The sequence below is a fragment of the Klebsiella sp. LY genome (genome assembly GCF_004010915.1).
Classification (GTDB): Bacteria; Pseudomonadota; Gammaproteobacteria; order Enterobacterales; family Enterobacteriaceae; genus Klebsiella; species Klebsiella quasipneumoniae.
In genome coordinates this window covers 1-55192 of the sequence record NZ_CP022444.1, presented here as the reverse complement: position 1 = coordinate 55192, position 55192 = coordinate 1, and the positions used below count along the sequence as shown (strand labels likewise).

Annotated in this window: 58 protein-coding genes, 4 pseudogenes and 1 riboswitch (1 of these 63 cut by a window edge); of the genes and pseudogenes, 47 read left to right on the top strand and 15 right to left on the bottom strand. The window is 53.4% G+C overall.

Annotation, left to right across the window (positions count from 1 at the left end; genetic code table 11):
- The 3 genes in view from CE636_RS02985 to hpxK are tightly spaced (at most 15 nt apart) and all read left to right on the top strand, a layout consistent with a single transcriptional unit that may run on beyond the window.
- Positions 1-619, top strand: partial view of an amino acid ABC transporter ATP-binding protein gene (locus tag CE636_RS02985; RefSeq protein WP_002905293.1) — the 3' portion only. 119 nt of this gene lie to the left of the window's left edge; only the last 619 of its 738 coding nucleotides appear in the window; the start codon falls outside the window, past its left edge; the stop codon is at positions 617-619.
- Between the two features lie 15 nt (positions 620-634).
- Entirely contained in the window at positions 635-1876 is a 1242-nt protein-coding gene (locus CE636_RS02980; protein WP_004205834.1) for a pyridoxal-phosphate-dependent aminotransferase family protein, read from the top strand.
- Complete coding sequence (hpxK, locus tag CE636_RS02975; RefSeq protein WP_017900275.1) at positions 1873-3132, top strand: allantoate amidohydrolase; 1260 nt, start codon at positions 1873-1875, stop codon at positions 3130-3132. The genes CE636_RS02980 and hpxK overlap by 4 nt, the downstream gene beginning before the upstream one ends.
- 32 nt (positions 3133-3164) lie before the next feature.
- On the opposite strand, the gene CE636_RS02970 is transcribed toward hpxK, so the two are convergent.
- Positions 3165-4142, bottom strand: a complete 978-nt coding sequence (locus CE636_RS02970) for an NAD(P)H-dependent flavin oxidoreductase (protein WP_017900276.1) — start codon at positions 4140-4142, stop codon at positions 3165-3167.
- 174 nt (positions 4143-4316) lie between these two features.
- Between CE636_RS02970 and CE636_RS02965 the strand changes: the two genes are divergently transcribed.
- Both CE636_RS02965 and CE636_RS02960 read left to right on the top strand, forming a co-directional pair.
- On the top strand, positions 4317-5222 hold the full coding sequence (locus CE636_RS02965; protein WP_164852379.1) for a LysR family transcriptional regulator: 906 nt from the start codon (positions 4317-4319) through the stop codon (positions 5220-5222).
- A gap of 88 nt (positions 5223-5310) precedes the next feature.
- The gene (locus CE636_RS02960; protein WP_004205841.1) at positions 5311-5799 is read left to right on the top strand and encodes a hypothetical protein; all 489 of its coding nucleotides are present in this window, start codon (positions 5311-5313) and stop codon (positions 5797-5799) included.
- 229 nt (positions 5800-6028) lie between these two features.
- Here CE636_RS02960 and CE636_RS02955 read toward each other — a convergent pair whose 3' ends face one another.
- The gene (locus tag CE636_RS02955) at positions 6029-7129 is read right to left on the bottom strand and encodes an NADH:flavin oxidoreductase/NADH oxidase (RefSeq protein WP_017900279.1); all 1101 of its coding nucleotides are present in this window, start codon (positions 7127-7129) and stop codon (positions 6029-6031) included.
- Positions 7130-7236: 107 nt separating this feature from the next.
- A complete protein-coding gene (locus CE636_RS02950; protein ID WP_004205843.1) occupies positions 7237-8844 on the bottom strand; it encodes an FAD-NAD(P)-binding protein in 1608 nt (535 codons plus the stop codon).
- 276 nt (positions 8845-9120) lie between these two features.
- On the opposite strand from CE636_RS02950, the gene CE636_RS02945 reads away from it, so the two are divergent.
- Complete coding sequence (locus tag CE636_RS02945; protein WP_004205848.1) at positions 9121-10353, top strand: MFS transporter; 1233 nt, start codon at positions 9121-9123, stop codon at positions 10351-10353.
- A 39-nt stretch (positions 10354-10392) separates the two neighbouring features.
- On the opposite strand, the gene CE636_RS02940 is transcribed toward CE636_RS02945, so the two are convergent.
- Positions 10393-11307 (bottom strand): DMT family transporter, encoded by a 915-nt coding sequence (locus CE636_RS02940; protein WP_017900280.1) that lies wholly within the window; start codon positions 11305-11307, stop codon positions 10393-10395.
- A 202-nt stretch (positions 11308-11509) separates the two neighbouring features.
- Here CE636_RS02940 and CE636_RS02935 point away from each other — a divergent pair, with 202 nt between their 5' ends.
- Positions 11510-12610: an iron-containing redox enzyme family protein gene (locus CE636_RS02935; RefSeq protein WP_017900281.1), complete on the top strand. Its 1101-nt coding sequence runs from the start codon at positions 11510-11512 to the stop codon at positions 12608-12610.
- Here the strand turns inward: CE636_RS02935 and CE636_RS02930 are convergent.
- Positions 12586-13164, bottom strand: coding sequence for a TetR/AcrR family transcriptional regulator (locus tag CE636_RS02930; protein WP_017900282.1), 579 nt, complete (start codon positions 13162-13164; stop codon positions 12586-12588). The genes CE636_RS02935 and CE636_RS02930 overlap by 25 nt on opposite strands.
- A gap of 153 nt (positions 13165-13317) precedes the next feature.
- On the opposite strand from CE636_RS02930, the gene CE636_RS02925 reads away from it, so the two are divergent.
- Together CE636_RS02925 and CE636_RS02920 are read left to right on the top strand one after the other, a co-directional pair.
- Positions 13318-13920, top strand: a complete 603-nt coding sequence (locus tag CE636_RS02925; RefSeq protein ID WP_017900283.1) for an HAD-IB family hydrolase — start codon at positions 13318-13320, stop codon at positions 13918-13920.
- A 71-nt stretch (positions 13921-13991) separates the two neighbouring features.
- The gene (locus CE636_RS02920; RefSeq protein ID WP_017900284.1) at positions 13992-14528 is read left to right on the top strand and encodes a GNAT family N-acetyltransferase; all 537 of its coding nucleotides are present in this window, start codon (positions 13992-13994) and stop codon (positions 14526-14528) included.
- Between the two features lie 38 nt (positions 14529-14566).
- Here the strand turns inward: CE636_RS02920 and oxlT are convergent, their stop codons facing one another.
- Entirely contained in the window at positions 14567-15823 is a 1257-nt protein-coding gene (oxlT, locus tag CE636_RS02915) for an oxalate/formate MFS antiporter (protein WP_025999245.1), read from the bottom strand.
- A gap of 701 nt (positions 15824-16524) precedes the next feature.
- Between oxlT and CE636_RS02910 the strand changes: the two genes are divergently transcribed.
- Positions 16525-16956, top strand: coding sequence for a DUF4354 family protein (locus CE636_RS02910; RefSeq protein ID WP_017900286.1), 432 nt, complete (start codon positions 16525-16527; stop codon positions 16954-16956).
- Between the two features lie 513 nt (positions 16957-17469).
- Here the strand turns inward: CE636_RS02910 and CE636_RS02905 are convergent.
- The gene (locus CE636_RS02905; RefSeq protein WP_017900287.1) at positions 17470-17820 is read right to left on the bottom strand and encodes a hypothetical protein; all 351 of its coding nucleotides are present in this window, start codon (positions 17818-17820) and stop codon (positions 17470-17472) included.
- Positions 17821-18361: 541 nt separating this feature from the next.
- Positions 18362-18460: riboswitch (guanidine-I (ykkC/yxkD leader) on the top strand.
- Between the two features lie 56 nt (positions 18461-18516).
- Between CE636_RS02905 and CE636_RS02900 the strand changes: the two genes are divergently transcribed.
- The 10 genes from CE636_RS02900 to lysM all read left to right on the top strand — a co-directional run bounded on the left by CE636_RS02900 (position 18517) and on the right by lysM (position 30674).
- Positions 18517-19575 (top strand): putative urea ABC transporter substrate-binding protein, encoded by a 1059-nt coding sequence (locus CE636_RS02900; protein WP_017900288.1) that lies wholly within the window; start codon positions 18517-18519, stop codon positions 19573-19575.
- Positions 19576-19599: 24 nt separating this feature from the next.
- Entirely contained in the window at positions 19600-20415 is an 816-nt protein-coding gene (locus CE636_RS02895) for an ABC transporter permease (protein ID WP_017900289.1), read from the top strand.
- Entirely contained in the window at positions 20412-21188 is a 777-nt protein-coding gene (locus tag CE636_RS02890; protein WP_004205863.1) for an ABC transporter ATP-binding protein, read from the top strand. The genes CE636_RS02895 and CE636_RS02890 overlap by 4 nt, the downstream gene beginning before the upstream one ends.
- A 4-nt stretch (positions 21189-21192) precedes the next feature.
- Positions 21193-21921 carry an urea amidolyase associated protein UAAP1 gene (locus CE636_RS02885; protein ID WP_017900290.1) on the top strand — a complete coding sequence of 243 codons (729 nt, stop codon included), beginning with the start codon at positions 21193-21195 and terminating at the stop codon, positions 21919-21921.
- A 10-nt stretch (positions 21922-21931) separates the two neighbouring features.
- The gene (locus tag CE636_RS02880; protein WP_017900291.1) at positions 21932-22567 is read left to right on the top strand and encodes an urea amidolyase associated protein UAAP2; all 636 of its coding nucleotides are present in this window, start codon (positions 21932-21934) and stop codon (positions 22565-22567) included.
- 166 nt (positions 22568-22733) lie between these two features.
- On the top strand, positions 22734-26339 hold the full coding sequence (gene uca / locus CE636_RS02875) for an urea carboxylase (protein WP_017900293.1): 3606 nt from the start codon (positions 22734-22736) through the stop codon (positions 26337-26339).
- The gene (atzF, locus tag CE636_RS02870) at positions 26336-28132 is read left to right on the top strand and encodes an allophanate hydrolase (protein ID WP_017900294.1); all 1797 of its coding nucleotides are present in this window, start codon (positions 26336-26338) and stop codon (positions 28130-28132) included. Before uca ends, atzF begins: the two co-directional genes overlap by 4 nt.
- Positions 28133-28485: 353 nt before the next feature.
- The gene (locus CE636_RS02865; protein ID WP_017900295.1) at positions 28486-29277 is read left to right on the top strand and encodes an HAD-IIB family hydrolase; all 792 of its coding nucleotides are present in this window, start codon (positions 28486-28488) and stop codon (positions 29275-29277) included.
- Positions 29278-29473: 196 nt separating this feature from the next.
- A complete protein-coding gene (locus CE636_RS02860; RefSeq protein ID WP_017900296.1) occupies positions 29474-30094 on the top strand; it encodes a LysE family translocator in 621 nt (206 codons plus the stop codon).
- A 130-nt stretch (positions 30095-30224) separates the two neighbouring features.
- Positions 30225-30674 (top strand): peptidoglycan-binding protein LysM, encoded by a 450-nt coding sequence (gene lysM, locus CE636_RS02855; RefSeq protein WP_017900297.1) that lies wholly within the window; start codon positions 30225-30227, stop codon positions 30672-30674.
- Positions 30675-30819: 145 nt separating this feature from the next.
- Here lysM and pgtP read toward each other — a convergent pair whose 3' ends face one another.
- Positions 30820-32211: a phosphoglycerate transporter PgtP gene (gene pgtP, locus CE636_RS02850; protein ID WP_017900298.1), complete on the bottom strand. Its 1392-nt coding sequence runs from the start codon at positions 32209-32211 to the stop codon at positions 30820-30822.
- Between the two features lie 405 nt (positions 32212-32616).
- Here pgtP and pgtC point away from each other — a divergent pair, with 405 nt between their 5' ends.
- The 4 genes from pgtC (at position 32617) to CE636_RS02830 (ending at position 37637) form a co-directional block, all read left to right on the top strand.
- The gene (gene pgtC, locus CE636_RS02845; protein ID WP_025999246.1) at positions 32617-33834 is read left to right on the top strand and encodes a phosphoglycerate transport regulator PgtC; all 1218 of its coding nucleotides are present in this window, start codon (positions 32617-32619) and stop codon (positions 33832-33834) included.
- An 11-nt stretch (positions 33835-33845) separates the two neighbouring features.
- Entirely contained in the window at positions 33846-35840 is a 1995-nt protein-coding gene (pgtB, locus tag CE636_RS02840; protein WP_025999247.1) for a two-component system sensor histidine kinase PgtB, read from the top strand.
- Positions 35830-37080: a two-component system response regulator PgtA gene (gene pgtA / locus CE636_RS02835; RefSeq protein WP_017900302.1), complete on the top strand. Its 1251-nt coding sequence runs from the start codon at positions 35830-35832 to the stop codon at positions 37078-37080. Before pgtB ends, pgtA begins: the two co-directional genes overlap by 11 nt.
- Before the next feature lie 218 nt (positions 37081-37298).
- Positions 37299-37637: a hypothetical protein gene (locus CE636_RS02830; protein WP_017900301.1), complete on the top strand. Its 339-nt coding sequence runs from the start codon at positions 37299-37301 to the stop codon at positions 37635-37637.
- Between the two features lie 61 nt (positions 37638-37698).
- Here the strand turns inward: CE636_RS02830 and CE636_RS29355 are convergent.
- Positions 37699-38189: pseudogene (locus CE636_RS29355) on the bottom strand (ISNCY family transposase); the annotation flags it as partial.
- Here CE636_RS29355 and CE636_RS28480 point away from each other — a divergent pair.
- Positions 38142-38249, top strand: a pseudogene (locus CE636_RS28480) (hypothetical protein); the annotation flags it as partial. The pseudogenes CE636_RS29355 and CE636_RS28480 sit on opposite strands and share 48 nt — an antisense overlap.
- Positions 38250-38433: 184 nt before the next feature.
- Here the strand turns inward: CE636_RS28480 and CE636_RS02820 are convergent.
- Entirely contained in the window at positions 38434-38775 is a 342-nt protein-coding gene (locus CE636_RS02820) for a hypothetical protein (RefSeq protein ID WP_017898683.1), read from the bottom strand.
- A 167-nt stretch (positions 38776-38942) separates the two neighbouring features.
- Positions 38943-39149, bottom strand: a complete 207-nt coding sequence (locus CE636_RS02815) for a hypothetical protein (RefSeq protein WP_017898684.1) — start codon at positions 39147-39149, stop codon at positions 38943-38945.
- A 129-nt stretch (positions 39150-39278) separates the two neighbouring features.
- On the opposite strand from CE636_RS02815, the gene CE636_RS02810 reads away from it, so the two are divergent.
- The 8 genes from CE636_RS02810 (at position 39279) to CE636_RS02780 (ending at position 45153) form a co-directional block, all read left to right on the top strand.
- The gene (locus tag CE636_RS02810; RefSeq protein WP_071600371.1) at positions 39279-40394 is read left to right on the top strand and encodes a phage/plasmid replication domain-containing protein; all 1116 of its coding nucleotides are present in this window, start codon (positions 39279-39281) and stop codon (positions 40392-40394) included.
- A gap of 16 nt (positions 40395-40410) precedes the next feature.
- On the top strand, positions 40411-40704 hold the full coding sequence (locus tag CE636_RS02805) for a hypothetical protein (RefSeq protein ID WP_033559364.1): 294 nt from the start codon (positions 40411-40413) through the stop codon (positions 40702-40704).
- 2 nt (positions 40705-40706) lie between these two features.
- Positions 40707-40805 carry a tail virion protein G7P-2 gene (locus CE636_RS29350; protein ID WP_219933252.1) on the top strand — a complete coding sequence of 33 codons (99 nt, stop codon included), beginning with the start codon at positions 40707-40709 and terminating at the stop codon, positions 40803-40805.
- 91 nt (positions 40806-40896) lie between these two features.
- Positions 40897-41124 (top strand): major coat protein, encoded by a 228-nt coding sequence (locus CE636_RS02800; RefSeq protein WP_017898686.1) that lies wholly within the window; start codon positions 40897-40899, stop codon positions 41122-41124.
- Between the two features lie 73 nt (positions 41125-41197).
- Positions 41198-42478, top strand: coding sequence for an attachment protein (locus CE636_RS02795; protein ID WP_025999090.1), 1281 nt, complete (start codon positions 41198-41200; stop codon positions 42476-42478).
- A gap of 2 nt (positions 42479-42480) precedes the next feature.
- Positions 42481-42822 carry a minor coat protein gene (locus tag CE636_RS02790; protein ID WP_017898689.1) on the top strand — a complete coding sequence of 114 codons (342 nt, stop codon included), beginning with the start codon at positions 42481-42483 and terminating at the stop codon, positions 42820-42822.
- Positions 42822-43886, top strand: a complete 1065-nt coding sequence (locus CE636_RS02785) for a zonular occludens toxin domain-containing protein (protein ID WP_017898690.1) — start codon at positions 42822-42824, stop codon at positions 43884-43886. Before CE636_RS02790 ends, CE636_RS02785 begins: the two co-directional genes overlap by 1 nt.
- Entirely contained in the window at positions 43867-45153 is a 1287-nt protein-coding gene (locus CE636_RS02780) for a secretin N-terminal domain-containing protein (RefSeq protein WP_032446982.1), read from the top strand. The genes CE636_RS02785 and CE636_RS02780 overlap by 20 nt, the downstream gene beginning before the upstream one ends.
- A 483-nt stretch (positions 45154-45636) precedes the next feature.
- Here CE636_RS02780 and CE636_RS02775 read toward each other — a convergent pair whose 3' ends face one another.
- On the bottom strand, positions 45637-45978 hold the full coding sequence (locus CE636_RS02775; RefSeq protein WP_017898683.1) for a hypothetical protein: 342 nt from the start codon (positions 45976-45978) through the stop codon (positions 45637-45639).
- Between the two features lie 167 nt (positions 45979-46145).
- A complete protein-coding gene (locus CE636_RS02770; protein ID WP_017898684.1) occupies positions 46146-46352 on the bottom strand; it encodes a hypothetical protein in 207 nt (68 codons plus the stop codon).
- 129 nt (positions 46353-46481) lie between these two features.
- Between CE636_RS02770 and CE636_RS02765 the strand changes: the two genes are divergently transcribed.
- From CE636_RS02765 to CE636_RS02735, 9 genes and pseudogenes are all read left to right on the top strand, one after another.
- Positions 46482-47597, top strand: a complete 1116-nt coding sequence (locus CE636_RS02765; RefSeq protein WP_071600371.1) for a phage/plasmid replication domain-containing protein — start codon at positions 46482-46484, stop codon at positions 47595-47597.
- A gap of 16 nt (positions 47598-47613) precedes the next feature.
- The gene (locus tag CE636_RS02760; RefSeq protein WP_033559364.1) at positions 47614-47907 is read left to right on the top strand and encodes a hypothetical protein; all 294 of its coding nucleotides are present in this window, start codon (positions 47614-47616) and stop codon (positions 47905-47907) included.
- A gap of 2 nt (positions 47908-47909) precedes the next feature.
- On the top strand, positions 47910-48008 hold the full coding sequence (locus tag CE636_RS29345; RefSeq protein ID WP_219933252.1) for a tail virion protein G7P-2: 99 nt from the start codon (positions 47910-47912) through the stop codon (positions 48006-48008).
- A 91-nt stretch (positions 48009-48099) separates the two neighbouring features.
- Positions 48100-48327, top strand: coding sequence for a major coat protein (locus tag CE636_RS02755; RefSeq protein WP_017898686.1), 228 nt, complete (start codon positions 48100-48102; stop codon positions 48325-48327).
- Between the two features lie 73 nt (positions 48328-48400).
- Positions 48401-49567 (top strand): attachment protein, encoded by a 1167-nt coding sequence (locus CE636_RS02750; RefSeq protein ID WP_127837807.1) that lies wholly within the window; start codon positions 48401-48403, stop codon positions 49565-49567.
- Between the two features lie 115 nt (positions 49568-49682).
- The gene (locus tag CE636_RS02745) at positions 49683-50024 is read left to right on the top strand and encodes a minor coat protein (RefSeq protein ID WP_017898689.1); all 342 of its coding nucleotides are present in this window, start codon (positions 49683-49685) and stop codon (positions 50022-50024) included.
- Positions 50024-50179: pseudogene (locus CE636_RS29525) on the top strand (zonular occludens toxin domain-containing protein); the annotation flags it as partial. The gene CE636_RS02745 and the pseudogene CE636_RS29525, both read left to right, overlap by 1 nt.
- A gap of 92 nt (positions 50180-50271) precedes the next feature.
- Positions 50272-51087, top strand: coding sequence for a zonular occludens toxin domain-containing protein (locus CE636_RS02740; RefSeq protein ID WP_265937435.1), 816 nt, complete (start codon positions 50272-50274; stop codon positions 51085-51087).
- Positions 51041-52353: pseudogene (locus CE636_RS02735) on the top strand (secretin N-terminal domain-containing protein). The gene CE636_RS02740 and the pseudogene CE636_RS02735 overlap by 47 nt, the downstream one beginning before the upstream one ends.
- A gap of 483 nt (positions 52354-52836) precedes the next feature.
- Here CE636_RS02735 and CE636_RS02730 read toward each other — a convergent pair.
- Positions 52837-53178, bottom strand: a complete 342-nt coding sequence (locus CE636_RS02730; protein ID WP_017898683.1) for a hypothetical protein — start codon at positions 53176-53178, stop codon at positions 52837-52839.
- 166 nt (positions 53179-53344) lie between these two features.
- Positions 53345-53551 carry a hypothetical protein gene (locus tag CE636_RS02725; protein WP_017898684.1) on the bottom strand — a complete coding sequence of 69 codons (207 nt, stop codon included), beginning with the start codon at positions 53549-53551 and terminating at the stop codon, positions 53345-53347.
- A gap of 129 nt (positions 53552-53680) precedes the next feature.
- Here CE636_RS02725 and CE636_RS29340 point away from each other — a divergent pair, with 129 nt between their 5' ends.
- The 5 genes from CE636_RS29340 to CE636_RS02715 are packed head-to-tail and all read left to right on the top strand — an operon-like array spanning position 53681 to position 55105.
- On the top strand, positions 53681-54028 hold the full coding sequence (locus CE636_RS29340) for a hypothetical protein (protein WP_164852343.1): 348 nt from the start codon (positions 53681-53683) through the stop codon (positions 54026-54028).
- Positions 54003-54368 carry a hypothetical protein gene (locus CE636_RS29335; protein ID WP_228258412.1) on the top strand — a complete coding sequence of 122 codons (366 nt, stop codon included), beginning with the start codon at positions 54003-54005 and terminating at the stop codon, positions 54366-54368. The genes CE636_RS29340 and CE636_RS29335 overlap by 26 nt, the downstream gene beginning before the upstream one ends.
- On the top strand, positions 54358-54615 hold the full coding sequence (locus CE636_RS29330) for a hypothetical protein (protein ID WP_228258414.1): 258 nt from the start codon (positions 54358-54360) through the stop codon (positions 54613-54615). Before CE636_RS29335 ends, CE636_RS29330 begins: the two co-directional genes overlap by 11 nt.
- Positions 54588-54770 carry a phage/plasmid replication domain-containing protein gene (locus tag CE636_RS29325; protein WP_228258411.1) on the top strand — a complete coding sequence of 61 codons (183 nt, stop codon included), beginning with the start codon at positions 54588-54590 and terminating at the stop codon, positions 54768-54770. The genes CE636_RS29330 and CE636_RS29325 overlap by 28 nt, the downstream gene beginning before the upstream one ends.
- Positions 54771-54811: 41 nt before the next feature.
- The gene (locus tag CE636_RS02715; RefSeq protein WP_033559364.1) at positions 54812-55105 is read left to right on the top strand and encodes a hypothetical protein; all 294 of its coding nucleotides are present in this window, start codon (positions 54812-54814) and stop codon (positions 55103-55105) included.
- Positions 55106-55192 lie beyond the last annotated feature (87 nt).

Here is a 55192-nt window from a genome sequence, read left to right as displayed (position 1 = left end):
GGGCAAAAGCACCCTGCTGCGCTGCATCAATGGTCTGGAGGGGTACCAGGAGGGGAGCATCAAGCTCGGGGGCATGACCATCACCGACCGCGATTCCCAGGCCCGGGAGATCAGCCGCTCCATCGGCATGGTGTTTCAGAACTTCAATCTCTTTCCGCACATGACGGCGCTGGAGAACGTCATGCTGGCCCCGCGGCGGGTGCTGAAGAAGTCTCAGGCCGAATGTCGCGAGCTGGCGCAGCGGATGCTGGAGAAGGTCGGTCTTGGCGATCGTCTGGATTACTATCCAGCCAACCTCTCCGGCGGCCAGCAGCAGCGCGTGGCCATCGCCCGGGCGTTGGCGATGTCGCCAAAAGTTTTACTCTGTGACGAAATCACTTCGGCGCTTGACCCGGAACTGGTGGGCGAAGTGCTGAAGGTGCTGGAGCAGCTGGCGGCGGAAGGCATGACGCTGATCCTCGTCACCCATGAAATGAATTTTGCCCGCGAAGTGGGCGACCGCGTGGTGTTTATGCATCAGGGGCGCGTCTGGGAGCAGGGCGACAGCAAAACGCTGTTCGCCAGTCCGCAGACAACCGAACTGAAACAGTTTATCTCCTCGGTGCGCGGTCTTAACTAACGTAAGGAATGGCAGATGGATATCACTCAGTTTTCGCAAATTAACCCGCCGCAGCGCCTGCTGATGGGACCGGGGCCGATCAACGCCGACCCGCGCGTGCTGCGGGCCATGGCGAGCCAGCTGGTGGGTCAGTACGATCCGGCGATGACCCACTACATGAATGAAGTGATGGCGCTGTACCGCGGCGTATTTCGCACCGAAAACCGCTGGACGATGCTGGTGGACGGCACCTCCCGCGCCGGTATCGAAGCGATTCTGGTGTCGGCGATCCGGCCGGGTGACAAGGTGCTGGTGCCGGTGTTCGGCCGGTTTGGTCATCTGCTGTGCGAGATTGCGCGCCGCTGCCGGGCAGAAGTACACACCATCGAGGTGCCGTGGGGGGAAGTCTTTACCCCGGACCAGGTTGAAGACGCGATCAAGCGCGTGCGCCCGCGCCTGCTGCTCACCGTGCAGGGCGATACTTCGACCACCATGCTGCAGCCGCTGGCGGAGCTGGGAGAGATTTGTCGTCGCCACGACGTGCTGTTCTATACCGACGCCACCGCGTCGCTCGGCGGCAACCCGCTGGAAACCGACGCCTGGCAGCTGGACGCGGTGTCCGCCGGGATGCAGAAGTGCCTAGGCGGCCCCTCCGGCACCTCGCCCATCACCCTCAGCCCACGGATGGAAGAGGTCATCCGCCGCCGCCGCTGCATTGAGCAGGGGATCCGCACCGATGCCCACCACGATGGCGTCGACGAGATGATCTACTCCAACTATTTCGATCTCGGCATGGTGATGGATTACTGGGGGCCGGAGCGCCTGAACCACCATACCGAAGCGACCTCAGCGCTGTTCGCCGCCCGGGAGTGCGCGCGCCTGATCCTTCAGGAGGGACTCGACAACGGCATCGCCCGCCACAAGCTGCACGGCGATGCGCTGCTGAAAGGGATCCAGGCGATGGGGCTCGAGACCTTTGGCGACCTGCGGCACAAAATGAATAACGTGCTGGGGGTGGTGATCCCCAACGGGATCAACGGCGATCAGGTGCGTAAGCTGATGCTGGAAGATTTCGGCATTGAGATTGGCACCTCGTTCGGCCCGCTGCACGGTAAAGTCTGGCGCATTGGCACCATGGGCTATAACGCGCGTAAAGACTGTGTGATGCAGACCCTCAGCGCGCTGGAGGCGGTCCTGAACTACCTCAAGTTCACCACCACCCAGGGCGCGGCGATGCAGGCGGCCTGGGATCACTACCGCACCGAGGCCACCCTATGAGTGATACCGTCCGCCAGCAGGCGGAGAGAGAGGCGGCCGCCAGCCGGGTGATGGCGCGCGCCGACCAGCTGGCCGCCCTCAGCGAAACCGCCGACGCCCTGACCCGGGTCTATCTGTCGCCGGAGCATCTGCAGGCCAACCAGCTGGTGGGCCAGTGGATGCAGGCCGCCGGCATGATGGTGTGGCAGGACAGCGTCGGTAATATCTGCGGTCGCTATGAAGGCGTGCAGGAGGGCGCGCCGGCGGTGCTGCTGGGCTCTCATCTCGACACCGTGCGCAACGCCGGGCGCTACGACGGCATGCTCGGCGTACTGGCGGCGATTGAGGTGGTTCAGCGTCTGCACCAGCAGGGGCGACGGCTGGCGAAGGCTATCGAGATCGTCGGCTTTGGCGATGAAGAGGGTACCCGCTTCGGCATCACCCTGTTGGGTAGCCGCGGCGTCACCGGCACCTGGCCCGAAAGCTGGCTGTCGCAGTGCGATGCCGACGGGGTGAGCGTCGCCCAGGCGCTGGTGAATGCCGGACTCGATCCGGCGCGGATCGCCCATGCCGCCCGCAACCCGCAGGATATCGCCGCCTATCTCGAACTGCATATCGAGCAGGGGCCGTGCCTGGAGCAGGCGGGTCTGGCGCTCGGCGTGGTGGAGGCGATTAACGGCGCCCGCCGCCTGACCTGCCGCTTTACCGGCGAAGCCGGCCATGCCGGCACGGTGCCGATGCTCCATCGTAAGGACGCGCTCGCCGCGGCGGCGGAATGGATGGTGCAGGTGGAATGCCTGACCCGGCAGCGCGGCGGCAACCTGGTGGCGACGGTCGGCACCCTGCGCTGTGCGCCGGGCGCGGTGAATGTGATTCCGGGCGAGGTGCAGCTGACGCTGGATATTCGCGGCCCGCAGGATGCACCGCTTGCGGCGCTGCTGGAAGAGCTGCTGGCGCAGGCGAAGGCCATTGCCGGGCGCCGCCAGCTGAGCTTCACCGCCGAGGAGTATTACCGTATCGCCGCCACCGCCTGCGACAGTCAACTGCAGGCGGTTCTGAGCGAGGCGGTGACGGCGGTGCAGGGGCGTTCACTGACGCTGCCGAGCGGCGCAGGGCATGACGCCATCGCCATCGCCGAGCGCTGGCCATCGGCCATGCTGTTTGTGCGCTGCCTGGGGGGCGTCAGCCATCACCCGGCGGAGTCGGTCACCGCCGCCGACGTCGGGCTGGCTATCGACGCGTTCTCCCGGGCGGTAGAGAAGGTAGCTGACGCCTGATCGCGCCGGTTACCGTGCCCCGGCTGGCGGCTTCACACCGCCAGCTGGTTGACTACCTCGGCGACGGAGGCGATGGCATGGATGTTGCCGATCCCCGCCCCCAGCGAGATATACCCCTCATCGGTATTCCCCTCCAGCATGCCCAGCCGCATTCCGCGCAGACCGCCCATCGCCTGGGCCAGCTCGGCCTTTGAGGCTCCGGCCCGGTCCATGGCCACCAGCTTGTCGCTCAGTTTGCCAGGCAGGGCGCGGTAGTAGTCCGGCAGCGTACGAAACAGCCGCAGATCCAGGCCGTTGGCGGCGAGAATTTTCGCTTTCACCGAGTCGGGAACGCGACTTTCGACGGTGCTGATGAATACCGAACCGGCGAAGACGCCTTCCGCGCCGAGGGCGTGAGCAGCGCGCGCTCCCCGGGCGTCGGTGATGCCCCCCGCGGCCATCACCGGAACCCGCTGAACAGCGTCAACGATCAGCGGGACGATAGTGAAGGTCCCCATTGCGGTAGCCGGCAGCGTGCCGCCTTCGTCAAAGCCGGTGGCGACGATGATGTCCGCTCCGGCCTGCTCCGCGCGACGGCTGTTCTCCGGCGTCGGGTTAATATCGCGGTAGATAATGGTGATCCCGGCGGTTTTCAGCTCATCGAACAGCGCCGGTTTTAACGAACCGTCTCCGTAGCCGGTGTAGACCACCACCTTAACGCCTTCCTCTTTGATCACCGGCAGGATCGCCGGCGTCCAGATGTCGTTTTCCGCCGTCGGGATCAGGTTGACGCCAAAGGGTTTCTCGGTCAGCTGTTTGGTTTTGCGGATCTCTTCGCGCATTTTCTCTGCCGTCGCCTCCGGCGTGGAGACGGCGGTTGCCGCCGTCAGGCCGGCGTTCGGGCCCAGCACCCCGAGACCACCGGCGTTGCCGACGGCCGCCACCAGACGAGCATCGGTCAGCCAGGAGAGCGGGCCCTGGACTACCGGTTTTTCAATACCCAAAATGCGGGCCACACGGTTAGTTTGCATGATATTTTTCCTTGTACGTTAATGAGTTATCAATTTCTTCGCCCCAGCGATGCGGCAATGAGGGCAGTGTAGGCGCCTTTATTGTTTTAAAAAATGAGCAAAAACTTTCATCACTGTTATTAAATTGGTAATAATTGAGGCAGGCGAAGAGACGGGGAGCGAGCCGTTATGCAGATGAATCTGTTTGAAAATATTAAAATCTTTATTGAAATCGTCGACGCCGGTAGCTTTGCCCAGGCGGCGGAAAATTTGCAGATCCACCGGCCGGCGGTGACCAAAGCGCTGCAGCAGCTGGAGCGGGAGAGCGGGGTCCGGCTGCTGCAGCGCACCACCAGGCGTCTGTATCTTACGCCGGAGGGGGAAGAGTTTTATCGTCGCAGCAAACCGTTGCTCTCCCAGGCCGACGATCTGCTGGAGTCGTTCGCGCCTGACCGGCCGATCCGCGGTCAGCTGCGCGTTGATATGCCGATCGCCTTTGCCCGGCTGCTGGTGATCCCGCATCTGCCGGATTTTTATCAGGCCCATCCGGAGGTGGAGATTGTCCTCAGCAGCTCCGACGTACGCCGGGATATGCTGCGCGATGGTCTGGATTGCCTGCTGCGGGTGGGGGATCTTGAGGATGGCGACTATGTGGCGCGTTCGCTGGGGGAGGTGGCGTTAACCACCTGCGCGAGTCCTGCGTATCTGTCTCGCTATGGAGCGCCCGCCACGCTGGAGGAACTGCAGTCGCACCTGGCGGTAAACTGGGTAAACAGCAGCAGCCGACAAATTATGCCCTGGCGATTCCAGACCCCGGAGGGCATCAGGCAGATCGCTATCCCCGGTAAACTGGTGCTGGACAACTCAGAAGTTTTTACCGCCGCCGGGCTGGCAGGGCTGGGCATGCTGCAGGGAATGCGATTCTTTCTACAACCCTATATCGACAGTGGGGAGCTGGTAGAAATTCTGCCGGACTTCCCGGCGCCGCGTCGGCCACTGTCGCTGCTCTATCCGCACCGGCATCTCTCGCATAAGGTGCGGGTTTTTGCCGAGTGGCTGCAGGGGCTGGTGGCGACGCTGGATCGACCGGTGTCGCCTTGACTCTGCTGGCTGAGCGTTTATATATAAAATGTGAATGCTATTAAGGCAATAAATCACAAGGCTGGATAATGACTCAACCTGTAAGGGAATGCTGATGAAACTCTGGAATAAAACACTGCTTGCTTCCGCCCTGTGCCTGACCCTGTTTGGCTGCGACGATGCGTCGAAAGTGGATAACAAACTGGATAAGGCCAAAGATAATGCGGAGCAGATGAAGGATGCCGCGGCGGACAAAGCCCAGGCGATTAAGCAGGATGCGGATAAGCAAATTGATACGCTGAAAAGCCAGGCCGACGCCGAGGCCGATCGTCTGAAGGATCAGGCCAGCGCCATCAAGGCGGAGGCGGACAAGAAAGCGGATGCCATCGCCCAGCAGGCGAAAGCCCAGGCCGATGCGGTGAAGCAGAACGCAAAGCAGGAAAGTGACCGCATAGTCAAAGAGGCGGGTCAGATTAAAGACAACGCCATCGGTGATGCCAATCAGCTTTCGGCGGAAGCGGCGAGCAAAACCAAAGCCATTCAGGACAGTATTGCGAAGGATAAACAGAACACCACGCCACCGCCCGCCCAGCAGTAACTCGCGGTGTTTGCCGGGCCGTCGCCCGGAAATATAGGGAGCGGAGCCTGATAGATTGCCCGGCGGCGCTGCGCTTGCGCGGGCCTACGCAGGGGGCGGGTTGGCTGCGCAATGACCGGGCATCACCCTTTTGTAGGCCGGGCAAGGCGACGCCGCCCGGCATATGGACCGCAATAACATCCTGCTGAGGGGTATCTTACGATACCCCTTTTTTATGCCCGCCGCGGGTTCAACGGTTTGGCAGCAGGGTGCCTTTCAGGCCGTGTGGCTCGGAGCGCAGATATTGCGAAGGAACGCGAACCTGGGCGCCGAGGCTGGCGGCAGCGTGCCATGGCCAGTGCGGATCGTAGAGCACGGCGCGGGCGAGGGCGATCAGGTCGGCATCGCCATTCTCCAGCGCCGCTTCCGCCTGCTGCGGGTCGGTGATCAGCCCTACGCCAATCACCGGGATGGCTACCTGCTCGCGAATGTCGCGGGCGAAAGGCAACTGGTAGCCCGGCCCGACGGTGATGGCCTGCAGCGGCGACAAACCGCCGCTGGAGACATGGATATAGTCGCTGCCCAGCGCTTCCAGCTGCTGGCTGAACTGAATGGACTGCTCGCCGTCCCAACCACCTTCAACCCAGTCGGTAGCCGACAACCTGACGCCCACCGCCATGGCGTTGCCCACCGCCTCGCGGATTGCCTTAAACACTTCCAGCGGATAGCGCATTCGGTTTTCCAGCGAACCGCCATACTCGTCACGGCGCTGATTGCTGAGCGGTGAAAGAAACTGGTGCAGCAGATAGCCGTGAGCGGCGTGCAGCTCAATCAGCTCAAAGCCCAGGCGTTGGGCGCGCAACGCGCTGGCGACAAAGGCCGCTTTGATGCGTGCCAGATCGGCATGGCTCAGCTCGGCCGGGGCGCGGTCGCCGTCGTGAAACGCCACCGCGGAGGGGGCGACGGTCTGCCAGCCGCCCTGGTTGAGCGCCAGCTGATGGCCACCCTGCCAGGGGGCCGCGCAGGAGGCCTTGCGCCCGGCATGCCCCAGCTGGATCCCCAGACGGATCGGTGACCAGGCCCGGATATCCTCCACCACGGCACGCAGGGCGTTTTCGGTTTCATCATCCCACAGCCCCAGATCCCCAGGCGAGATACGTCCCGCCGGCTCTACTGCCGTGGCTTCCAGAATTAACAGGCCGGCGCCGGAGAACGCCAGCTGCCCGAGATGGATCCGGTGCCAGGAGGTTGCCTTCCCCTCGTCGGCAGAATACTGACACATGGGGGCGATAACGATACGGTTATCCAGCGTCAACTGACCAATACGCGTCGCGCTAAAAAGATGACTCATGAGTACCTCGTAAATGTTAGACGTGGTCTTGCACGGGGGCGAACAGCCACTGTTTATAGCACGCCTGCTGGCCCCCCTTTATTCGGATATTGCGTTTAAACGTCCTGCTATTCGATAAACCAGAGACGACGCCGCCGGCCAGTTGCCTGCTGGGAGACCGCGCGGGCCATTGCGCTGCCAATCTCGGCGCTGGCCGTCAGCCCCTGGACAAAGGGGCGATCGTGCATCAGCCAGGGAAGAGCGCCGAAGGCGACCCGGCCGCGCACGGCCTCCGGCGCCTGCAGCGTGTAGTCATCGCCAACGTCAGGAATAGCGTCGCCGCAGGCCAGCAGCTGCTGGCGCAGTGAAGGAAAGGGCAGATCACGGGTTTTCAATGCTTTCTGTCCGCGGGCATCGATAAAGACATCGAATTCACAGCGCTGCTGATGATGGACAATCAGCGTCCGGTCAGACTCGCGCTGCAGCTCGTAATCCTCACCCAGCGCCACAATTCGCAGAATGCCCGCCCGGTGCAGAGCCAGCAGCCGGCGAATGGACTCCGGCGGGATCGCGGCGTAGTTATCAATAAACACGCGGGCGAGCCCCTGACGGAAGCGACGGCTGTCCTCGTCGTTGAGCTGTGGCACCACGGTTTCAATCGCCTCGTGCAGGCGGAGAATGGCATAGCGCCAGGGCACCGTGTGGCGCTCACGCTTATTGCGCTCCACCTCCTGCAGATTGTGCTGCGCCCACTGGAACGGGTCATGGGTGAGACGGTCAGCAAACCAGGCGTCGGCGATGCTGTCAGGCGTCAGCTGGCGCAGCCCCGTCGCCTCGCACCAGGCCGGGGCGGCATATTCCAGCTCATGGACGATCAGCTGGAACACCCGATCCAGCAGGCCGTCGCTGCCCTCAGCGACGGCCGCCTCAAGGGCGGCGGGGGTGGCGATCTCCAGCGGCTCCCACGGGATCGGGCAGTAAAAATCGGCCTCCGGCAGCACGCCGTTGCGTGACATCAGCGTGATCTCCAGCGCGTCGCTGCCGGGATGCAGGGAAAAATGGGTGGTTTTGTCATGCTCAGTATGGAAAACGCCGTGGCGGGCCACCACCGCCACGGCGGCATCAATCGCGCTTAAGGAGGTCCCGAGGATCCCGACCCGACAGGGGGCGATGCGGGCCTCCATCAGGCCGGTCCACGGACTGGGGAAGTACTGCCGGCTGGCGCGTTCTTCTTCAGGCCACAAATGGCCGGTGGCAATCACCACCAGATCGACCATTACCGGCTGTGCCGCGCCGTCGGTGTGGATGGCGATCCCGACGGGCTGCACCGCAATATCTGTGACCTCACAGGACTCGCAGACGCTCACCACGAAGCCGGCGTCTCTGGCCCGTTGCACAAGATATAGAAAGCGGTCGCGGTAGTACTCGCCGAGGATCACCCGCGGCAGAAACTGGCGCTCATGCAGAGCCTGCCGTTCAAGACCGCGCGCCGCCAGCCAGTCGTCGCTCTGCTGCTGCAGCCATTGCAGATAGGTCAGGTCAATAGGGGGGATCTCAATGCTGGCAATATTGGCCAGCATCTGCGCCGCGGTATTATCGTCGCTATAGGGCATACCCACCCCGGCCTGCGCCTCTTTTTCGAACAGCGCGATCGATAGCGGCTCACCACGCTTCACCAGTTCATACAAGGTGTAAATCCCCGTCGGCCCGGCGCCGACGATGGCGATTCTCTTCATGATTCTCTCCCTTCCTGTGGGTGGATGCGGCATCTGGGGCAGTGCACTGAAGCCAGCCTGTCCTTAATTCTGGTCGAAAATTAGCGAACCGGTGGGCCGTCGCACGCAATTTGAAACAAATTAGCGTGCTAATAAACTTGCCGGCGGCTGGAAAAGGGGTGTAATTAACAAAAGAGCAACTTTCTATACAAACAATTTACACAAGCGGTGGCACCAGCCTGCTCTGCCGGACGCCGCGCAAGCTCCCGGCAACGCCGTCGGGATAGGGATGACAAGATGCACGGCTGGACTTCACGACAGCGCAACGCGGCGATCGCCAGTTTTTTAAGCTGGACGCTCGATGCTTTCGACTTTTTCCTGTTGGTTTTTTTACTGAGCGATATCGCCCACTCGTTTCACGTCGACCTTGAAGAGGTCACCCTGGCGATTCTGCTGACCCTGGCCGTGCGGCCTGTCGGCGCGCTGATCTTCGGCAGGGCGGCGGAAAAGTTTGGCCGCAAACCGATCCTGATGCTCAACATCGTTTTCTTCTCCGCCTTTGAGCTGCTCTCCGCCGCGGCGCCGTCGTTGATGCTGTTTTTTCTGCTGCGGGTACTGTACGGCGTGGCGATGGGCGGGATCTGGGGCGTGGCTTCGTCGCTGGCGATGGAGACGATCCCTGACCGCTCGCGCGGCCTGATGTCCGGTCTGTTCCAGGCGGGGTATCCCTTCGGCTATCTGCTGGCGGCCGTGGCCTACGGGCTGTTGTTTACTCAGCTCGGCTGGCGCGGGATGTTTGTCATTGGCGCCGCCCCGGTGCTGCTGTTGCCGTTTATCTATTTCTGCGTCGAGGAGTCCCCGGTCTGGCTGGCGGCACGGCAGAGTAAAGCGAGCACGGCTCTGCTGCCGGTGTTGCGTAGCCACTGGAAGCTGTGCCTGTACCTGGTGGTGCTGATGGCGGCCTTTAACTTCTTCTCCCACGGGACGCAGGATCTCTACCCGGTCTTTTTGAAAGTCCAGCACGGCTTCGAGCCTAAAACGGTTAGCATTATCGCGGTGTGCTACAACATCGCCTCGATCATCGGCGGGGTTTTCTTCGGCTCGCTGTCGGAGAAGATTGGCCGGCGCAAAGCGATTATGAGCGCCGCCCTGCTGGCGCTGCCGGTGATCCCGCTGTGGGCATTCGCCAGCGGCTCGCTGGCGCTGGGGGCCGGGGCGTTTCTGATGCAGTTTATGGTGCAGGGCGCCTGGGGGGTGATCCCTACCTGGCTCAACGAACTGGTTCCGGCCAACACCCGGGCAGTGCTGCCCGGCTTCGTCTATCAGCTGGGGAATCTGCTGGCCTCGGTGAATGCCACCCTGCAGGCCTCCATTGCCCAGCACCACGGGCATAACTACGGCCTGGCGATGGCCCTGGTGGCCGGGACGGTGGCGATCGTCATTACCATTCTGACCTTCTTTGGCCGTGAGGGCCGGATGACGCAACCCGCCGGGACGGCGCCTCACCAGCCGCTCTCCACCAGCCGTTAAGTGCTGACGCCGGGCGTTGTCAGACGCCCGGCAGACAAGCTAACCGCGCAGGCGAACCGTCGCCGCCTGGCGTTTCTCCAGCGAGCAGATGCCAATCCCCAGCATAATGAACAGCGCGCTGAACAGGTGCCAGGCATGGGGCTGGGTATGCAGGAAGAGGATGCTCAACACCCCGCCGGAGAGCGGGATGATATGGGTGTAAATTTCCCCCCGCGTGGCGCCAATCGTAGCGATACCTTTATTCCAGAAAAGATAGGCCAGCCACGACGGGAAAATCACCAGATAAGCCAGACCGCTAAGGAAAAACGGCTCGCGCCAGGCGGTCCAGTCCTGCGCCGGGTGGCGCATCAGCCAGAAGGCGACGATTGGTAGCAGGAGCAGGGCGCCGAGCAGCGAGCTGACGGCGACAAAGCCATTCGCCGGGATGCGGCGGTCCTTCAGACGTAACAGCGAACAATAGAGCGCCCAGCTCAGCGCCGAACCCATCGCCCACAAATCGCCGACGGAAAAAGTATGCAGCGAGGCGGCATGCAGCGGATTCCCCTGGAATAAGAGGATCATCACGCCAAGAGTGCTGAAGACCACCCCCAGCCAGTTGCGGGCCGATACCGGGTCGCGAAAAATCAGCCGGTTAATCAGCAGCACCATGCTCGGCGTGGCGGACATATAGATGGCGGCGTTGAGGGCGGAGGTAGTTTGCAGACCGATATAGAGCGTGAGCGGGAAACTGACCTGACCGCACAGGGTGAGCACCAGCACCGCCGGGGCGTTTTCCTGCAGCAGGTGACGACTGTCGGCAATCTGCCGGCGGTAGAGCAGGCCCAGCAGCAGCGCCGTCAGCGCCCAGCGCGCTTCGGTCATCAGGATCGGATCCACGCCCTGAACCAGCACGTGACCGACAACGTAATTCCCCCCCCAGAACAGGGCGGCCAGCGTCAGTAACAGATAGGGCATAGTGATTCCTTGTGTCGTTTGTCACTGTACTGGATGGTAACGTTATTATTTTTATAATATCAATAATATTTTAGTGGTTTTTGTTTGTTTTGTTTAAATTCTTTAACAAACAGAATGTTAGTAATATGAATGAAATTTACGTTGCCGCATTGTGAGCGGTACTATACCGTATAGTAGCCATGCATTTCACAGGGATAAATTCATGCGTAATACCGACAATGGGGTCATTGGTCGTGACCAAACCGCGGTGATGGCCAGGCTGGCGCTGGATGAGTTAATTGACCAGCTTCTGCACAGTAACGCGCTGTCGCTGAAGTTGACGGCCAATCCGCAGGTCGCCGACAGAGCCTGGCATCTGACTGAGAATACCTGCATCCGCGCCTTCTCCGCTGACGACCCGCAGGCCAAAAAGCGCGCGCACCATGCGCTGTTCATCCTCTATCAGTCCTGGCTTGCCGACCCGCTCTCGCCGGCGGCTGCCAATCAGTTTCATCCGCTGCTCTCCGGGATCCGAAATTACATTGAGTCTGAGTGGCTGCGGGCGGAAAGCAAACGTTTCCACCGCCAGAGACCGGTGCTCAATGCCGGCAATATCGTCGACGAACTGCGCGCTCTATGCCAGCAGCACCCGGCGTCTCATCATCCGCTGTTCGATTTCCTTGCCAGCGAGGCCTCCGCCGCGCAGATCGACTATTTCTTCAAAAGCGACAGCGCGCTGAATCTGCTTTTCTTCGATCTGGTGGCGATGGGGCTGGTGGGCTCGTTGCCGGAAACCCGCGCCGAGATTGCGCAGAATCTGTGGGATGAGATAGGTCAGGGCAGCACTGAGATCACCCACGTCAATCTGTATAAGGATTTACTGAAGCGGCGGAATATCGCCTTACCGGACAATCATTTCGCCCATCTGTACGAGTGGCAGGGGCTGGCCGGGTATAACGCCTTTATGGTCGGCGGCGTAAATCGTCAGCATTACTACAAATCACTGGGGGTGATGGCGATGACCGAACTGCTCGACCCGCCGCAGTATGAAAAACTGGTGGCGGGCTGTCGGCGGATTGGGCTTTCCGATCGCGACGTGCATTACTATGCCGAACATATCACGGTCGATATCGGCCATGCGGACGGTTGGCTGAATAATGTCATTATGCCGATTGGCAAAAAACATCCGGCGGCGATGGAGGAGGTCTACTTTGGCGCCGCGCTGCGCCTGCAAACCTGCAACGATTACTATGATGGCCTGCTGGCGGCGCTGCAGTCGCTGGACGGCAGCGCATCATCTCACAGCGTACCGCCTTCTGAGTAAATAAGCGCTTTGGCCGCGCTCCAGGCGGTGATCCCCGGCGGGATCTCCCGGCATTCGGCGGACTCGGCCTGCTGGGCGGCGATGGCGCCATCGATGAGCATCACCATCATCATAGCGACCCGTTCGGCAGGCTCTGGTTTTAATACCAGAGTCAGGATATCGCGGAAAAACTGCCACAGGCGCGACTTGAACCGGGAGCACTGCTCCCGGATCGCCGGCGATGACGCGCCATATTCGAACAGCGCGCGGGTGAACATGCAGCCGTGGAACGTTTCGCAGGTCAACCAGCACTGATAGTAGTCGAACACGGCGAACAGCTTCTCCCGCGCGGTGGCATTATCCGCGGTGATCTGCGTCAGATCCTGCATAAACTCGCTCTCTTTTTGCCGGAGGATAGCCAGAATGAGCGCCTCTTTATCGGCATAGTAGCGGTAGAAGGTCATTTTGGAGATGCCGGCATGCTCAGCAATCCGCTCGATGCTGGGGGACTGATATCCTTCGCGATTAAACAGCGCGCTGGCGTGGCGGAGAATGTCCGCTTGTTTTGGCTTCATGCGTTTTCCTGTCGACTGGTTCGCTGTCACGACGGCCGGAGACACGGCCGTCCTGCGACAGCGGTGCATTATGCCGAATATTGCCGCCAGGCGGGGAAAAAGTAAATCAGCCGCACCTTTGCGGCGCCGGTGTGTCTGTATAAGGTTACAAGAATGAAGAAGAACATTGCCTTTTTTGACTTCGATGGCACGATCACCCACGAAGATACGTTTACCCCTTTTATTTATCAGTCCCTCGATGCGAAAGCCATTCGTCAGGGCAAATTGCGGCTGTTGCCGTATATTCTCGCCTGGAAAATGGGCTGGCTTTCCGCCTCTGCCATCCGGCAAAAAGTATTTCATTATGCTTTTGCCGGGAAATCGCAACCTGAGATCCTGCAGCGCGGGAACGATCATAGCCAGGTATTTATTCCCCATACACTGCGGGAGAACGCGATGCAGCGCATAGCCTGGCATCAGGCGCGAGGGGACACCGTGGTGGTGGTTTCAGCCTCGCTGGATGTCTATCTTCGACCGTGGTGCCAGCAGCATAATCTTGAGCTGCTGTGCAGCGAAGTGGAATTTCAAAACGGGGCAGCGACCGGAAAGTATCAGGGGGGAGACTGCAGCGGCCTGGCCAAAAAGGCGCGTATCCTGGCGAACTACTCCCTGGCCGATTACGAGGAGATCTTCGCCTACGGCGATACGCCGGAAGATTTCGCCATGCTGGCGCTGGCCACCACCAAAATCTATCGCTGGGATGAGGCTCCGCCATGAGCCTGGCAGCGCCAGGCTACGCAGGTTAAGATGGCGCGCGATTGCCCGTCTCACCAGGAAGAAGAGAAGAGATGATGTTACCCCTGACCACGCCCCGGCTGCTGCTGCGCCGGTTCAGAACGGAAGATCTGCCGTCTTTCAGCCATTATCGCAACCTGCCGGAGGTGGCCCGCTTTCAGAGCTGGACCCACTACAGCATGGCAGAGGCGACAGCCTTCTATGAACAACAGCGTTCGCTGGCCTTTGCTGAGGATGAAAGCTGGTTCCAGCTTGCCGTAGCGATCCAGGCCAACGGTGCGCTGGCGGGAGATGTGGGGATCCACTTTTTCGATCAGGGCAGACAGGCCGAGCTGGGGATGACCTTTTCCCCGGCATATCAGCATCAGGGGTATGCCCGGGAAGCCATGCGGGCGGTGATAGCCTTACTCTTTGAGCAGTTAGCCCATCACCGGCTGATAGCGGTGGTAGACACTCGCAATACCGGGGCGATCAAACTCCTCGAAGGGCTGGGCTTTCGTCGCGAGGCGCATTACCGGCAGAATATCTTTTTTAAAGGCGAGTGGGGCGATGAGTATCTGTACGCGCTGCTGCGCAGCGAATATCAGTGAAGTGACGGCATGGCCGTCACTTCTGTCCGGCCGGGCGATCAGCTATGTTGGCGGATAAAGCGCGCGCGCCACGGTTTTAGCACCCACAGCGCGAGGGCGGCGGTGATAAAATCCAGACCAATGGCGCAGCTGAAAACCACATGCCAGCCGTGGGTGTACTGATAGAGCAGCGCCGCCAGCGGGCCGCCGAAGATGGACCCGATGCCCTGCGAAATATACAGCCAGCCATAGTTGCTGGCGGCATGTTCGCTGCCGAACGTATCGGTGAGCATCGACGGGAAGAGCGAGAAGATTTCCCCCCAGCCAAAGAACACCACCCCGGAGAGCAGGACAAACAGCAGCGGATCTTCCCGGCACGCCAGCCAGAGCGTCATCGCCACTCCCTCCAGCGCAAAGGCGATAAACATGGTTTGCTCGCGGCCGAAGCGGTCGGAAATAAAACCAAACAGCGGCCGGGTTAAGCCGTTGGTGAAGCGGTCTATCGTTAACGCCAGCGGCAGCGCCGCCATGCCAAATACCACCGCCTGGCTAATGCCGAAGTCCTCGGCGAACACCGCCATCTGCGAGGTGACCATCAGCCCGGAAGTCGACATCATCGCCATCATGGCAAACATCAGCCAGAACAGCGGCTGGCGCAGCATTTCCCGGGAGGTAAACGATCTGCTGCTCTGCGCCACCGTCTGGCTGACGGGCAGGGAGACAGCAGGCGGCGGCAGCTTCAGCCCCTGACTGGCGAGGAAGCCGACGAGGGCGAACAGGATCCCGAAAGTTGTCAGCGTGTGTTCAAGGCCGTTAGTGGTCAGCGACAGGGAGATGGGGAAAGTGGTTATGATGGCCCCCATCCCGTAGCCCGCCGCCACCGCGCCGGCGGCAAAACCCCGCTGCCTTGGGAACCATTTAACCATCAGGCCGACAACGCCGATATAGACGATCCCGGTCCCGAGGCCGCCCATGCAGCCATAAACCAGCCACAGCGTCGCCAGGCCCTTCATCTGCGCAGAAAGCACCCAGCTCATTCCGGCCATCACCGTGCCGATAGCGATCAGCCGCCGTGGGCCAAATTTTTCCACTAACCGCCCCTGAAAGGGCGAAAAGAAGGTCTGGAGGATGATCAGCAGCGAGAAGGTGACCTGCAGCTCGGGCAGACCGACGCCCAGCCTGGCGGCCAGGGGTTTCGTCAGCAGCGTCCAGACATATTGCGGGCTGGAGATGGCGGCCATACAGATCAAGCCCAGCACCAGCTGGCGCCATTTGCCATATTTCGGGGTAACCAACGGTTCGCTGAGTGTCGTCATGTTGTTCTCCGTTTTCAGTTAACAGACTTCCGTGAAACGCATTCACCCTGGATGCCTCACGGAAAGGGGAAGGTGGCGACCGCAGAGTGACGACGTGTTGTGGCCATACGGCATACGATCTTGTCCACATCGCGGTATACAAGCGCACAGCATTAAACGTGCCAGTTAAAATAGTGCTTTATATACATGCAGTTAACATGGCGATGCGGGATTTGATGGGCTTCAGTATGGTGAACAGCCGGCACTGAGTCGGTGCAAATGGGTCATCGCTGTGCGCTTCACTTGCTGACTGGCACCAGGTCGATGGTAGGTCTGATGGAAAAATAGACATGGCATTCAAGCGGGGGACAGGAACTCTCCTGCTTATCCTGTTCAGGATCGCTGATGATATTCACGCCATGGATACTGGGGGCGCTAACCTGGCCGGTGCGAACGGCTTTAAATAGCATCCTGGTAAAGTAAAGATAAACCGTGCATAAACATGACGCAGAAAAAAGTGAACAACAAGTTACTGGTAACAATTTTTTAAATTCAAATTAGAATTGTTTTAATGGTTATTTTCTCAATGTGTTGATTTATAGGTTTAAATATATTTGCAGGCTGAATTTTGATCATTGAGTGAACATGGATAATATCATTGATAATACCAATATCATGATCTATGGTAGCGCATGCTTAATAGTGAATTTAATGAGGTTGAAATGCATAACTATATTACGAAAGGTATTGCGCTGGCTGTAGCTATCGCTGCCTCAGGAATGGTGCAGGCTGATGAGAAAAAGAATCATGATCCTTATTTTTCGGGGATCAAGATTTTTGCGCAAAAGGAGTCCACCGGAAGTGAATGGGATAGCGTTACCGGCGAGGCGAAGTATCTGATATTCTATAAAGTTACGCTTGATAATTACTCTAATAAAAGCATTGAACCAGGCAAAGATAACAAAATGTGCTTCTTTTTGTATGATAAAAATGGCAAATCATTTATGAGCACCGGAATTCAAATGGAGATGCTGAAAAAATACAAACCCATTGAAAGCCGAACCGGAAGCGTGTTATTCAGCAGCGCCGATCCTGAAATACTGAATATACCTTTTGTTCGTCTTGCTTTCGGTAAAGAGTGCTTAACAAAATAACCACCATCCAGAGTGTGGATGATCTGCCTTATATGATGTTAGCGTAACACCGGGCGTCAGTCAGGTGTTACGAGACCTTATTATTTACCTGAACATTCCAACTGAATGATGAGGATGCGTGCGAGGCAGAGACCAGTGGTGACAAGCACCGCGCTCACCTGAAGAGGGTCACTCGTATTTCGGTTTTACGCGGAGGAGGTGCGTCTGCCGGGAGGGGGATGCACTGGCCAGTTATTGGACAACCTTACGCGTCTTTTTTGCTCCGCTATCCGTGACGCTCCTGATGATTTTTCTCAGTTGGCATATGCCAAAACTCATAGCAAATTTATTAGGGTGCTTCGGTTTGCTTACTGCACCTGAAAAAAGGGATCGCTCGACAAAACTGCTATCCTGATACAAAACAGTATCAGCGTGTAACTCGCCAGATATCATCAGCACTGTTATTAGCAAAAGGAGAGATCTTTTCATCATTCGTTCTCTGATAGCTTAATTCTGTTGCTATTTATCTGCGCATTATGTGCACCGTTCAGCAATGGCAGTAACCGACCGATGTATATCCGGCGCATGCGGCGCATAATAAAATTCTACCGAAGTCTTCCTGCTGTTGAATTTGCTGATTTCAACCCACGCGACAGCCGTGGTTTCAGTATTTATCAGATTGTACTTATAAACATTTTCAGGGAGAGTGTCATCATATTCCAGTGATAGTTTCTCTTTAGTGGCTGCATAATGAAGGCAATCAACCACCTGGCTTTTTCCCTGATTAACATAGTAAGTTTTTTCTTCCGGATGTATCCCTACATCCCCGAGATCCACACAACCATTTAACAGAATAAGGGGTGGTAACATCAGCAATATTTTCATGGATCCTCTCTGTGTTAAATAACATTGGCGTGATTTTAACTTGTATTTAACAGGCTAATCATGCTGGATTAACGAATGGTGATTTCATTCCGCCCCTCTCCTTAACGTGGCGCAATATTATCATCGTGCGTTAAAACGCACAACCAGGAAATTTAGCGTTAGTAGGTATTCAACATTTAAATGCTTTACCGTCAGGCGGGTCGTACAGGCGGAAAAATAAGGATAACGCCCCCTGGCGACGGGGCAGCGGAGAAGTCCCTGCTACTTCCCAAATATCGAAGCGGCGTAATGGCAAACATTTACCCGCGCAATGATCATTAGTTACAGGACTCATCCCCCATGACCAACGGCCGGTTGTTTGCCAGGACGCGGTTGGCTTTCCCTCTGCACCAAAGCCATGCAATGCCCCACTTTTACTCCCCATTTTTGGGAGGCGATGCCCCGGTTGGCGGTAAATCGCTGATGGAACGGCTATTTGGCTCCTGGCATGGTGCTTGCAAGAACATCGGCAGAAAGCAGCGCAACAGACAATTCAGATCACACAATAGCTGGCTAGGGTTCCGGTTCACCGCGGTGAACGTCTGGTCCGAGAGCTGGCGACCTCGGCGAGGTTACACGGCGGGATAAAAGCCCGGGAGACAGCAGCACCGTTGGGTGTCGCGCTGCTCCGTTTCTCGTGCTAACCAGAGGTCCACCATGAAAACATCGCCGCTCCTCCGCTCACTCGTCCTGTCGCTGACGCTGCTGACCAGCGTCCCGTCCTTTGCCGCCGTCAAAAAAGAGTTCAACGTCTGCTGGACCATCTACGCCGGCTGGATGCCCTGGGGCGCCATCAGCAATGAAAAGATCATTGATAAATGGGCCAGCAAATACGGCATCAAAATCAATATCGTTCAGCTCAACGATTACATCGAATCCATCAACCAGTACACCGCCGGGCAGTTTGACGGCTGCACGATGACCAACATGGACGCGTTGACGATCCCGGCGGCGGGCGGTGTCGACAGTACGGCGCTGATCACCGGCAGCTACTCCGATGGTAACGACGGGGTGGTCCTCAAAGGGGTGGATAAAAAGCTCAGCGACCTGAAAGGAATGTCGGTGTATCTCCCGGAGCTGTCGGTATCCCACTATCTGCTGGTGCGCGGCCTGGAAAAAGCCGGGCTACAGGAAAAAGACGTCAAGGTGGTGAATACCTCTGATGCCGATATCGTCTCGGCCTTCGGCACCAGCGGCGTGCGGGCGGCGGTGGCCTGGAATCCACAGCTGTCGGTTATCAAAAAGACCCCGCAAACCAGCGAAGTGTTTAGCTCCTCGCAGGTGCCCGGCGAGCTTATCGACATGATGGTGGTGAATACCCAGACCCTGAAAGATAACCCCGCGCTGGGCAAAGCCCTGACCGGCGCCTGGTTTGAAATGATGGCCAAAATGAAGGCCGGGGATAGCCAGGCGTTGAGCGCCATGGCCGCCGACGCCGGTACCGATCTTGCCGGCTATCAGGCGCAGCTGAAAACCACCCATCTGTTCTGGACGCCTGCCGACACCCTGGCGTTTATCTCCTCGCCAGATCTGGCGAAAACCATGCAGCGAGTGGCGCAGTTCTCGTTCGATAAAGGCCTGCTGGGTGAAGGGGCGCAGAGCGCGGACTTTATCGGCATGACCTTTCCGGGAAATGTCATCCTCGGCGATGCCGCCAACCGCAAACTGCGCTTTGACGACAGCTACCTGAAGCTGGCCGCCGCGGGCCAGCTCTAATGATTGCCGCCGGGAGACCACGCCATGCGCCACATTAACCGTTATCCCCAAAAGGGGATGCGCCTGACGCTGATGCTGCTGCCTTTTGTCGTGCTGATCGCCGCCTGGTTTATGGGATCGGCGGTGCGGCTGGAAGCCAATCCGCAGGACAAGTTGCTGCCAGGCCTGTCGCAGATGGTGGCAGCCATTGACCGGATGGCGTTCACCCCGGACAAACGCAGCGGCGAGTATCTGCTGTGGGCCGACACGCTGATCAGCCTGAGCCGTCTGCTGACGGGCCTGGCCGTCTCGTCGCTGATCGGCCTCGGCATTGGTATCGCCGCCGGCGTCTTCCCGATGTACCGCGCGGCGCTGTCGCCGCTGATGACGGTGGTGTCAATGATCCCGCCGCTGGCGATCCTGCCGGTGCTGTTTATCGTCTTTGGCCTGGATGAGCTGTCGAAAGTGATGCTGATCGTCATCGGCATTACGCCGATGCTGGCGCGCGACCTGGAGCAGCGGGCGCGGGAGATCCCGGCGGAGCTGTTTATAAAGGCGCAGACCCTGGGGGCCAATAGCTGGACCCTGGTGCTGCGGGTGGTGCTTCCCCAGCTGCTGTCGCGGCTGATCACTTCTCTGCGCCTGCTGCTGGGCTCGGCATGGCTGTTCCTCATCTCCGCCGAGGCCATCTCCGCCACCGCCGGGCTGGGGTACCGCATTTTCCTGGTGCGGCGCTATATGGCGATGGACGTGATTATTCCCTATGTCATCTGGATCACTTTGCTGGCATGGCTGATGGATCTGGCGCTGCGCCAGCTGCACAAGGCCTGTTTCCCGTGGGCGGAAGGAGGTCGGGGATGAGTTTTATCGACATCAAAAACATCTGGCAGGAGTACGGCGACCACGTGGTGCTGGAGCGCATCAATCTGCAGGTCAAAGAGGGCGAGTTTTGCTCGATGGTCGGCGCGTCCGGCTGTGGTAAATCGACCTTTCTGCGCCTGCTGCTCGGTCAGGAAAAACCGACCCGTGGTGCCATCCTGCTCGACGGCCAGCCGCTGGCGGCGGAGCCGGACCGCAGTCGTGGTGTGGTCTTCCAGCGCTATTCGGTGTTTCCGCATCTCAACGTGCTGGATAACGTCGCCATCGGTCTGGAGCTGCCGGCGTCCCCGCTGCTGGGGCGCCTGTTTGGCGGCAGAAAGCGCGAGGCCCGGCAACAGGCCCAGCGGATGCTGGAGAAAGTGGGCCTGGGACACGCCCTGGATAAATACCCGGCGCAGCTCTCGGGCGGGATGCAACAGCGGCTGGCCATTGCCCAGGCGTTCGTGATGCAGCCGCGGGTGCTGCTGCTGGACGAGCCCTTCGGCGCGCTGGATCCCGGCATTCGCAAGGATATGCATGCGCTGCTGCTCCAGCTGTGGAGCGAAACGCGCATGACGGTGTTTATGGTCACCCACGACCTGGCGGAAGGCTTCAACCTCGGCACGAGGCTGCTGGTGTTCGACAAAGTGCGCATCGACCCGCAGGCGCCCAACGCCTGGGGAGCGCGTATTACCTACGACATCCCGCTCAATGAAGCGCGGATGGCACAGCTGGCCGCCGGTAGCGACACCAACGTTTACGCATTAAGGAGATAAATTGATGACTGAACTGCTTCACTCCACCCCCAGCCTGCGCGAAGAGCAGCTTCCCGGCGGGGCGCACACCTCGCTGATTTTGCGCAAAGGGCAGATCCTGCGCCTGACCGATATCGACGGCGGGGCGAACGTCAGCATGATGATGCTCAACCCCCATGAGAAAAGTGAGCGCCTGAACCTGCCGGATACCCTCAAGGGGCAGCATACCGCGCGTCTGACCGCCGGGCACTGTTTCTACTCCGATATGGGCCGGGTGCTCGCCGGGATCGTCGCCGACAGCTGCGGCTGGCACGATCCGTTCGGCGGGGTCCTTAACGCCGAAGAGACGCACGACAAATATGGCGCCGGACGCTACCAGGAATTACGCAATGGCTTCTACCGCAACGGCGTCGATAACCTGCTGGTGGAGATGGGGAAATGGGATCTCGGTCTGGAAGATCTGCTGATGGTGGTCAACTTCTTCAGCAAAGTCACCGTCGATGACCAGGGGCGCTTTCACTTTGTCTCCGGCAACAGCCGCGCCGGGGATTACGTGGAACTGTATGCCCCGATGGACGTCCTGCTGGTGCTCACCGCGCTGCCGCATCCCCAGGATCCGGCCACCGAGTATGCCCCCCGTCCGGTGCAGCTGAGCTGGTATCAGGCCGACGATGAAGACGCAGCCACCCAGGCGCTCCTGACCCGCGATGAGAACCAGCGCGCGTTCCGCAATACCCAACTTTTTGCCCTGTAAGGAGGCGTTTATGACCCTTATCACCAGTAACCGACGCCCGGAAGAGGCCGTCTATCGCCATGTGATCCCCGCCGGGGAGCCGTGGCTGTTTGAGGTAAAAAAAGGGCAAACCCTGCGCCTGCTCGATCTTGAAGGCAACCAGGCGATTGATACTCTGTTTTACAACGCCGACAACCCGCGAGAGCGCTACGATGCGCAGCGCACGCTGCGCCGCCAGGGTAACGCCTACCTGACTGCCGGCAGCGTGCTCTATTCCAATCTTGGTCATCCGCTGATGACCATCGTGGCCGATACCTGCGGGCGGCACGATACCCTCGGCGGCGCCTGCGCCCAGGAGAGCAATACCGTGCGCTACGCTCTCGACAAGCGCTATATGCACAGCTGCCGGGACAATTTTCTCTGCGCCTGTCTGCACGATGGCCGTCTGCATAAACGCGATATCGGCGCCAACATTAACTTCTTTATGAACGTGCCGGTGACGCCGGAGGGGGGTCTGACCTTCGAGGATGGCATTTCGGCGGCGGGAAAATACGTGGAACTGCGCGCGGAGTGTAACGCCATGGTGCTGATCTCCAACTGCCCGCAGCTCAACAATCCCTGCAACGGCTGGAACCCGACCCCCGCCGAGGTGCTGGTATGGAACTGACCCGCTGGCAGCGCTGGCGTTTGCTGGCCTTTCGGCTGTTCGCCGTTCGCGCCGACCGCCTGAACCACACGCCGACGCGCCACCCTTAAGCGCCGGCTCTCCCGGGGACGACCTCAGGGGAAGACGAATTATTGCGGGACGACCCGCTTCGCTGTGAGTTCCGCTTATGTTTGATACCTTACTGATTGCCAACCGCGGGGCGATTGCCTGCCGCATTCTGCGCACCCTGCGCGCCATGCAGGTGAAGGGCGTCGCCGTTTACGCCGAAGCCGACCTGAGCAGTCTGCACGTCCGCGAAGCGGATGAGGCGCTCAGCCTTGGCGAGGGGCCGGCAGCGCAAACCTATCTGGTGGTAGAGAAGATCATTGCCGCCGCGCTGCAGAGCGGCGCCCGCGCTATCCATCCCGGCTACGGCTTTCTGTCGGAAAACGCCGCCTTCGCCGAAGCCTGTGAGGCGGCGGGACTGGCGTTTGTTGGCCCGACTCCGCAACAGCTGCGAACCTTCGGCCTGAAGCATACCGCCCGCGCCCTGGCGAAGGCGGAGGGCGTTCCGCTGCTGGAAGGCAGCGCACTGCTGGCCGACAGTGAGGAAGCCTGCCGGGCGGCTGAGGCGGTGGGCTACCCGGTGATGCTCAAGAGCACGGCGGGCGGCGGAGGGATTGGCATGCGCGTCTGCCGCGACGCCCGCGAACTGAGAGAGGCGTTTGCCACGGTACAGCGGTTGGGGCAAAACAACTTCAGCGACGCCGGGGTGTTTCTCGAAAAATATATCGAACGCGCCCGCCATCTGGAGGTGCAAATCTTCGGCGACGGGAAGGGGGAAGTTATCGCCCTCGGCGTGCGCGACTGCTCGCTGCAGCGACGTAACCAGAAAGTGATTGAAGAGACCCCGGCGCCAAATCTGCCGGACGGGATGGCGCAGGCGCTGTGTAGCGCGGCCATTGCCCTTGGAAAAGCAGTGAACTACCGCAGCGCCGGGACGGTGGAGTTTGTCTACGACAGCGCGGCGCAGCGTTTCTATTTCCTCGAGGTCAATACCCGACTGCAGGTGGAGCACGGCGTGACGGAGCAGGTGTGGGGCGTGGACCTGGTGCACTGGATGATCGCCCTGGCGGCAGGGGATTTACCGCCGCTGAGCGAGCTTGCCGCCGGGCTACAGCCCCGGGGCCATGCTATTCAGGCGCGAATTTACGCCGAAGATCCTGGCCGCCAGTTTCAGCCTTCTCCCGGACTGTTAACCGACGTCTGGTTTCCACCGGCGGACGGCGCCACCCTGCGCATCGATCGCTGGGTGGAGGCCGGGTGTGAGGTGCCGCCGTTTTTCGACCCGCTGTTGGCGAAAGCTATCGTCTGGCGCCCCAGCCGCGATGAGGCGATCGCCGGCCTGGCGCAGGCTCTGGCAGAGACCCGCCTGTACGGCGTCGAAACCAACCGCCAGTACCTGCAGCAGATCCTCAGCTTTGCGCCGTTTACTGCCGGAGAACCCTGGACTCGCTGTCTGGAGCAGTTGCGCTACCGGGCCGATACCGTGGAGGTTCTGAGCGCCGGCACCCAGACCAGCGTCCAGGACTACCCGGGACGTCTGGGGTACTGGGCGGTGGGCGTACCGCCCTCGGGACCGATGGATGACCGGGCGCTGCGCCTGGGCAACCGTCTGCTGGGCAATGCCGAGGGCGACGCTGCGCTGGAGATCACCCTTAGCGGACCCACCCTGAAATTTAATACCGCCGTACAGGCGGTGGTCTGCGGCGCGCCGCTGGCCGTAACGCTCGACGGCGTCGACCAGAAGATGGACTGCGTCTTCCCTGTTCCGGCGGGGGCGACCCTCAGGCTGGGGGCGATAAGCGGGCCAGGGGTCAGAAGCTATCTCTGCCTGCGCGGCGGCATTCAGGTGCCGGATTATTTGGGCAGTAAAAGCACCTTTACCCTCGGTCAGTTTGGCGGCCACGGCGGACGGGCGCTGCGCGCCGGCGACGTGCTGCATCTTGCACCTCCGGCTGAGACCACGGAAAGCGCGGCGCTTCCTGCAGGGTTGCGCACTGAGCTTGCGGCAGTGCGAACGCTGCGGGTGATCTATGGTCCCCACGGCGCGCCGGAGTTCTTTGCCCCGGCGTATATGGCGACCTTTTTTGCCACCGACTGGGAGGTGCATTTTAACTCCAGCCGCACCGGCGTGCGCCTGATCGGGCCCAAGCCGGTCTGGGCCCGCGACAGCGGCGGCGAAGCCGGGCTGCATCCGTCGAATATTCATGACAACCCCTATGCCGTGGGGGCCGTGGATTTTACCGGCGATATGCCGGTGATCCTCGGGCCGGACGGCCCAAGCCTCGGGGGCTTCGTCTGCCCGGTGACGGTGATCGAAGCCGATCTCTGGCAACTGGGCCAGCTTAAGGCGGGGGATAAAGTGCGCTTTGTGGCGGTGGACGTCCCCACCGCCCGGCGACTGGCGGCAGGCCGTCGCGCGGAGCTGGCGACCCTGCAGGCGCAGGACGTTGCCTGGCAGCCTGTGCCGCTTACCTCGCCGGTGGTGATGACCTGCGGCGACGCTGACAAACGCCTGGTGGCGCGCCTCTCCGGCGATACCCATCTGCTGCTGGAGGCCGGTGAGGCGGAGCTGGATCTGGTGCTGCGCTTTCGCATCCATGCCCTGATGCAGGCCCTTGAGGAGCAAGCCCGGGAAGGGATCATTGATATCACGCCGGGGATCCGCTCCCTGCAGCTGCATTACCAGCCGGAAACGCTGGCGCTGGAGACCCTGCTGGCGTGGGTCCGCGAGGAGTGGGCCACGGTCTGCATGAGCGACGATCTGCAGGTGCCTACACGGGTGGTGCATCTCCCGCTCTCCTGGGACGATCCCGCCTGCCGCAAGGCGATCGACAAATATATGACCACCGTCCGCCCGGACGCCCCCTGGTGCCCAAGCAACCTCGAGTTTATTCGCCGGATAAACGATCTCCCGGATGAGCAGGCGGTGTGGCAAACGGTGTTTGACGCCAGCTATCTGGTGATGGGGCTCGGCGATGTCTATCTCGGCGCACCGGTGGCTACCCCCCTTGATCCGCGCCATCGGCTGGTCACCACCAAATACAACCCGGCGCGAACCTGGACGGCGGAAAACTCGGTGGGCATCGGCGGGGCGTATCTGTGCGTCTACGGCATGGAGGGCCCGGGCGGCTATCAGTTTGTCGGTCGCACCCTGCAGATGTGGAGCCGCTATCACGAGGTGGCTGATTTTGCTGGCAAGCCCTGGCTGCTGCGCTTTTTCGACCAGCTGCGTTTCTATCCGGTCTCGGCGGAGGAACTGCTGGAGATTCGCCGCGATTTCCCGCTCGGACGCTACCCGCTGCGCATCGAGCACAGCACGCTGCGGCTGGCGGAGTACCAGCAGTTTCTCTCTCGCGAGGCGCAGAGCATTGGCGCATTTCGCGACCATCAGCAGCGGGCGTTTAACGCCGAGCGCGAGCGCTGGATCGCCAGCGGCCAGGCCCATTTCGACAGTCAGGAGAGCGTGACAGAAGAGGCGGGCGATGCGCCGCTGCAGCCGGGGGAGCAGGGGGTGGAAAGCCCGGTATCCGGCAATCTGTGGCAGGTGCAGACCGCGGTGGGCCGCCAGGTACGTGCCGGCGATGTGCTGGTGGTGCTTGAGTCGATGAAAATGGAGATCCCGCTGTTGGCGCCATGCGATGGCAGGGTTCAGCAGGTCAATGTGCAGCCAGGCAGCGCGGTGCGTGCCGGGCAGCGGGTGGCAGTGATTATTGAGGAGAAGGCATGATGCAGCAGACGTTTGATTTACGCCTGGCGACCCTGGCGGCGAACTATCGTAACGGCAACACCACCCCGCGCGCCCTGCTGGCGGCGATCCGCCAGCGGGCGGAAGCGCTGAATCCCGAGTTTAATCTGTTTATTCATCTCCTGAGCGAAGCAGAGCAGGCGCCGTTTCTGGCGGCGCTGGAAGGCCATTCGCCAGAGACGCTCCCGCTGTACGGGGTGCCGTTCGCGATCAAAGATAATATTGACCTTGCGGAGATCGTCACCACCGCTGCCTGTCCGGCGTTTGCTTACCGGCCGACGCAAAGCGCGACCATTGTCGCTCAGCTGATTGCCCTGGGGGCGGTGCCGGTGGGCAAAACCAATCTCGACCAGTTTGCCACCGGCCTGAACGGGACCCGTTCGCCGTATGGCCGCTGCCGCAACGCGTACCATCCCGCTTATCCCTCCGGCGGCTCCAGCGCCGGCTCCGCGCTGGCGGTAGCGCTGGGCGTGGCAAGCTTCGCGCTGGGGACCGACACCGCCGGCAGCGGTCGCGTCCCGGCCGGGCTGAATAACCTGGTGGGGCTGAAAGCGACGAAAGGGGTGATCTCTACCGCTGGAGTGGTACCTGCCTGCCGGACGCTGGACTGCGTGACCTTTTTCAGCGCCACCGCCGACGAGGCCAGCCAGCTGCTGGCCCTGGTTGCCCGATCCGTTCAGCAGGATAGCTACAGCCGCCGCAATCCCCAGTGGAACAGCCGTCAGGCCTTCGGCAGGCCGTCCGTCGGGTTTCGCTTTGGCGTCCCACGGGAGCTTAACTTCCTCGGCTGCCGCGTCAGCGAAGCGCTGTTCGCCCAGGCCGTGCAGCGGCTGACGGCGCTCGGCGGTGTGCCGGTAGCGATCGATTTCGCGCCTTTTCTGGCCGCCGCCCGCCTGCTATATGACGGACCATGGGTTGCTGAACGCTATGCGGTGGCAGGGCCGCTGATTGAGCAGCAGCCGGATGCCGTGCTGCCGGTCATTCGCGATGTGCTGGCGAAAGCGCCTGATATCGACGCGACGGCGACCTTTAAGGCGATGTATCAGCTGCAGGGGTATAAAGCGCAGTGCGATGCCATCCTCGAGACGCTGGACTGCGTGCTGACGCCAACCGTTCCGCGCCCGGTAACGCTCGACGAGCTGGCGGTGGAGCCCATCGCCCGCAATGCCGACCTGGGCTACTACACCAACTTTATGAACCTGCTGGACTATGCGGCGGTGAGCGTGCCGTGCGGGTTTATGCCCGACGGGCTGCCCTCCGGCGTCACGCTGTTTGGCCGGGCCTTTACCGATCAGTATTTGCTGAGCATGGCCGACGCCTTCCAGCGCGCGGAGCGGCTACCGCTGGCAGGCGGCGCGCGGCTGGAAAGCCCGCCGCCTGCGCATCCCGCGGGTCATGATCGGATGGCTCTCGCGGTATGCGGCGCACATCTGTCCGGCCAGCCGCTGAACGGTCAATTGCTGGCGCGGGGCGGCAGGCTGCTGCAGGCGACCCACAGCGCGCCGCGCTATCGGTTGTATGTCCTTCCGGATGGCAAGCGCCCGGCGATGGTGCGTGACGAGCCAGAGGGGGACGCGATAGCCGTGGAAGTCTGGGAGATCCCCAGCGCCGAGGTGGGGTCGCTGCTGGCCGCCATCCCCGCGCCGCTGGGGCTGGGACAGATTGAGCTGGCCGACGGCCGCTGGGTGACAGGCTTTATTTGCGAAGCCGGAGGGCTGGGCGCGGCCACAGAGATCACCGCCTGGGGCGGCTGGCGTCAGTGGCTGGCCAGGTAAACCGGAAACCCTCTGCGGTAGCGCCGCAGAGGGAACTTCCGCACCATCCGGACGCCAGGCGACGGCTCGGGAAGAAAAGCTGGCGTCATCCTCGCTGTGGCAGGACGAGTTGAAGCGATAAGCAGGGGTTGCTGATGGCGCAGATCGTTGATAGCGCAGGGAAGCGCAAGTCTCGATAGGTTCCTGCTGAATGTAGGGACCAATGAATTAATCTTCGGCCAGATAATGCCCCTGCGGACTTTATTCGCACAGTAAGAAGGTTCAAATCTCTCGAGTTAATAAAGAATAACAAATACCAAATTGATATTAACGTTTATCAAGAAAACCATTAACATCACCATTATGGGGGATTTATGAATTTAATTGATAACGTTACGAATGAAGAGCTACAGAATATTCGTTTTGTTTTAACAGATATGGATGAAACGCTGACTTATAAGGGCAGACTGCAGGCCAGAACCTATCAGAGTCTGGAAATGCTACAACATGCGGGCATTAAGGTGATTCCGGTAACGGCGGCCTCTGCCGGCTGGGCCGATCAGATGGCGAGAATGTGGCCAGTTGATGGGGTCATCGCTGAAAATGGAGGATTATTTCTTACCAGAAATAACATCGAACATGGCATTAACAGGTACTTCTGGCATGAAGACAAATATCTTCTCAATCGAGAAAAAATCAGCCACATCCTTCTCAAGATTCGCCAGAAATACCCCTGGGTTGAAGTGTCTGACGATCAGGATTTTCGCCTGACGAGTATTGCTTTCAAACTTCCCAAAAATCATGAGCAGACCAGACAGCTCATTGACGAATTAGCGGAAAATAAATGCTGCTATACCATTAATAATCTATGGGTACTGGGGTGGTTAGGGGAGTATGACAAACTCGTCATGAGCAGAAAGGTGTTAAAGCATTTTTACGCACTGGAAGAATCAGATGAACAGGCATCGGTTTTCTACAGTGGTGATTCGCTCAATGACGCCCCCATGTTCAGCTACTACAGCAAAACGTTGGGAATGAACACGATCAACGACATAGCGCAAGTTATACCATCATTGCCGCGCTGGATAAGTCAATTTCCAGGTGGTGAAGGGTTTGTTGATGGCGCGAACAGAATTTTAAATGCCAAAAGGGCAAGCATCAGTTAAGTTGCCTTCTCCGCTCTGGCAGATGGCAACCGGATCCATTGGTAGCAACAGGTCCGGTTGTTGTATGCGTTGGATAGAGAGCCTCATAGGGGACTTGCCGTTATCCAGGCGGAACGCCATCCACGTTGAATGGCTCATCATTCTTGTTGCAAAAATGTGAACGCTTCAGTAGCCTTGTCTCTTTCGGAGACAGGAAATGCTCGTCACGGATTCACTTCTTGCTTACACCCTCGCTGCCACACTGCTTACCCTGACGCCAGGTCTGGATACTGCTCTTATCCTGCGCACGGCGACCGCGGAAGGGGGACGCAAAGCCTTGCATGCCGCGTTAGGCATTGATCTCGGATGCTTTATCTGGGGCGCCGTGGTGGCCTTTGGCTTAGGGACGCTACTGGCGGTTTCTGAACTGGCTTACACCTTGTTGAAATGGTGCGGCGCGGGCTACCTTTGTTGGCTGGGCATCCAATTGCTTCTGCACCCGCGCCAGCAATTTAACACCACCCTGGCAGAATCCACTACCACCAGTAACTGGTTTCTGCGTGGGATGCTGGGGAATGTGCTTAATCCCAAAATGGGCGTTTTCTACGTTTCGTTTTTACCTCAGTTTATCCCCGCCGGACATTCACCTGTCAGCTGGACCTTTCTGCTGGTCACTATCCATGTATTGATTGGGACGCTGTGGTCGTTAACGCTGATTACCGCCACTCGCTATGCCGCGGGCATCCTGAAAAAACCGGCCGTAGTGAAATGGATGGACCGGACGACCGGCTGCCTGTTTCTGATATTCGCCGCGAAGCTGGCAATGAGCCGCCGGTAATCTCCGGTTTCGTCCTCCTGGGGGACAATGCCCGCTTTCATCAGGTGTCGCCTTGCCGGACTACAGACTTTCCTGCCGTACCAGGGCAAATTTCCTGCACTTTGACGCTTAGTCGTGGAGGTATGGAAAGATGGGATTATTAAATTTTATGAAAGAAGCGGGCGAAAAAATATGGGATGCCGTCTCCGGCGACAGTAAAGAAGATCGGGCCGATAAGCTGAAAAAACATATCGATGGACTTAATCTGCCTGGCGCCGAAAAGGTCAATATTGCTGTTGCTGAAGATGGCACCGCAACGGTCACTGGTGATGTCGCTTCGCAGGAGGATAAGGAAAAAATTCTGGTTGCGGTAGGTAATGTCACTGGCATAGGCCAGGTCAGTGACGGCGTTAAGGTGACGCATAGCGGGGCGGAAAGTCGTTTTTACACGGTCAAATCCGGTGACACCCTGAGCGCTATCTCAAAAGCGATGTATGGCTCGGCCAATGATTATCAACGTATTTTTGAAGCCAATAAACCGATGCTGACCCCTCCCGACAAAATCTATCCGGTTCAGGTGCTGATTATCCCGGCGAAGTAAGTAGACAGTTCATTCCTCTCAACAGCAACATCAGCGATGACAGGAATACGACATTTATACGGCCATCGGGAGCAGTCACAGACATCAGCTGCTCTCTCAACGGCAAAAGAGCCAGCAGGCGGGCTCTTTTGCCGGGGTCAGGCGCTTACTGTGCGTCAGCCAGTGCCAGTCGGGCCTCTTCCTGCTCGGTGATTTTACGCTGTTGCTCAAGTTCCAGCGCACCGCGATGAGAGAGGTAGCAGAAGAGTATGCAGCAGACGATCCCGCCCATCAGCAGATAGAACCCGCCGTGCCAGCCCATTTTATCGACCATTACGCCGAACAGGCTGGTGCCTAACGATGCGCCAAAGATATAGCTCATAAATCCGCGCAGACCCACGGCTGAACCGACGGCAAAGCTGGGGACGATTTCCATGGTCTGGACCGAGGCCAGAAACTGCGGGACGTAAATAAGACAGCCCACAATCGCCGCGAATACCGTGACCATCAGCAGAGATTCGCTTTTCCAGTAGCCGATCAGACAGATGAAGATTAGCGTCATACAGATTATGGCTAACGGCATCCGGCGCCCTTTAAACAGCTTGTCGGAGAGCCAGCCGGCCAGCAGAGTAGACGGAATCGCCGCCCACTCAAAAAACAGGAATGCGACGCTCATTTGTTCTTTGGAAAAATGTTTCACCGTCAGCAGGTAAATTGGCAGCCAGCTGATCATGCCGAAACGCACCATATAGACAAACACATCCACAAAGGAGACATACCAGGCGTTTTTGTTACGCAGTACGTAGGTACAAAAGATCTGAAATGCGCTCATGTTCTCCGGCGCTTTCTGGCCGTGTTTGGTCTTCAGCACCACTTTCTCTTCCGGCATCATTTCTGCCAGCGAAGGCAGACCTTCCTCGCGCGGCGAACCCTTACCCAGCACCAGTACGCTAATGGCGAATACCACCGCCACGCAGGCCGGTACAATGTAGCTGGCGCTCTGCCAGTGCTCGGTGCCGAGAATAGCGAATGCGGCGCCGACGATCGGGGCGACAATTCCGCCGCCGACGTTATGGGAAATGTTCCAGAACGCCCCTACGCGGCCACGCTCACGGCGCGGGAACCAGTTCGCAATAGTAATAAAAGAGGGGCCGACCCCCATACCCTGAAACAGGCCGTTCAGGACAACCAGCGCAGCGAAGACCCAGAATGCGGTACTGAATCCTAACCCGACGTTGACGATGGCGCACAGCACCAGACCAAAGGCCATAAAGACTTTCGGGCTGGCTTTATCCGCGAGGCTGCTCATCACGCCTTTACTGATCCCGTACGCGATGAGCATACAGCTACTGAGCAAACCGATCTGCGTGGCGCTAAGGTCTAACTGTTCTTTCAGATAGGGCGTGGATAAGGTGAAGTTATTGCGCACGATATAGTACGCCAGGTATCCCAGAAATACGCTTAGCAGCGCCTGCATACGGTATCGACCATAGGTTGCCTGAATTTTCTCAGCTGGAACTTTATTCGCCGACGGGCCTTTTTTTAATAATGATAACATGTCTTCACCTGTATTTATATTGATATGAACATCACGGGTAATTGCCCCGAAGGGTGAAATAAGCGCCTAAAAAATTCAAATCGTCGAAATGAGTCAAAATTGACTCAAAATAATAAAAGGGAGGGGTATTTTTGACCCATAGAGCATGAGTGAGATTCTACGCCATTAATTTTGCGCTAATTTCATGTCCGGCTTGTGCGAACACTAACAAATTCCCCAGTCATTATCTGGTAATCTTTCCCGATATTTCCGGACGCCGGCTTGACTATTTACCCACTCGCGGCGATTAATTCACTGGATGTCATAAACGGGTAAGTTTTGTCTCAACGCGATTTTTACGGTATTTCAATATTTATGAACGGGATCACAAACATATTTCTTCGTGGGGTAGGGATAGTGGGCAAAATGCTCGCGCTGCTGCTGACCGCATGGCTGGGACCCTGTGCGGCGCAAGGCAATGAGCTGGTGATGGCGACGACATTTTCTCCCAGCGCCACCGTGTGGATTATCGATCGCTGGCAGAAAGAACCGGGGTCGGTGATGATAAGGACGCTCAACCGCACCAGCGCCTCGCTGGAACAGCTGCTTGATACGGCAAATGCCGAAAATGTCGATCTCATCCTGACCTCATCGCCGATGCTGCTGCAGCATCTTCAGGAGCATCAAAAACTGGCGCCGTTCAGCGGTGCGCCGGCAGCCAGCCAACATCTGGTGCCGGAATCCATTCGCTCCACCTCCGTGGCCGTGGCGATTTCCGGGTTCGGTTTGCTGATGAATCGCTCGGCACTGATGACCCGGCATCTGCCTGCGCCAACGGACTGGGATGACCTGACCGATCCCCGTTATCAGGGGGCGCTGCTGATGAGCAGTCCGTCGCGTTCGGATACCAACCATCTGATGGTTGAGTCGCTGCTGCAACAAAAAGGCTGGATTAAGGGATGGGAAACGCTGTTGACGACAGCAGGAAACCTCGTGACCATTTCATCCCGCAGCTTTGGGGTGGCAGATAAGATTAAAAGCGGTCTGGGCGTGGCTGGTCCGGTGATTGATAATTACGCCAATCTGCTGCTGAACGATCCGCACCTGGCTTTTACCTATTTCCCGCAGTCGGCAGTTTCGCCGACCTATGTCGCAGTGCTTAAAAACAGCCAGCACGCCAGCGAAGCGCGGCGGTTTATTCGCTATCTGTTAAGTCCGGAGGGCCAGGCGATCCTCGCCGACGCTAATACCGGGAAGTACCCGGTAACACCGCTGGCGCCAGGCAATCCACGGGCGGCGCAGCAGGCGATGCTGATGAATCAACCGCCAACAAACTATCGACTGATCCTCAAACGTCAGCGTTTGGTTCAGCGGATGTTTGATACGGCCATTAGCTTTCGTCTTGCCCAGCTAAAAGATGCCTGGCGAGCGCTGCATAGCGCGGAGGTCCGTCTCAAGCGTCCGCTGCCCGAGATACGCGCACTGCTCACCCGTGTCCCGGTGGATCCGGCCAGCAGCGAGGATGAAGCCTGGCTGGCTCAGTTCGACAACAAGAGTTTTGCGGAACAGCAGATGATGGAGTGGCAGCTCTGGTTTCTCAATAATCAGCGGCAGGCGATTACTAAACTGGAAGAACTGAAATGATGGGCAGGTCCATGCTGCAACGTCTGCGGCAAATCAGTATCAGTAGCAGCCTACGCGGGGCTTTTCTGATGGGGGCGCTGCTGACGCTGATTGTCAGCAGCGTCAGCCTCTATTCCTGGCATGAACAAAGTTCGCAGATCCGCTATTCGCTGGATGAGTATTTTCCGCGCATCCACTCGGCTTTTCTGATTGAAGGTAATCTTAATCTGGTGGTCGATCAGCTCAATGAATTTCTGCTGGCGCCGAATACCACGGTACGACTGCAGCTGCGCAACCAGATTATCCAGCATCTGGACAAAATAGAACGGCTAAGTCAGGGGTTGTCGCCAACAGAACGCCAGCAGCTGGGGGTAATATTGCAGGACAGCCGCGCGCTGCTGGCGGAACTGGATCGCGTGCTCTACAACATGTTTCTGGTTCGTGAAAAGGTGGGGGAGCTTTCGGCGCGGATCGACTGGTTGCACGACGATTTCACTACCGAGCTGAATTCGCTGGTGCAGGATTTTACCTGGCAACAGGGAACGCTGCTCGATCAGATCGAAGCCCGACAGGGAGATACGGCGCAGTATCTGAAACGTGCCCGGGACGTGCAGAATGAACAGCAGCAGGTCTATACCCTGGCTCGTATTGAAAATCAGATCGTTGACGACCTGCGCGACAGGCTCAATGAACTGAAATCCGGGAATGATGACGGCATGCTGGTGGAGACGCATATCCGCTATCTTGAAAACCTGAAAAAAACGGCGGATGAAAATATACGTGCGCTGGATGACTGGCCGAGCACCATTACCCTGCGACAAACGATTGATGAGCTGCTGGAAATTGGCATGATGAAAAATAAGATGCCGGACACCATGCGCGACTATGTTAGCGCCCAAAAAGCGCTCGTGGAAGCCAGCCGGTCCAGAGAAGCGACGCTGGGGCGCTTCAGAACGCTGCTGGAAGCCCAGCTTGGCAGCAGTCACCAGCAGATGCAGATGTTTAATCAGCGTATGGCGCAGATTGTCCGGGTCAGCGGCGGGTTAATCCTGGTGGCGACATTGCTGGCGCTGTTGCTGGCATGGGGGTTGAACCATTATTTTATTCGCTCGCGGCTGGTGAAACGCTTTACTGCGCTGAATCAGGCGGTGGTGCAGATTGGTTTAGGCCAGATCGGGGCGACCATTCCGGTTTACGGGCGCGACGAGCTGGGACGTATTGCCGGTTTGCTTCGTCATACTCTGGGTCAGCTTAATGCGCAAAAACAGCAGCTGGAACAGGAGATTGGCGAGCGAAAAGCGATTGAGGCCGATCTGCGCGCCACGCAGGACGAGCTGATCCAGACCGCTAAACTGGCGGTGGTTGGGCAGACGATGACCACCCTGGCGCATGAGATCAATCAGCCGTTGAATGCGCTTTCGATGTATCTTTTTACCGCAGGAAGGGCAATCGAGCAGGGCCAGACGGAGCAGGCACGGACAACGTTAAGCAAAGCGGAAGGGCTGATCAACCGCATTGACGCGATTATCCGCTCCCTGCGCCAGTTTACCCGCCGAGCAGAACTGGAAACGCCGCTGCACCCGGTCGATTTGCGCCAGACATTTACCGTGGCATGGGAACTGCTGGCGATGCGTCATAAGCCTCAGCAGGGGACGCTGGTGATACCGGATGACACCGTCTGGATCCAAGGGGACGAAGTGCGTGTCCATCAGGTGCTCGTGAACGTGCTGTCCAATGCCCTCGACGCCTGCCCGCACGCCGCGCAAATCACCGTGAGCTGGCAAATCCAGGGCAACAGGCTATGTGTGTTGATTGCCGATAACGGCCCCGGCTGGCCTGCGGCCTTACTCCCTTCACTGTTAAAGCCGTTCACTACCAGTAAAACCGTGGGGCTGGGAATAGGGCTTTCGATATGTGTTTCGTTGATGACGCAAATGGAAGGGGCGTTGCGCCTGGCGTCGACGTGTATGCGCAGTGCCTGCGTGGTGCTGGAATTCAATGTGACGGATGTAAAAGATGTTGAGTGATAACTGTTCGATTCTGCTGATTGACGATGATGCCGATGTGCTGGATGCCTATACGCAGCTGCTTGAGCAAGCGGGGTACCACGTCAGTGCCTGTAATAATCCGTTTGATGCGCGGGAGCGGGTGCCGAAGGACTGGCCCGGCATTGTTTTAAGCGATGTCTGCATGCCCGGCTGCTCCGGTATCGATTTAATGACGTTGTTTCATCAGGATGACGATCTGCTACCGATTCTGCTTATCACCGGTCACGGCGATGTGCCGATGGCGGTGGAGGCGGTGAAAAAAGGAGCCTGGGATTTCCTGCAAAAGCCGATTGATCCGGGCAAGCTGCTCACGCTGGTAGACGCCGCGCTGCGTCAGAGGCAATCGGTGATCGCCCGTCGCCAGTATTGTCAGCATAAATTACAGGTTGAGCTTATTGGCCGCAGCCAGTGGACGGTTCGGTATCGCCAGCGCCTTCAGCAGCTGGCAGAAACGGATATTGCGGTATGGCTTTACGGCGAGCCGGGAACCGGCCGCATGACCGGCGCACGTTACCTGCACCAGTTAGGACGGCACGCTGAAGGTCCGTTTATCGCCTGCGAGCTCAATCCGGCTAACGCACACACGCTTAATGAACTGATCGCCAAGGCCCAGGGCGGGACGCTGGTCTTAAGCCACCTGGAGCATCTGACTCACGAGCAACAGCATCAGCTGGTACAGCTGCAGAGTCATGAGAAGCGGCCTTTTCGCCTGATTGGTATCGGTAGCGCTTCGCTGGTGGAGTTGGCCGCCAGCAGCCAGATAGTGGCGGAACTCTATTACTGCTTCGCGCTGACGCAAATTGGCTGCCAGTCTCTGTCAAAGCGACCTGATGATATCGAGCCGCTGTTTCATCACTATTTGCAAAAAACCTGTCAACGGCTGAATCATCCTGTCCCGGAGGTGGATGCTGGTCTGTTGAAGGGGATGATGCGCCGGGTGTGGCCAAATAACGTTCGCGAACTGGCGAACGCCGCCGAGCTGTTTGCAGTAGGTGTATTACCACTCGCAGAAACGGTTAATCCGCTGATGCACATCGGCGAGCCGACGCCGCTGGACCAGCGGGTTGAGGACGTCGAGCGGCAGATCATCACCGAAGCGCTGAATATCCACCAGGGACGTATTAATGAGGTGGCGGAGTATCTGCTGATACCGCGTAAAAAACTTTATCTCAGAATGAAGAAGTATGGTCTGAATAAAGAGCACTACAAAGGGGTTTAGGCATGGCGCCAGACGATGGTTGATAATATCCTGAATGGTTCCTGTGCCGGAAAATAACGATATTTTTACGCTAAAGGGGCAGGGAAGGGTGAACCCTTATGAATACCTGAAAAAAGAGGCCACCATTTTTTAAATGGATTTTTTATATAGATTTGCAAAGGTGAAGAGGTAAAAACTTAAGCGCCTGTTATTTTTTTATTTTATAGAAGGAATTCTGAGTGAAGCGCATTAACGAACGTGCCTGGGAAGTGTTTGGTATCTATGGAAGGGTTTGTGAAAGCTGCTCCGGGGCGATCGCATTAAGCCTGTTGCAGGCGCTGGCGATGTTTGGTTGCCTTGAGAAAAGAGAGGCTGGCGGGTTAACGCTGTATTGCATTCTGACTTTTATCGCCGTTGTGGCGACGATCGGTTTTTTTGCCTCTCTGATAAGTATAGGAAGAACTATTCATATACAAAGTGAAGGTCATAAGGTAGCTGAATTCCTGATTTCCTGCGTTTTTTATCCGGTCGTTATCGGTATCCTGCTTTCGGCGCTTGCGACGCTTCAATCAATATAAGGTGACATCAGGCGTAAGGACCCCGGAGCGATCTCCACGCCATCATTTTAAAGTGGCATGAATAGGTGAAGGTCGATTCCGATTTAACGAAACGAAGCTGCATCAGGCGGCTCGTCGCATCGTCGACATAGACCAGTGAGGTACAGGCGGGTGCACGGTTCTCGAACCAGTGGTGGTCGCAACCATCAATGTGGATCAGTTCTCCGCAGCAGGCCCGAAGATAACGTGACTGCTGAATTTTCGGCGCACGTTGTTTGCGGGGGATCCAGAGACCGGCTTTGGCCATGAGTGAACGGACAGTCTCTTTGGACAGATGAACATCATGCAGTTCTGCGAGTTTCTCACACGCCAGCGTAGACTAAAGTCGGTATAGCGCTCGCGGATAATATTGAGCGCGTACTGTGCAAGGTCATCTGGCAGCTGGTTATTGCTGAGATTTCAACAATGTTGGTTAGCGATATCTGGCGAGCCTGATTCACGGCAGTGCATCAGAAGGCGTCGGTACTGGCGATCAGATATACTCAGGCGCTGCGCGGCCATCTGAGTGGTCAGACGCCGGTCGACAACGTCCTGAATGATTTTGAGTCGGTTAACTTCATCCAAAGTGAAAACGTCCGCTGCATGAGCCGTTATCAGAATCCCTCGATGGTGAATCTACGCGTCACTTATCCAAGAGCTGGCCTTACAACTTAGCCACCACAATCTAAGTGCGCATAATGTCAACGCGTTATGTTGAAAAGGCCGCTGCGAAAATCTCTCCCGCAGCGGCCTCTTTAGCATAACGTCATTATGCGCATCAGCTTGCGTCTTGCAGCCTTTTCCTGACCATTTCGAATGCTCGCTGCAACGTTCCTTTATCGGATATGAGCATGATTTCATTTGCCAACATTTTCAAAACGTCATCGTTTAATTCTTTTGCCAGAAGTAGGGCGCTCATTCCTAATGTGAATCGTGGTGATATGGGAACAGGCATGCTGTCATCTTCGAAGATGGCTTTTAATTCCTTCTGAACAGATTTTTGCATGCTTGAAAAATCCTTTTCAATGAACAGGTTACGACATGTATTTATCAGCATGTCTTTACGCTCTACGTTCAGCATGCTGTCAACCATCATGTCGATCATTGATGAATCGCTCATTGTTAATCCTTTGTTAATTATTCAGTGACTTTTCGTCTATCCAACTAATTAATACTTCAACCATCAAGCCTGCTCGATTGTTCACATTTTCGCCGCGAAGCGGTTCGGGGTTCTGTGACACCCGAACTTTACCGTGGTTTCCCACGGTTTTTGCACTGCGTAGTGCTTCATTTTTTCCCCACGCCAGTAGACGTTTTTGTTGATGATTTCAGGTCTCTGACAGCCTCTTTTAGATACTCATCCATGAGATAGAACGCCATGTCAGTCCATTTCACCATGCGTCCGGTGGCATAACTGACTTCAATAGCGGCTTTCTCCAGCTCCATTTTACGTTCTTCCGGTACTCGCAGGGACGTGTATTTTTTCTCAGCCATAAATCTAGTCTTTGTGTGTTTTGGGTTCATGCATGTTAGTTACATTGCATAAAAATAGCGATGCGCTCTTGTATGCATGTGCGCGTTTGTTGTATAAGGTATCCAAATATTCTTGCATACATGGATGCTATGTTTTTCGATTGGTTGAGTATTGAGCAGGATTTTGGCTATCAGTTGCCCATCATCTCTGACGTAGCTTATCAGCGCATTCACCTTGAAAGCGGGGAGGCTAGCGCTTTATCTCAACCAACCTTCCAGCATCGTGGATCTTTCTGTGATGTTGTCTCGATCTCGATCCGTGGTTCAGTGTTAAAAATGACTGGAAATCCGTCCCGCTGGGGACGTCTTGATAATCTCTTTGGGCTTCCAACTGTAGATGCTTGTGTCATGGTATTTAATCAGATTCTAACTGAACTGAAATTACCTTTGTTTACCAAGTGTACAAAGTTAATGCCCGGGCAATCGAAAGAGAATGAAAAAGCTCATTTAATTACTGATGGTGCTTTAATTAAAGAACTGCATATAACATCAAACAAATCAGTAGGGAAGGGAAATGAGGATGATTATATTTCAGGACTTTCTACTCAACCTTACAGGAATAGTATTCCACGGTTGCATTCCAATGGAAAATCAGTTGACTGGCTTTCAAAAAAAGGCAATGTCAACCTTATATACCCAACAGTATATAACAAGGCTCATGAGCTTGAGTTACATAGCCTTGTGAAAATTAAAAATAAATTCTCCGAAAATTCAAGGGAATTTAATTACATAAGCGATGTTATAAAATATTGCAAAGAGAATGGTATTGTTCGGTTTGAACAAAAATTGAAGTCTCGATTTCTTCAAAAGCAATCCCTGTGCTATTGGGGACTTTCTGATTATTCTTTGTTAAATAAGTTACATTCTGATTTTCTTGAGCTTGATGAAAAGTTATCGGTGAATGCTATGGACTTTGAAACTATTAGTGAACATCTTGTTAGTCGTGGTGTTGTTGACACTACTCGTGCAGCCAATACTACAGCCATGTATGCTATTCAATGGTTTCACGGTCATGTTTTTGATTTAAATAAAAAGCAAGTCCAAACACATCGAGCAAGGTTAAGAAAGATTGGTATTGATATTGCACAGAAATGTAATATCTCTAAGTTTTCGCCTGTTGTTGTCAAGCAGACAAGAGAAATCAAAGTATCTGACTGCGTTATTCCATCATGGTATTTAAAACCATCACATCTGCGTGTGGCTTAATTTAAAAGGTGTTTATATGAGTAGTAATTTAGGAAATTTAGAAACGACAGTTACCGGGAAAATTAAACGTTTTAACAGTAGTGGTGGTTTCTATTACACAACAGTTGTTTCTCCGGCTGCTGATGCTTACAGCTTTCCTCCTGTAATACGCATCAAATCAAAAAAATCCTTAGGCCGTGTTGGCGAGGAAATTGTTGACGTTCCATGCCGTGTAACGGGGTACGAGCGCAGCTTCCCTTACACTGACAAGCAAACTGGCGAGCAATCAAAAGGTTACAACGTTGATATGCTGCTTGAATTGTTGGAGTGATTATGGGGGCTACAGATTTCCAATCCCTTTATCAACTAATCTTTAACGCCGGGCTTGTAATTTGCTTCGGCCTCGGCGTTATAAGTGGTGGTCAAAGATGAGTGATTTATCTTATTTCTTTGCTGCTTATTGTATCGGCTGGGTGATTTCTCACTCCATCCTTGTCTTTAAAAAGCTCTCTGAGGTTTCAACATGAAAAAATCTGTTATTTCTAAAATCGTTGCAGGTTCAACTCTGGTAATTGGTTCTTCAGCTTTTGCTGCCGAAGGTGATGCTACCTCTCAAGCGAAAGCTGCTTTTGACTCTCTCACCGCACAGGCTACAGAAATGTCCGGTTATGCCTGGGCACTGGTTGTATTAGTTGTTGGTGCAACCGTGGGAATCAAACTCTTTAAGAAATTTGTTAACCGCGCATCTTAATATTAGCCTTTCTTTTATCTGCCAACACCGTTAATTAATGGGTGGCTTATGCCACCCCTTTTAGGCATTAAAAATGAAAAGATTACTTCCGCCTTTATTATTTGCATCTTTCTTTGCTAATGCTGCAACTGATGCCGAATGTATTGCAAAACCTGAATTTGATGCCTCTATGACAAACGTCTGGAAAGATAACCAGACATTAGATCGTTATGCTAATTACGAGGGCTGTTTATGGAATGCAACTGGTGTTGTTGTTTGTACTGGTGACGAAAATCAATGTTATGGCACATGGAAGCCTATTGGCGTAGCTATTCCTGAAGGTGGCGGCTCAGGAGGTAATGAAGGAGGAGGAGGCTCAGGTGGCGGTGATGGCGGTAACACTGGAACAGATCCAAAACCCGGATATACATATGTTAATCCTCTAGATGGAACATATCCGCCTGGCTCCGAACAGAATCCGAATAATCCCAATCCAACGCTATATGATGAACAACCATTAAATACATGGATTTTTCAGGGGAATAGGTTTGTAAATAAACAAGGGGCATTAACCGTTTATACAGGTTCTGTATCTACAGGCACAGACCCCGTTGTAACTAAAATTCAATATACGCCAGTTTCCTCTAAAGCTATGTACGATTTATTCTGGAATGGTAAGTTTCGGGATTGTGCTTTCCATTCAGGATTCAACGAAGATCCTTTTGTTTGTGATTATCAAGGCCAGCCATCCGAAATTCCTCAACCTCCAGTTAATGGCGGCGGTTCAGGTTCTGGCGGTGGGGGCTCCGATGGTGGTTCCGGTGGGGGCGATGGAGGCTCCGGTGGGGGCTCCGATGGTGGAAACACAGGAGGCGGTGACGGAGGCGGTTCTGGCGGAGGCTCAGGAACCGGAGATTTCGATTATGACCGTATGGCTAAGGCCAACAAGGACGCTATGACGGAAGAATTCGATTCTTCTGCAATTCAGTCTGATATTTCTTCCTCTTTGGATGGAACAGTCCAGAGCCTTACAGACTCTGTAAAAGGGCTCTCTGACAGCGTTGGCGGCCTTCTTGGGGCTGGTACTCCAGTATCTCCGGAGTTTTCTGCTGCATCTGCTGATATGCAAAAAATTGGCTCTGGTGACAGCTCACCATTGCTGGATGCTTTTACCAAAGGAAAGTTATTTCCTTCATTACCGTCGGCAAAACAATGTACACCCTTTGTTTTTGCTGCCGGAAAGAAATATGAATTCACTATAGAGTGCAAATATATTGATATGTTTAAATCTGTATTTGCTTTTATTCTTTATTTCTGGACGTTTGTTACCGTTTACGATTCATTTGCCGGGATACTAAGAAAAGGTAAGGAGTAATTATGCCAGCGTTTTTAGGATTGCCTTTGCTTGCACGCTTTATTGGGTGGCTTGCGGGGGTCTTAATCGGTTATTTTGCAAGGTTCCTTACTTTAGGTATTGCACGTATCGCACTTGCAATAACACTTTTTCTGGCCTTAATCGTGGGGCTCAATCAATTACTGGTCTCTTATTTGTCTGATTTGGTTGCAGCATTGCCAGCAGATATATCAGATGCAATAGCTTATATCATTCCTTCGAATGCGTTGCCTTGCCTTTATGCGATTTTTTCATTGAAGGCTGCTATTTTTATATTTGATGTAAAAGACCGTATTATTGGTTATCTTGACTGGAATAAATCGTAATGGCTGTTTATGTTGTGACAGGTAAACTAGGTGCAGGTAAAACACTTGTTGCTGTTGGTAAAATACAGGATAAGATTGTTTCCGGCTGTAAGGTAGCAACGAATCTTGACTTACGCATACATAAGTTACCTCGCGTCGGTATTTTTGCCAAAACGCCTAATGTAGTTCGTATACCCGACAAACCTTCACTGGATGATTTATTATCCATAGGGAAGGGTAATGATAGTTATGATGAAAATAAAAACGGCTTGCTCGTACTCGATGAATGCGGGACATGGTTCAATTCTCGTTCTTGGGCTGATAAAGAACGCCAGGCAGTTATTAACTGGTTTTTACATGCCCGTAAACTTGGGTGGGATATTATTTTTCTCATTCAGGATTTATCAATCATGGATAAACAAGCCCGCGTTGCTCTGGCGGAGCATGTTGTTTATTGCCGCCGTCTGGATAAAATCACAATTCCGTTTATAGGTGCAATTTATAGCCTTATGACGGGGAGTAAATTACCTCTGCCAAAAGTGCATGTTGGTATCGTTAAATATGGTGATTCGCCTCAGTCGATGACAGTAGAACGCTGGACATACACCGGGCGTGACCTCTATCAGGCGTATGACACTAAGCAAGCATTTTCAGATAGTTATGAGCATTCATCGTATTCATATTTACCGCCTTTTTTATCACATGGGCGCTACGCCACAAAAAGAGATTCAAGGTTTTATATGACACTTACTAAGATTTATTTCAGGAAGTACTCGAGGGTTCTTTGTTTTATTTTTGGCGTGCTTCTCGCATTTTTATATTCATTTATTACTCGCGCCGACACACCTGTAATTATCGAGCAACAGGCATCTCAACAGGTTAATACTCAAAAGTACAACATCTCAGAATTTAAAATTATCTCGTCATATCGACTTTTGAATAAAGTCAGTTTTGTGTTTATGGATTCAAAAAAGAATAAATATACATCTGAGGATTTAAAGAAAGACGGTTATAAAATGGTTTTCATCGATTTGTGTAATGTGGATTTTGTTAAAGGTGGTAAACATGAAAAAGTTACTTGCTAGTATTTTATTGTTTTTGACATTTACAGTTCATGCAATACCTGTTGAGCTTAACAATGTACCGTTGCGGGAGTTTGTATCATGGTATTCTAAAGTTTCTGGTCAGCCAGTTATTGTGTCGCCTGATGTGAAAGGGGAAGTGACTGTTTATTCTGCTGATGTTAAAAGAGAAGAATTACCACAGTTCTTTGTTTCTGTACTTCGTGCAAATGGTTACGATTTAAGTAATGGTAATCCGGGCGTTGTTCAGAAGTACAGTTCACGTAATTATGAATATGCCGATTCATTCTCGGATGATGTTGATTATATCCCTCAGGATTCTTCATCTTCTCCTGCTGGCGATTTCTTCAATCCAGGAAAAACTCAGGCAAGCCTGATTACACAAACTTACCCTGTTAATAATGTAAGAGCTAAAGACCTTGCCCCGGTAATTGATGTATTCCTTAAAGGGGATAACATTGCAGGTACAAAAGTATTTCCTTTTGATGGAGCCAATATACTTGCAGTTACCGCATCTGCTTCACAGCATAAGCAATTAAAAGAATTTTTCCCTTCGGTTGATGTACCCAGAATTCAGGTTCTGGTTGAGTCAGTTATTTTTGAAACATCTGCTTCTGACGGTTTTGACTTTTCATTTGCTGCCGGTGATCCATCAGGCCATCCAGTAGCAGGGGGTGTGAATACTGACAGGCTTGGTAAGGTTCTTTCGTCTTCAGGTGGTTCATTCGGTATTTTTAATGGAAATGTTCTGGCAATGAGTCTTAAAGCGCTTGAGACTTCGAATAAATCGACATTACTTTCTATGCCTCGCATACTTACAATGTCAGGCCAGCCCGGAACATTCACCGCAGGTCAGAACGTGCCTTTTGTGACCGGACGAATCACCGGAGAAGCTGCAAGCGTTAATAATCCCTTCCAGACAATAGAACGACGTGACGTAGGGATTTCTCTGCAGGTAGTTCCTGTTGTGACACCTGCGGGATTACTCATAATGGATGTCAAAACGAACGCAGACAGTATTTCTGATTCTCAGGCAGCTTCAGACATTATTACGAATACACGTTCGATTTCGACGACCGTTCAGCTTAAATCTGGTCAGACTGTGCTTCTTGGCGGGATGGTTGATAACAGGGACAGTGAAGCTGATTCGTCAGTACCGTGGCTCTCAAAAATCCCGCTAATAGGTGCGCTCTTTACCTCCAAAAGCACCAACGCCAGCAAACGAACGCTGTACATGCTCATTCGTGCCCGTGTCGTTAATCCACTTTGAAAGCCATGATTGCCGGCGTTCTCCCTGCGCAGCGGGGAGGATGCCGGGAAGCAGGGCGAATCTTCATTTTTCAGCTACCAGCCATCGCTGGCTTTTCTGTTTTTTGATGCCGTCAGGCATGGGAGGCGCTTTGCGCCGGAAGCCCCGCAGCGAAGCGAGGACTCAGAAAGCATTATGGCGTCAGCCATAATATTCCCATCACTGCAAAGCCTGTTTTTTGCGGCCGCAGGTCATTCAGGCATCGACATGGCCAGTTGATGAAATTGATGCCTTACAGCGTGTGTGACAGAATGGCGATCGCCGGTGACAGGCTTTCACATCAACCCGGGGTGCGGTTTGTTTCTTCCTGGTATCCGGCAACAAATTCTTTCCGAACGGGTTTATCTGCGCACTGGTGCGCATAATGTCAACGCGTTATGTTGAAAAGGCCGCTGCGAAAATCTCTCCCGCAGCGGCCTCTTTAGCATAACGTCATTATGCGCATCAGCTTGCGTCTTGCAGCCTTTTCCTGACCATTTCGAATGCTCGCTGCAACGTTCCTTTATCGGATATGAGCATGATTTCATTTGCCAACATTTTCAAAACGTCATCGTTTAATTCTTTTGCCAGAAGTAGGGCGCTCATTCCTAATGTGAATCGTGGTGATATGGGAACAGGCATGCTGTCATCTTCGAAGATGGCTTTTAATTCCTTCTGAACAGATTTTTGCATGCTTGAAAAATCCTTTTCAATGAACAGGTTACGACATGTATTTATCAGCATGTCTTTACGCTCTACGTTCAGCATGCTGTCAACCATCATGTCGATCATTGATGAATCGCTCATTGTTAATCCTTTGTTAATTATTCAGTGACTTTTCGTCTATCCAACTAATTAATACTTCAACCATCAAGCCTGCTCGATTGTTCACATTTTCGCCGCGAAGCGGTTCGGGGTTCTGTGACACCCGAACTTTACCGTGGTTTCCCACGGTTTTTGCACTGCGTAGTGCTTCATTTTTTCCCCACGCCAGTAGACGTTTTTGTTGATGATTTCAGGTCTCTGACAGCCTCTTTTAGATACTCATCCATGAGATAGAACGCCATGTCAGTCCATTTCACCATGCGTCCGGTGGCATAACTGACTTCAATAGCGGCTTTCTCCAGCTCCATTTTACGTTCTTCCGGTACTCGCAGGGACGTGTATTTTTTCTCAGCCATAAATCTAGTCTTTGTGTGTTTTGGGTTCATGCATGTTAGTTACATTGCATAAAAATAGCGATGCGCTCTTGTATGCATGTGCGCGTTTGTTGTATAAGGTATCCAAATATTCTTGCATACATGGATGCTATGTTTTTCGATTGGTTGAGTATTGAGCAGGATTTTGGCTATCAGTTGCCCATCATCTCTGACGTAGCTTATCAGCGCATTCACCTTGAAAGCGGGGAGGCTAGCGCTTTATCTCAACCAACCTTCCAGCATCGTGGATCTTTCTGTGATGTTGTCTCGATCTCGATCCGTGGTTCAGTGTTAAAAATGACTGGAAATCCGTCCCGCTGGGGACGTCTTGATAATCTCTTTGGGCTTCCAACTGTAGATGCTTGTGTCATGGTATTTAATCAGATTCTAACTGAACTGAAATTACCTTTGTTTACCAAGTGTACAAAGTTAATGCCCGGGCAATCGAAAGAGAATGAAAAAGCTCATTTAATTACTGATGGTGCTTTAATTAAAGAACTGCATATAACATCAAACAAATCAGTAGGGAAGGGAAATGAGGATGATTATATTTCAGGACTTTCTACTCAACCTTACAGGAATAGTATTCCACGGTTGCATTCCAATGGAAAATCAGTTGACTGGCTTTCAAAAAAAGGCAATGTCAACCTTATATACCCAACAGTATATAACAAGGCTCATGAGCTTGAGTTACATAGCCTTGTGAAAATTAAAAATAAATTCTCCGAAAATTCAAGGGAATTTAATTACATAAGCGATGTTATAAAATATTGCAAAGAGAATGGTATTGTTCGGTTTGAACAAAAATTGAAGTCTCGATTTCTTCAAAAGCAATCCCTGTGCTATTGGGGACTTTCTGATTATTCTTTGTTAAATAAGTTACATTCTGATTTTCTTGAGCTTGATGAAAAGTTATCGGTGAATGCTATGGACTTTGAAACTATTAGTGAACATCTTGTTAGTCGTGGTGTTGTTGACACTACTCGTGCAGCCAATACTACAGCCATGTATGCTATTCAATGGTTTCACGGTCATGTTTTTGATTTAAATAAAAAGCAAGTCCAAACACATCGAGCAAGGTTAAGAAAGATTGGTATTGATATTGCACAGAAATGTAATATCTCTAAGTTTTCGCCTGTTGTTGTCAAGCAGACAAGAGAAATCAAAGTATCTGACTGCGTTATTCCATCATGGTATTTAAAACCATCACATCTGCGTGTGGCTTAATTTAAAAGGTGTTTATATGAGTAGTAATTTAGGAAATTTAGAAACGACAGTTACCGGGAAAATTAAACGTTTTAACAGTAGTGGTGGTTTCTATTACACAACAGTTGTTTCTCCGGCTGCTGATGCTTACAGCTTTCCTCCTGTAATACGCATCAAATCAAAAAAATCCTTAGGCCGTGTTGGCGAGGAAATTGTTGACGTTCCATGCCGTGTAACGGGGTACGAGCGCAGCTTCCCTTACACTGACAAGCAAACTGGCGAGCAATCAAAAGGTTACAACGTTGATATGCTGCTTGAATTGTTGGAGTGATTATGGGGGCTACAGATTTCCAATCCCTTTATCAACTAATCTTTAACGCCGGGCTTGTAATTTGCTTCGGCCTCGGCGTTATAAGTGGTGGTCAAAGATGAGTGATTTATCTTATTTCTTTGCTGCTTATTGTATCGGCTGGGTGATTTCTCACTCCATCCTTGTCTTTAAAAAGCTCTCTGAGGTTTCAACATGAAAAAATCTGTTATTTCTAAAATCGTTGCAGGTTCAACTCTGGTAATTGGTTCTTCAGCTTTTGCTGCCGAAGGTGATGCTACCTCTCAAGCGAAAGCTGCTTTTGACTCTCTCACCGCACAGGCTACAGAAATGTCCGGTTATGCCTGGGCACTGGTTGTATTAGTTGTTGGTGCAACCGTGGGAATCAAACTCTTTAAGAAATTTGTTAACCGCGCATCTTAATATTAGCCTTTCTTTTATCTGCCAACACCGTTAATTAATGGGTGGCTTATGCCACCCCTTTTAGGCATTAAAAATGAAAAGATTACTTCCGCCTTTATTATTTGCATCTTTCTTTGCTAATGCTGCAACTGATGCCGAATGTATTGCAAAACCTGAATTTGATGCCTCTATGACAAACGTCTGGAAAGATAACCAGACATTAGATCGTTATGCTAATTACGAGGGCTGTTTATGGAATGCAACTGGTGTTGTTGTTTGTACTGGTGACGAAAATCAATGTTATGGCACATGGAAGCCTATTGGCGTAGCTATTCCTGAAGGTGGCGGCTCAGGAGGTAATGAAGGAGGAGGAGGCTCAGGTGGCGGTGATGGCGGTAACACTGGAACAGATCCAAAACCCGGATATACATATGTTAATCCTCTAGATGGAACATATCCGCCTGGCTCCGAACAGAATCCGAATAATCCCAATCCAACGCTATATGATGAACAACCATTAAATACATGGATTTTTCAGGGGAATAGGTTTGTAAATAAACAAGGGGCATTAACCGTTTATACAGGTTCTGTATCTACAGGCACAGACCCCGTTGTAACTAAAATTCAATATACGCCAGTTTCCTCTAAAGCTATGTACGATTTATTCTGGAATGGTAAGTTTCGGGATTGTGCTTTCCATTCAGGATTCAACGAAGATCCTTTTGTTTGTGATTATCAAGGCCAGCCATCCGAAATTCCTCAACCTCCAGTTAATGGCGGCGGTTCAGGTTCTGGCGGTGGGGGCTCCGATGGTGGTTCCGGTGGGGGCGATGGAGGCTCCGGTGGGGGCTCCGATGGTGGAAACACAGGAGGCGGTGACGGAGGCGGTTCTGGCGGAGGCTCAGGAACCGGAGATTTCGATTATGACCGTATGGCTAAGGCCAACAAGGACGCTATGACGGAAGAATTCGATTCTTCTGCAATTCAGTCTGATATTTCTTCCTCTTTGGATGGAACAGTCCAGAGCCTTACAGACTCTGTAAAAGGGCTCTCTGACAGCGTTGGCGGCCTTCTTGGGCTGGTACTCCAGTATCTCCGGAGTTTTCTGCTGCATCTGCTGATATGCAAAAAATTGGCTCTGGTGACAGCTCACCATTGCTGGATGCTTTTACCAAAGGAAAGTTATTTCCTTCATTACCGTCGGCAAAACAATGTACACCCTTTGTTTTTGCTGCCGGAAAGAAATATGAATTCACTATAGAGTGCAAATATATTGATATGTTTAAATCTGTATTTGCTTTTATTCTTTATTTCTGGACGTTTGTTACCGTTTACGATTCATTTGCCGGGATACTAAGAAAAGGTAAGGAGTAATTATGCCAGCGTTTTTAGGATTGCCTTTGCTTGCACGCTTTATTGGGTGGCTTGCGGGGGTCTTAATCGGTTATTTTGCAAGGTTCCTTACTTTAGGTATTGCACGTATCGCACTTGCAATAACACTTTTTCTGGCCTTAATCGTGGGGCTCAATCAATTACTGGTCTCTTATTTGTCTGATTTGGTTGCAGCATTGCCAGCAGATATATCAGATGCAATAGCTTATATCATTCCTTCGAATGCGTTGCCTTGCCTTTATGCGATTTTTTCATTGAAGGCTGCTATTTTTATATTTGATGTAAAAGACCGTATTATTGGTTATCTTGACTGGAATAAATCGTAATGGCTGTTTATGTTGTGACAGGTAAACTAGGTGCAGGTAAAACACTTGTTGCTGTTGGTAAAATACAGGATAAGATTGTTTCCGGCTGTAAGGTAGCAACGAATCTTGACTTACGCATACATAAGTTACCTCGCGTCGGTATTTTTGCCAAAACGCCTAATGTAGTTCGTATACCCGACAAACCTTCACTGGATGATTTATTATCCATAGGAAGGGTAATGATAGTTATGATGAAAATAAAAACGGCTTGCTCGTACTCGATGAATGCGGGACATGGTTCAATTCTCGTTCTTGGGCTGATAAAGAACGCCAGGCAGTTATTAACTGGTTTTTACATGCCCGTAAACTTGGGTGGGATATTATTTTTCTCATTCAGGATTTATCAATCATGGATAAACAAGCCCGCGTTGCTCTGGCGGAGCATGTTGTTTATTGCCGCCGTCTGGATAAAATCACAATTCCGTTTATAGGTGCAATTTATAGCCTTATGACGGGGAGTAAATTACCTCTGCCAAAAGTGCATGTTGGTATCGTTAAATATGGTGATTCGCCTCAGTCGATGACAGTAGAACGCTGGACATACACCGGGCGTGACCTCTATCAGGCGTATGACACTAAGCAAGCATTTTCAGATAGTTATGAGCATTCATCGTATTCATATTTACCGCCTTTTTTATCACATGGGCGCTACGCCACAAAAAGAGATTCAAGGTTTTATATGACACTTACTAAGATTTATTTCAGGAAGTACTCGAGGGTTCTTTGTTTTATTTTTGGCGTGCTTCTCGCATTTTTATATTCATTTATTACTCGCGCCGACACACCTGTAATTATCGAGCAACAGGCATCTCAACAGGTTAATACTCAAAAGTACAACATCTCAGAATTTAAAATTATCTCGTCATATCGACTTTTGAATAAAGTCAGTTTTGTGTTTATGGATTCAAAAAAGAATAAATATACATCTGAGGATTTAAAGAAAGACGGTTATAAAATGGTTTTCATCGATTTGTGTAATGTGGATTTTGTTAAAGGTGGTAAACATGAAAAAGTTACTTGCTAGTATTTTATTGTTTTTGACATTTACAGTTCATGCAATACCTGTTGAGCTTAACAATGTACCGTTGCGGGAGTTTGTATCATGGTATTCTAAAGTTTCTGGTCAGCCAGTTATTGTGTCGCCTGATGTGAAAGGGGAAGTGACTGTTTATTCTGCTGATGTTAAAAGAGAAGAATTACCACAGTTCTTTGTTTCTGTACTTCGTGCAAATGGTTACGATTTAAGTAATGGTAATCCGGGCGTTGTTCAGAAGTACAGTTCACGTAATTATGAATATGCCGATTCATTCTCGGATGATGTTGATTATATCCCTCAGGATTCTTCATCTTCTCCTGCTGGCGATTTCTTCAATCCAGGAAAAACTCAGGCAAGCCTGATTACACAAACTTACCCTGTTAATAATGTAAGAGCTAAAGACCTTGCCCCGGTAATTGATGTATTCCTTAAAGGGGATAACATTGCAGGTACAAAAGTATTTCCTTTTGATGGAGCCAATATACTTGCAGTTACCGCATCTGCTTCACAGCATAAGCAATTAAAAGAATTTTTCCCTTCGGTTGATGTACCCAGAATTCAGGTTCTGGTTGAGTCAGTTATTTTTGAAACATCTGCTTCTGACGGTTTTGACTTTTCATTTGCTGCCGGTGATCCATCAGGCCATCCAGTAGCAGGGGGTGTGAATACTGACAGGCTTGGTAAGGTTCTTTCGTCTTCAGGTGGTTCATTCGGTATTTTTAATGGAAATGTTCTGGCAATGAGTCTTAAAGCGCTTGAGACTTCGAATAAATCGACATTACTTTCTATGCCTCGCATACTTACAATGTCAGGCCAGCCCGGAACATTCACCGCAGGTCAGAACGTGCCTTTTGTGACCGGACGAATCACCGGAGAAGCTGCAAGCGTTAATAATCCCTTCCAGACAATAGAACGACGTGACGTAGGGATTTCTCTGCAGGTAGTTCCTGTTGTGACACCTGCGGGATTACTCATAATGGATGTCAAAACGAACGCAGACAGTATTTCTGATTCTCAGGCAGCTTCAGACATTATTACGAATACACGTTCGATTTCGACGACCGTTCAGCTTAAATCTGGTCAGACTGTGCTTCTTGGCGGATGGTTGATAACAGGGACAGTGAAGCTGATTCGTCAGTACCGTGGCTCTCAAAAATCCCGCTAATAGGTGCGCTCTTTACCTCCAAAAGCACCAACGCCAGCAAACGAACGCTGTACATGCTCATTCGTGCCCGTGTCGTTAATCCACTTTGAAAGCCATGATTGCCGGCGTTCTCCCTGCGCAGCGGGGAGGATGCCGGGAAGCAGGGCGAATCTTCATTTTTCAGCTACCAGCCATCGCTGGCTTTTCTGTTTTTTGATGCCGTCAGGCATGGGAGGCGCTTTGCGCCGGAAGCCCCGCAGCGAAGCGAGGACTCAGAAAGCATTATGGCGTCAGCCATAATATTCCCATCACTGCAAAGCCTGTTTTTTGCGGCCGCAGGTCATTCAGGCATCGACATGGCCAGTTGATGAAATTGATGCCTTACAGCGTGTGTGACAGAATGGCGATCGCCGGTGACAGGCTTTCACATCAACCCGGGGTGCGGTTTGTTTCTTCCTGGTATCCGGCAACAAATTCTTTCCGAACGGGTTTATCTGCGCACTGGTGCGCATAATGTCAACGCGTTATGTTGAAAAGGCCGCTGCGAAAATCTCTCCCGCAGCGGCCTCTTTAGCATAACGTCATTATGCGCATCAGCTTGCGTCTTGCAGCCTTTTCCTGACCATTTCGAATGCTCGCTGCAACGTTCCTTTATCGGATATGAGCATGATTTCATTTGCCAACATTTTCAAAACGTCATCGTTTAATTCTTTTGCCAGAAGTAGGGCGCTCATTCCTAATGTGAATCGTGGTGATATGGGAACAGGCATGCTGTCATCTTCGAAGATGGCTTTTAATTCCTTCTGAACAGATTTTTGCATGCTTGAAAAATCCTTTTCAATGAACAGGTTACGACATGTATTTATCAGCATGTCTTTACGCTCTACGTTCAGCATGCTGTCAACCATCATGTCGATCATTGATGAATCGCTCATTGTTAATCCTTTGTTAATTATTCAGTGACTTTTCGTCTATCCAACTAATTAATACTTCAACCATCAAGCCTGCTCGATTGTTCACATTTTCGCCGCGAAGCGGTTCGGGTTCTGTGACACCCGAACTTTACCGTGGTTTCCCACGGTTTTTGCACTGCGTAGTGCTTCATTTTTTCCCCACGCCAGTAGACGTTTTTGTTGATGATTTCAGGTCTCTGACAGCCTCTTTTAGATACTCATCCATGAGATAGAACGCCATGTCAGTCCATTTCACCATGCGTCCGGTGGCATAACTGACTTCAATAGCGGCTTTCTCCAGCTCCATTTTACGTTCTTCCGGTACTCGCAGGGACGTGTATTTTTTCTCAGCCATAAATCTAGTCTTTGTGTGTTTTGGGTTCATGCATGTTAGTTACATTGCATAAAAATAGCGATGCGCTCTTGTATGCATGTGCGCGTTTGTTGTATAAGGTATCCAAATATTCTTGCATACATGGATGCTATGTTTTTCGATTGGTTGAGTATTGAGCAGGATTTTGGCTATCAGTTGCCCATCATCTCTGACGTAGCTTATCAGCGCATTCACCTTGAAAGCGGGGAGGCTAGCGCTTTATCTCAACCAACCTTCCAGCATCGTGGATCTTTCTGTGATGTTGTCTCGATCTCGATCCGTGGTTCAGTGTTAAAAATGACTGGAAATCCGTCCCGCTGGGGACGTCTTGATAATCTCTTTGGGCTTCCAACTGTAGATGCTTGTGTCATGGTATTTAATCAGATTCTAACTGAACTGAAAATTACCTTTGTTTACCAAGTGTACAAAGTTAATGCCCGGGCAATCGAAAGAGAATGAAAAAGCTCATTTAATTACTGATGGTGCTTTAATTAAAGAACTGCATATAACATCAAACAAATCAGTAGGGAAGGGAAATGAGGATGATTATATTTCAGGACTTTCTACTCAACCTTACAGGAATAGTATTCCACGGTTGCATTCCAATGGAAAATCAGTTGACTGGCTTTCAAAAAAAGGCAATGTCAACCTTATATACCCAACAGTATATAACAAGGCTCATGAGCTTGAGTTACATAGCCTTGTGAAAATTAAAAATAAATTCTCCGAAAATTCAAGGGAATTTAATTACATAAGCGATGTTATAAAATATTGCAAAGAGAATGGTATTGTTCGTTGAACAAAAATTGAAGTCTCGATTTCTTCAAAAGCAATCCCTGTGCTATTGGGGACTTTCTGATTATTCTTTGTTAAATAAGTTACATTCTGATTTTCTTGAGCTTGATGAAAAGTTATCGGTGAATGCTATGGACTTTGAAACTATTAGTGAACATCTTGTTAGTCGTGGTGTTGTTGACACTACTCGTGCAGCCAATACTACAGCCATGTATGCTATTCAATGTTTCACGGTCATGTTTTTGATTTAAATAAAAAGCAAGTCCAAACACATCGAGCAAGGTTAAGAAAGATTGGTATTGATATTGCACAGAAATGTAATATCTCTAAGTTTTCGCCTGTTGTTGTCAAGCAGACAAGAGAAATCAAAGTATCTGACTGCGTTATTTCCATCATGGTATTTTAAACCATCACATCTGCGTGTGGCTTAATTTAAAAGGTGTTTATATGAGTAGTAATTTAGGAAATTTAGAAACGACAGTTACCGGGAAAATTAAACGTTTTAACAGTAGTGGTGGTTTCTATTACACAACAGTTGTTTCTCCGGCTGCTGATGCTTACAGCTTTCCTCCTGTAATACGCATCAAATCAAAAAAATCCTTAGGCCGTGTTGGCGAGGAAATTGTTGACGTTCCATGCCGTGTAACGGGGTACGAGCGCAGCTTCCCTTACACTGACAAGCAAACTGGCGAGCAATCAAAAGGTTACAACGTTGATATGCTGCTTGAATTGTTGGAGTGATTATGGGGCTACAGATTTCCAATCCCTTATCAACTAATCTTTAACGCCGGGCTTGTAATTTGCTTCGGCCTCGGCGTTATAAGTGGT

What these genes read in the sequence shown, in the direction of transcription:
- CE636_RS02980 (WP_004205834.1), top strand. Translation starts at nt 635, where the DNA reads ATGGATATCACTCAGTTTTCGCAAATTAACCCGCCGCAGCGCCTGCTG.
- hpxK (WP_017900275.1), top strand. Translation starts at nt 1,873, where the DNA reads ATGAGTGATACCGTCCGCCAGCAGGCGGAGAGAGAGGCGGCCGCCAGC.
- CE636_RS02970 (WP_017900276.1), bottom strand. Translation starts at nt 4,142, where the DNA reads ATGCAAACTAACCGTGTGGCCCGCATTTTGGGTATTGAAAAACCGGTA.
- CE636_RS02965 (WP_164852379.1), top strand. Translation starts at nt 4,317, where the DNA reads ATGAATCTGTTTGAAAATATTAAAATCTTTATTGAAATCGTCGACGCC.
- CE636_RS02960 (WP_004205841.1), top strand. Translation starts at nt 5,311, where the DNA reads ATGCTGATGAAACTCTGGAATAAAACACTGCTTGCTTCCGCCCTGTGC.
- CE636_RS02955 (WP_017900279.1), bottom strand. Translation starts at nt 7,129, where the DNA reads ATGAGTCATCTTTTTAGCGCGACGCGTATTGGTCAGTTGACGCTGGAT.
- CE636_RS02950 (WP_004205843.1), bottom strand. Translation starts at nt 8,844, where the DNA reads ATGAAGAGAATCGCCATCGTCGGCGCCGGGCCGACGGGGATTTACACC.
- CE636_RS02945 (WP_004205848.1), top strand. Translation starts at nt 9,121, where the DNA reads ATGCACGGCTGGACTTCACGACAGCGCAACGCGGCGATCGCCAGTTTT.
- CE636_RS02940 (WP_017900280.1), bottom strand. Translation starts at nt 11,307, where the DNA reads ATGCCCTATCTGTTACTGACGCTGGCCGCCCTGTTCTGGGGGGGGAAT.
- CE636_RS02935 (WP_017900281.1), top strand. Translation starts at nt 11,510, where the DNA reads ATGCGTAATACCGACAATGGGGTCATTGGTCGTGACCAAACCGCGGTG.
- CE636_RS02930 (WP_017900282.1), bottom strand. Translation starts at nt 13,164, where the DNA reads ATGAAGCCAAAACAAGCGGACATTCTCCGCCACGCCAGCGCGCTGTTT.
- CE636_RS02925 (WP_017900283.1), top strand. Translation starts at nt 13,318, where the DNA reads ATGAAGAAGAACATTGCCTTTTTTGACTTCGATGGCACGATCACCCAC.
- CE636_RS02920 (WP_017900284.1), top strand. Translation starts at nt 13,992, where the DNA reads ATGATGTTACCCCTGACCACGCCCCGGCTGCTGCTGCGCCGGTTCAGA.
- oxlT (WP_025999245.1), bottom strand. Translation starts at nt 15,823, where the DNA reads ATGACGACACTCAGCGAACCGTTGGTTACCCCGAAATATGGCAAATGG.
- CE636_RS02910 (WP_017900286.1), top strand. Translation starts at nt 16,525, where the DNA reads ATGCATAACTATATTACGAAAGGTATTGCGCTGGCTGTAGCTATCGCT.
- CE636_RS02905 (WP_017900287.1), bottom strand. Translation starts at nt 17,820, where the DNA reads ATGAAAATATTGCTGATGTTACCACCCCTTATTCTGTTAAATGGTTGT.
- CE636_RS02900 (WP_017900288.1), top strand. Translation starts at nt 18,517, where the DNA reads ATGAAAACATCGCCGCTCCTCCGCTCACTCGTCCTGTCGCTGACGCTG.
- CE636_RS02895 (WP_017900289.1), top strand. Translation starts at nt 19,600, where the DNA reads ATGCGCCACATTAACCGTTATCCCCAAAAGGGGATGCGCCTGACGCTG.
- CE636_RS02890 (WP_004205863.1), top strand. Translation starts at nt 20,412, where the DNA reads ATGAGTTTTATCGACATCAAAAACATCTGGCAGGAGTACGGCGACCAC.
- CE636_RS02885 (WP_017900290.1), top strand. Translation starts at nt 21,193, where the DNA reads ATGACTGAACTGCTTCACTCCACCCCCAGCCTGCGCGAAGAGCAGCTT.
- CE636_RS02880 (WP_017900291.1), top strand. Translation starts at nt 21,932, where the DNA reads ATGACCCTTATCACCAGTAACCGACGCCCGGAAGAGGCCGTCTATCGC.
- uca (WP_017900293.1), top strand. Translation starts at nt 22,734, where the DNA reads ATGTTTGATACCTTACTGATTGCCAACCGCGGGGCGATTGCCTGCCGC.
- atzF (WP_017900294.1), top strand. Translation starts at nt 26,336, where the DNA reads ATGATGCAGCAGACGTTTGATTTACGCCTGGCGACCCTGGCGGCGAAC.
- CE636_RS02865 (WP_017900295.1), top strand. Translation starts at nt 28,486, where the DNA reads ATGAATTTAATTGATAACGTTACGAATGAAGAGCTACAGAATATTCGT.
- CE636_RS02860 (WP_017900296.1), top strand. Translation starts at nt 29,474, where the DNA reads ATGCTCGTCACGGATTCACTTCTTGCTTACACCCTCGCTGCCACACTG.
- lysM (WP_017900297.1), top strand. Translation starts at nt 30,225, where the DNA reads ATGGGATTATTAAATTTTATGAAAGAAGCGGGCGAAAAAATATGGGAT.
- pgtP (WP_017900298.1), bottom strand. Translation starts at nt 32,211, where the DNA reads ATGTTATCATTATTAAAAAAAGGCCCGTCGGCGAATAAAGTTCCAGCT.
- pgtC (WP_025999246.1), top strand. Translation starts at nt 32,617, where the DNA reads ATGCTCGCGCTGCTGCTGACCGCATGGCTGGGACCCTGTGCGGCGCAA.
- pgtB (WP_025999247.1), top strand. Translation starts at nt 33,846, where the DNA reads ATGCTGCAACGTCTGCGGCAAATCAGTATCAGTAGCAGCCTACGCGGG.
- pgtA (WP_017900302.1), top strand. Translation starts at nt 35,830, where the DNA reads ATGTTGAGTGATAACTGTTCGATTCTGCTGATTGACGATGATGCCGAT.
- CE636_RS02820 (WP_017898683.1), bottom strand. Translation starts at nt 38,775, where the DNA reads ATGAGCGATTCATCAATGATCGACATGATGGTTGACAGCATGCTGAAC.
- CE636_RS02815 (WP_017898684.1), bottom strand. Translation starts at nt 39,149, where the DNA reads ATGGCTGAGAAAAAATACACGTCCCTGCGAGTACCGGAAGAACGTAAA.
- CE636_RS02810 (WP_071600371.1), top strand. Translation starts at nt 39,279, where the DNA reads ATGTTTTTCGATTGGTTGAGTATTGAGCAGGATTTTGGCTATCAGTTG.
- CE636_RS02805 (WP_033559364.1), top strand. Translation starts at nt 40,411, where the DNA reads ATGAGTAGTAATTTAGGAAATTTAGAAACGACAGTTACCGGGAAAATT.
- CE636_RS29350 (WP_219933252.1), top strand. Translation starts at nt 40,707, where the DNA reads ATGGGGGCTACAGATTTCCAATCCCTTTATCAACTAATCTTTAACGCC.
- CE636_RS02800 (WP_017898686.1), top strand. Translation starts at nt 40,897, where the DNA reads ATGAAAAAATCTGTTATTTCTAAAATCGTTGCAGGTTCAACTCTGGTA.
- CE636_RS02795 (WP_025999090.1), top strand. Translation starts at nt 41,198, where the DNA reads ATGAAAAGATTACTTCCGCCTTTATTATTTGCATCTTTCTTTGCTAAT.
- CE636_RS02790 (WP_017898689.1), top strand. Translation starts at nt 42,481, where the DNA reads ATGCCAGCGTTTTTAGGATTGCCTTTGCTTGCACGCTTTATTGGGTGG.
- CE636_RS02785 (WP_017898690.1), top strand. Translation starts at nt 42,822, where the DNA reads ATGGCTGTTTATGTTGTGACAGGTAAACTAGGTGCAGGTAAAACACTT.
- CE636_RS02780 (WP_032446982.1), top strand. Translation starts at nt 43,867, where the DNA reads ATGAAAAAGTTACTTGCTAGTATTTTATTGTTTTTGACATTTACAGTT.
- CE636_RS02775 (WP_017898683.1), bottom strand. Translation starts at nt 45,978, where the DNA reads ATGAGCGATTCATCAATGATCGACATGATGGTTGACAGCATGCTGAAC.
- CE636_RS02770 (WP_017898684.1), bottom strand. Translation starts at nt 46,352, where the DNA reads ATGGCTGAGAAAAAATACACGTCCCTGCGAGTACCGGAAGAACGTAAA.
- CE636_RS02765 (WP_071600371.1), top strand. Translation starts at nt 46,482, where the DNA reads ATGTTTTTCGATTGGTTGAGTATTGAGCAGGATTTTGGCTATCAGTTG.
- CE636_RS02760 (WP_033559364.1), top strand. Translation starts at nt 47,614, where the DNA reads ATGAGTAGTAATTTAGGAAATTTAGAAACGACAGTTACCGGGAAAATT.
- CE636_RS29345 (WP_219933252.1), top strand. Translation starts at nt 47,910, where the DNA reads ATGGGGGCTACAGATTTCCAATCCCTTTATCAACTAATCTTTAACGCC.
- CE636_RS02755 (WP_017898686.1), top strand. Translation starts at nt 48,100, where the DNA reads ATGAAAAAATCTGTTATTTCTAAAATCGTTGCAGGTTCAACTCTGGTA.
- CE636_RS02750 (WP_127837807.1), top strand. Translation starts at nt 48,401, where the DNA reads ATGAAAAGATTACTTCCGCCTTTATTATTTGCATCTTTCTTTGCTAAT.
- CE636_RS02745 (WP_017898689.1), top strand. Translation starts at nt 49,683, where the DNA reads ATGCCAGCGTTTTTAGGATTGCCTTTGCTTGCACGCTTTATTGGGTGG.
- CE636_RS02730 (WP_017898683.1), bottom strand. Translation starts at nt 53,178, where the DNA reads ATGAGCGATTCATCAATGATCGACATGATGGTTGACAGCATGCTGAAC.
- CE636_RS02725 (WP_017898684.1), bottom strand. Translation starts at nt 53,551, where the DNA reads ATGGCTGAGAAAAAATACACGTCCCTGCGAGTACCGGAAGAACGTAAA.
- CE636_RS29340 (WP_164852343.1), top strand. Translation starts at nt 53,681, where the DNA reads ATGTTTTTCGATTGGTTGAGTATTGAGCAGGATTTTGGCTATCAGTTG.
- CE636_RS29335 (WP_228258412.1), top strand. Translation starts at nt 54,003, where the DNA reads ATGCCCGGGCAATCGAAAGAGAATGAAAAAGCTCATTTAATTACTGAT.
- CE636_RS29325 (WP_228258411.1), top strand. Translation starts at nt 54,588, where the DNA reads ATGTTTCACGGTCATGTTTTTGATTTAAATAAAAAGCAAGTCCAAACA.
- CE636_RS02715 (WP_033559364.1), top strand. Translation starts at nt 54,812, where the DNA reads ATGAGTAGTAATTTAGGAAATTTAGAAACGACAGTTACCGGGAAAATT.